This window comes from Kitasatospora herbaricolor, from assembly GCF_030813695.1.
GTDB classification, from domain to species: Bacteria; Actinomycetota; Actinomycetes; order Streptomycetales; family Streptomycetaceae; genus Kitasatospora; species Kitasatospora herbaricolor.
Genome location: NZ_JAUSVA010000002.1, coordinates 7,175,119 through 7,231,413, shown reverse-complemented (window position 1 = coordinate 7,231,413; position 56,295 = coordinate 7,175,119). Strand labels below are relative to the sequence as shown.

Genomic DNA, 56,295 nt, shown 5'->3' with positions numbered 1-56,295 from the left:
GCGATTCCGGCGGCCGACGGGCCCGCGCCGCGCTCCGCGCCGAGCCGCCGCAGGGCCAGCTCGGCCAGCAGCGCCGCGCCGTCCGGGATCACCGCGTCGTCGAAGACGGCCTGCGGCGAGTGGTTGGGCGCGGCGAGCGCCGGGTCGAGGCCCGGCGGGAGGGCGCCGAGGCTCGTCATGACGCCGGGCACCTCGGCCAGCACCCGGCCGATGTCGTCGGAGACCATCGCGGGCCGCTCCCCGGCGGTGAAGCGCTCCGGGCCGTGGAGCTCGGCGACCACGGCGCCGACGAACGCGGCCTCGCCCGCGTCGTTGAGGGTGGCCGGGTAGCCCTCGGCGTACTCGATGTCCACCTCCAGTCCGTGCGCGGCCGCCACCCCCCGGCAGGTCCGGACGGCGAGGTCGCGCAGCCGGGCCAGCGCCCGGTCGGTCATGGCCCGCAGGGTCGCCTCGAAGCCGGCGGTACCGGGGATGATGTTGGCCTGGGTGCCGGCCCGCAGCACGCCGACGCCCAGCACCACCGGTTCGAACGGGTCGAAGCTCCGGGTGACCGCGCTCTGCAGCGCGATCACCGTCTCGCAGAGCGCGGGGATCGGGTCGCGGGCCGCCTGGGGCCACGCGCTGTGGCCCCCGGTGCCGCGTAGCGTCACGGTCAGGCCGGCCGAGCCGGCCAGCGCCGGACCGGCCCGGTTGGCGAAGGTGCCGAGCGGGCCACCGGTGGTGGCGTGCAGCGCGTAGGCGGCGACCGGACGCCGCCCGGAGGCGTCGAGCAGGCCCTCCTCCAGCATCAGCCGCGCGCCGTCGTGCCCCTCCTCCCCCGGCTGGAACATCAGCACCACGTCGCCCGCCAGGCGGTGGCGGCGCTCGGCGAGCAGCCGGGCGGCGCCGACCAGCATGGCGGCGTGCAGGTCGTGGCCGCAGGCGTGCATCGCGTCGGGCACCCGGGAGACGTGGGCGAGGCCGGTGCGCTCCCGCAGCGGCAGCGCGTCGAGATCGGCCCGGAGCAGGACGGCGGGCGCCGCCGCGACCGGGCCGCCGGGGTGGCCGGGCCCGGCGGCACCGGCCGGGGCGCCGCCCGCCGAGCCCCGCAGCACGGCGACCACCGAGGTCAGCGCCCGGCCCGTGCGGACCTCCAGGCCGAGCCCGTCCAGCTCCCTGAGCACGGCCTCCTGCGTGCGGGGCAGCTGCAGGCCCGTCTCCGGTCGGCGGTGCAGTTCCCGGCGCAGGCGCACCAGGTCGGGGGCGAGCGAGCGGGCGTCGGCGAGGAGGGTCACCGGCGGTTGATCCCGAGGGCGGGCAGGACGGTCTCGGCGACCCGGTGGGCCTCCTCCAGCAGCGGGTTGCCGGAGAGGATGAAGGTGTCGACGCCGAGCGACTCGAACTCCTGGAGCCGCTCGACCACCTGGGCGGTGCTGCCGACCACGGCCGTGCCGGGGCCCGGACGGAACAGGCTCATGCCCGGCCAGAGGTTCGGGTGGGTCTCCAGCTCCCTCGCGCGCGCCGGGACCTTGCCGCCGTGCTGGCGGAACTGCCGCTGCCAGCCGACGCCGTCCTCGCCGTCCCGGTTGCCGAGCTGGCGGGCGTAGGTGGCCTCACTGGTGACGTCGAGCAGCCGGTCGGCGGCCGCCCAGGCCTGGTCCTCGGTGTCCCGGACGATCAGGTGCAGGCGCAGACCGATCCGCAGCGTGCGGCCGTGCGCGGCGGCGCGCTCGCGGACCTTCTCCAGCTTCTCCTTGAGCAGGTGCGGCGGTTCGCCCCAGGTGAGGTAGACGTCCACGTGCTCGGCGGCCATCTCGATGCCGGCCGGCGAACTGCCGCCGAACCAGAGCGGGATGCCGCCGGGCTGGACCGGGGTGAGTTCGCGCAGGCTCGCTCCGGCGTTCTTCAGGTCGTAGAACTCGCCCTTGTGGTCGAACACTTCACCGGCGGTGAGGCGCTTGACGATCGACCAGTACTCGGCGCTCAGCCGGTAGCGGTCGTCGTGCTCGACGTGCAGGCCGTACTCGCGCAGCTGCTCGGTGGAGCCGTTCACCACGTTGAAGCGCAGCCGGCCGCCGTGCAGGTGGTCGAAGCTCAGCGCCATCTTGGCCAGCAGGGTGGGCGCGACCAGGCCGGGGTGGACGGCGAGCAGCGGCTTGAAGCCGGTGCTGGTCGCGGCGGCCAGCGCGCTGCCGAGCGTCCAGACGTCGTACAGGTCGGTGGCGAGCAGGGCGCCGGTGTAGCCCAGGCGGTCGACGGTGCCGGCGAGCTGCTGGAGGTAGCCGAGGTCGACCGGGCGGCGGCCGGCCGGCTCCCAGGGGTAGTGGCCCTCGCGCGGGATGATGTACCAGAGGACTTCGGAGGCCATCGGTCAGACCGCCTTCGCCAGCGCGGCGGCCACGGGAGCCTCCAGGGCCGGGAGATGGGCGTCCGCGACGGTGATCGTCCGGTCGATGAATCCGACGCCGTGGAAGATGTCGGCCGCCTCCTGCTGCTCGGCGACGAACGCGGCGGTGGCCGGCTCCAGACGCCACGGCAGGGCGGTGAGGGCGGCCTGCCAGTCCTCCGCGCTGCCCCCGAGGTCGGCGGCGGCGATCGCGGCCGCCTCCGCCGGGTTGGCCGCCACCCAGGCGTCGGCGCGGGCCAGGGCGGCCGTGATCGCGGCGACCACCTCGGGGCGGCCCTCGGCGAAGTCGCGGCGGGCGAAGAACACCGAGCGGTCGGTGATCACGTCGCCGGTGCGGACCAGGACGCGGAACTCGCCGGTCCGCAGCGCGGCGGCCAGCTCGGCGCCCTGGGCGATCCAGCCGGCGATCTCGCCGGCCCGCAGCTGCGCGGCCGGGTCGGAGCCGGCGGCCGGGCGGACCGGCCGGACGTCCTCGGCGTAGGAGAGGCCCTCGGCGTGCAGCGCCTTGGCGAGCAGGTGGGTCTGCCAGGAGCCGATGCCGAGGACGACGGTGCCGCCCTTGAGCCCGCTGACGCCGGTGACCGGGCCGTCGGCGAGGACGAGCAGGGCGCCGTGGTCGGGGCGGGGCGCCGAGACCGCCGTGTAGACCAGGTCGTGGCCGGCTGCCTGGGCGGTGACCGGCGGGGTGGAGCCGGTGCCGCCGAGGTCGATGGTGCCCTCCGCGAGCAGGGCGCCGGTGCGGGTGCCGTCCGTGTAGTGGTGGAAGACGCCGCTCTCGCCGAGCGGGGCCAGCTCCTCGGCGAGGAGGTCCAGGCGGGAGAGGTAGTAGAGGGACGGGTTGCTGCTGTGGACACCGATGGTGACGGTCATGGGGATCGCTCCGGCTTCTGTACGGGGGGCGGGGGTTCGACGGGGGCGGGGTACGGGCCGGGACGGCGGCCGGCCCGGACGGCGGCGGGCTCAGACGCTCGCGGGCTCGGGCAGCGGGACGCCGAGGTCCGCGAGCAGCCGGCGGCGCAGTGCGGCGAACGCCGGGTCGGCGGAGTCCCGTGGGCGGGCCACCTCGACCCTCTCGTCGGTGACGAGCGCGCCGTCGCGGAGCACCGCGACCCGGTCGGCCAGCCGGATCGCCTCCTCCACGTCGTGGGTGACCAGCAGCACCGCCGGGCGGTGCTTGCGGACCAGTTCGCCGACCAGGTCCTGCATCTTCAGCCGGGTCAGCGCGTCCAGGGCCGCGAACGGCTCGTCCAGCAGGAGCAGTTGCGGTTCGCGGACGAGTGCCCGGGCCAGCGCGACCCGCTGCGCCTCGCCGCCGGAGAGGGTGGCCGGCCAGGCGTCGGCGTGCCGCTCCAGCCCGACCTCGGCCAGCGCCCGCACCCCGGTCTCCCGGGAGGCGGCGCCGCGCGGCAGGCCGATCGTGACGTTGGCGAGCACCCGCTGGGAGGGCACCAGGCGCGGCTCCTGGAAGACCACCGTGCGGACCGGCGGGACGAGCACGGTGCCGGCGTCGGCCCGGTCCAGCGCGCCGAGGATCCGCAGCAGGGTGGTCTTGCCCGTGCCGCTCGCGCCGAGCAGGGCGACGAACTCGCCGCGGGCGATGTCCAGGTCGACACCGTCCAGGACGTGCCGGGTGCCGAAGGTGCGGCGCAGGCCGCGCAGGTGGACGGCCGGGGTGGCGCCGGGGTCGGGGGCGGTCGGACGGCTCATCGGGTCGCTCCTTGCGCCCGCCAGGGCATCAGCACCCGCTCCAGCACCCGGACGACACCGTCGGCCAGCAGGCCGAGCACGCCGTAGATCAGGATGCAGACCGCGAGGATGTCGGTACGGGAGAAGTTCTGGGCCTGCGCCATCAGATAGCCGATGCCCTCGGTGGAGTTGATCTCCTCGGCGGCGATCAGCGCGATCACGCTGAGCGTCATGGACAGCCGCAGACCGGACAGCAGGGCGGGCAGCGCGCCCGGGAGGACCACCGTCCGCACGATCGCCCAGCGGCCGAGACCGAAGCTGCGGACCGCCTCGATCAGCTTGCGGTCGGTGTTGCGCACGCCGCCGGAGGTGGAGACGTACATCGGGAAGCTGGTGGCGACCGCGATCAGGGCGATCTTCGCGGTCTCGGTGATGCCGAACCAGACCATGAACAGCGGGACCAGCGCCAGGAAGGGCACCGTCCGCAGCACCTGGACGGCCGAGTCGAGCAGTTCCTCGCCCAGCCGGAAGAAGCCGGTGACGACCCCCAGCACCAGGCCGGCGCCGGCGCCGAACAGCAGGCCGAGACCGGCCCGGGTGAGGGAGACCCCGAGCGCGTCGGTGAGCTGGCCGTTGCGCCAGATCTCGTCCAGCGCCTCGACCACCTGGCCGGGCGAGGCCAGTACGTCCTGGGTGAGGGCGCCGGTGGCGGAGGCCAGGGCCCAGGTGCCGAGCAGGGCGAGCGGGCCCAGGGTGCGCAGGACCAGGGCGAGGTGCCGGGGGCGGGGCGCGGGCAGTCTGGTGCGGGGGGCGACCAGGCCGGCGGCCAGCGCGGCCGCGGTGTCGGGGGCGGTGTCGGGGGCGGTCACGGTGGTCCGCGCGGGGGCGGCGGCGGGGGCGGTCACTTGCCGCCGCCGGGGAGCTTGCCGACGTCGAGCACGTACGGCTTCACGTCGATCAGCGACTTGGTGACCTTCTGGTCCGCGAAGAACTGCGCGACGGTGCCGAACCGGACCAGGTCGGCGTCGGTGATCACGTCGGCGGTGGCCCCCGCCTTGGTGACGTTGACGGCGACCTCCCGCTCGGCCGGGGTCACGGCGGTCGGGCCGGAGTCGGTGACCACGTTGAGGTAGGCGGCCGGGTCGGCCTTCTCCTTCAGGCCGTTCTCGTGCAGGTAGCCGTAGAAGGCGCCGACCACGGCCGGGTACTTGTCGGCGAAGCCGTTGCGGACCGCCCAGACCGCGTAGTTGTCCGAGCCGACCTCCTGGCCGTTGACCAGGAAGTGCGCGCCGGCGTTGGCGATCTCGGGGGTGGAGAAGGTGTTCCAGGTCGCCCAGGCGTCCACCTGGCCGGAGTTGAACACCCCGGCCGTCTGATCGGCGCGCAGGTAGACCCGCTCCACCTTGTCCGCCGGGATGCCGTTCTTCTCCAGGGCCTTCAGCAGCAGGTACTCGCTGGTGCCGCCCTGCGAGACGGCGACCTTCTTGCCGGCCAGGTCCTGCACGCTCTTGATCGGCGAACCGTTCTTCACCAGGATCCCCTCGCCGACCGCGTCGGGAGCGGTCTGGGCGAACAGCTTGAACCCGGGCTTCTGGCCGAGCGCGGCCACCGCGGAGGTGATCGAGCCCTGGGCGATGTCGAGCTGGTCGGCGGAGAGCGCCTGGGCGGCGGGCGCGAACGGGCCCGCACTGCCGGTCCAGGCGACCTTGGCATGGACGGCGGCCAGGGCTCTGTCCAGCGAGCCGTCCTTCTTGCCGAGGGCGAGGAAGCCGGAGTTGCCCGGGTCGGGCAGCCGCAGCACCACGTCGGCGGGGGCGTTGCCGTCGGCCGAGGCCTTGGTGCTCCCGGCGGAGGAGCCGCAGGCGGCGAGCGGGGCGACGGCCAAGAGGACGGTGGCGGCGAGGACGGGACGGGGGGTCTTCATGGTGCGGTTCTCCTGATCGGACGTCAGACTGCGGCGGAGCGGCGGCGGTCGCGCAGGGCGCGGGCCGCGCGGAGGGGTTCGGGGTCGGTCCAGGCGCGGATGTCGACGGGGGCGTCGAGGAAGCCCTGGCCGTGCAGGAAGCGCTCCTGCTGGGCGAGCAGGCCGAGCCGCTCCTCGGAGAGGTCGAGGTGCAGGGTGCGGTGGCTGCCCTCGGCGTAGGCGCCGGCCACCCCCTCGGCCCCGGCGCCGGTCTCGGCCCGGAGGATCCGGGCCACCTCGGCGGGGCTCTCGGCGGCCCAGTCGGCGGCTTCGAGCAGCACCGCGAGGAAGCGCACGACCAGGTCGGGGTGTTCGTCGAGCAGCCGCTGGTGGACGGTGACGGGCCGCGGGGTGCCGTTGTTGACCCGGGCCCGCCGGTCGGGCGCGGCGTCCAGCTCGACCGCCACCTCGGCGCCGATCCGGCGGGCCGCCTCGACCGCGAGGGCGCCCTTCACGTACACGGCGTCCACCGTTCCGGCCCGCAGCGCGGCGAGTTCGGCCGACCACTGCCCACCGGCCTCGCCGGCGGGGACCTCCACCAGGGTGGCGTCGTCAAGGGTGAGCCCGGCGAGCGAGAGGGCGCCGGCGAAGCCGGCCAGTGCCATCGCCCGCCAGAAGTCGATGCCTATCCCATGGTGTGGGACGGCGAGCCGCAGTCCGCGCAGCCCGGCGGGGCCGCCGACGCCGCTGCCGGCCCGGACCAGCACGACCTGGCGCTCCTCGATCCAGGTCAGGCCGATCAGCCTGGTCCGCTCGCCCCGTGAACGGGCCCACAGCGCGGGGACGTTGCCGCCCTCGCGGAACAGGCCGGTGAGGGCGTGGGTGAAGTGGTGGTCCGCGGCGACCTCCGGCGGGGCGTCCTGCAGCGAGCGGACCGCGATGCCGTCGGCGGCGAACTCCGCGGCCAGCCGGCCCTGGTCGGCGGCGATTCCGGTGGCGGTGGGGACGGGGCAGCGGGTGAACCAGAGGGTGTCCGGGGCGGGGCTGGGCACGGTGGTGCCTTCCTGGGCTGGAGGGGGTGCGCGGCCGCCGCGGCACGACCCGGCGCGGCGGGACGGGCGGGCGTGACGGGGCGCGTGGCAGCGGCGGACTGCGCCGCGGTGAAAGGTGGTTGTCAGAGACAACAGGTACGGCGGACGCGGGTCGCGGGGAGGGCGCTGCACCGGTGGGTCGTCACGGCGCTGCTCCTTCCTGCTCGGGCGTCGGGGGCCGCAGCGGCAGGTCCCGCTGCGGTGCCGCTGCGGTGCGTCCGCCGCGGTGTGCCCTGAGCGTTCCACGCCGGACGAGCGGGAAGCAAGCTTTTCCACATGGTGGGATCACTTGTTCATGAAAGCCACGTCATTGCAATGCCGGCGACACAATTCCGCAGGACCGCCTGTCATAGTCTGGGACCGTCAGCCCATCCGGCATCAACTCCGGTACCCCGAAGGGGTCCCGGCACAGAACGCGAGGTGTCATGGCCGAGGCGGTCAGCGTCCAGAGTCCTCCCACGGGCGCGCAGGCCGTGCAGCGCGCACTCGGACTGCTGCACTGTTTCCACGACAACGGCCCCGACCTCAGCGCCTCCGACCTGGCCCGCCGCACGGGCTTGTCGGTCTCCACCGCGCACCGCCTGGCCCGCACCCTGGTCGCCGCCGGGTTCCTCGACCAGGACGAGCAGACCGCCCGCTACCGGCTCGGCCCCGCCGTCGCCGAACTGGGCCAACTCAGCTTCCACCAGCGGGGCCTGCACCTGGCCGGCCCCGAGCTGGACCTGCTGGCCCGGCGCACCGGCGCCACCGCCGACCTGGCGATCCGCAGCGGCCCGCACGCGGTGATCCTGGTCGGTGCCTCCGTCCGGCCGGACACCGGCCTCGGCCTGCGCCGCCCGCTGCACTCCACGGCGCTCGGCAAGGTCCTGCTGGCCTGGCCGCGCCCGGGCGAGGCGGACGCCGGCGTGCTGGGCCCGCTGGAGCCGTTCACCGACCGGACCATCACCGAACCGGAGCTGCTGCTGCGGGAGTTGGAGCACGTGCGGGAGAGCGGCCACGCGCTCAACGACGGCGAGTCCGCCGCCGGGGTGCGGACGGTCGCCGTACCGGTGCTGGACCGCTCCGGCCACGCGCGGTTCGCGCTGGCCGTGCGTTCGACCCCCGAGCGGCTCACCGACGACCGGCTGCCCTGGTTCCTCGGCCACGCCAGGACCTGCGCGAGCGCGCTCTCCGTCCTCCTGCTGCCCCCGGACCAGCGAGCGGGTTGACCCCACCCCCGGAGGGGCGGGGCCAACCCGCTCGCGGTCGCGGAACTACGCCGCCGGCGTGTACTTGTAGCCCACCCGGCGGACCGTCACGATGCTGTCGCGGTAGGCGGGGCCCAGCTTGCGGCGCAGCCGGGCGACGTGCACGTCCACCGTCCGGCCGTCACCGACGTGGCCGTAGCCCCAGACGGCGGAGACCAGGTGGTCGCGGGTGTGCACCCGCTGGGGGTGGTCGGTGAGGTGCGCCAGCAGCTCGAACTCCAGGTAGGTGAGGTCGAGCAGCTTGCCGTCCACGTAGGCGTTGCGGCGCTCGACGTCGACGGTGATGCCCTGCCCGGCCGGCCTGGCCGGGCGCGGCGCCTCGGCCGGCGCGGGGACGAGGGCGGCCGCCGGCGCCGGTGCGCCGGCCGGCGGCAGACCGGGGGCCTGCGCGGCCTCGGCCGGGACGAGCACCAGGTAGCCGACCATCGGGTGGCTGCCGGCCGCACCGAACTGCACGCCGTACTGGGCCAGCAGGCCCTGCGGCAGCGCGGACTGCGGGACGGTGGCGACGACCGTGGCGCCCTCGGGCAGGGCGGTCAGCAGGCCCTGCGGCGGCGGCTGCGGAACGACGTGCTGCGGGCCGTGCTGCTGGGCCGCGGCGGGGTGCCACCGCTCGGCGGCCGGGGGCTGGACGGCGCGGACCGCGCGCAGGTGCGGGGTCGCGGAGGGGACGGAGAGGGTGGCCGTGGAGGAAGAAGACATGGTGCCGCTACTTTCGCGCGTGACTGACGGTGGGATGTCGTCTGCGCGTCGACCGGGGCGTGCTGCCTGGCTGGACCTGAGGTCAGCGGGCGGAGAGCCGGGACGCGCTGGGCGAGCCCGGACACGTCTGGTCGAACAGGTGCGGCTGCCGGGACGGCCAGAACGGCTCAAGGTCGAAGCGACCTCGGCTGCTGTCCACGACGGAGTTCATGCCCCTATTCAACCAGATGAACGGACGATTGCGCCGCACCGGTACCGACGGACCCTCCGTCCCGGTCTCCGGGCCGTCCGTCGGGCCCATCGTCGAGACGGTCACCGGGCGCTCCCCGCAAGGCTGTTCACGTCCAGCAGATGGGAGCGGACGTCGACCACCGAGGGGGTGACGTGCTGCGCCGCGAAGAGCTGCGCGACCCTCTCCAGCCGGACGGCGTCCGCCTCCTGGATGGGCCCGAGCGGGGCGACGGCGCGGCCGACGTCGACCCGGACCTCCTTGGCCCGCCCGGACACCGCCTCGGGCCCGCTGCTGGTGAAGACGTTCAGGTAGGCGGCCGGATCCCGCTGGGCCTTGCCGTCCGCCTCGTGCAGGTAGTCGTAGAGCGCCCGGACCACCTCCGGGTGCTGCCGGGCCAGCTCGCTGCGGACCGCCCACACCCGGTAGTTGTCCGAACCGGCACCGAAGCCGCTGGCCACCAGGTAGGCGCTGGCGTGGGCGAGTTCGGTGACCACCGACTCGCCGGTGGCGGCCCAGGCGTCCACCTCGCCGATCGAGAACTGGCTGCGGGCCTGGTCCGGGCTCAGCCGCACCCGCTGCACCTGCTCGGCCGGCACCTTGTACTTGGCCAGCGCCTGGAGCAGCAGGTACTCCCCGGTGCCGCCTGCGTCGACCGCGACCTTGCGGCCGGCCAGGTCCTTCACGGACTTGATGCCCGAGTTGTTCTTCACCAGGATGCCCTCGCCGATCGGGTCGGGCTGCGCGGCGCCGAAGAGCTCGAACCCGGGCTTCCCGGCGAGCGGGAGCAGCCCGGTGCTGATGCTGCCCTGCGCGGCGTCCAGCCGGCCGGAGTTGAGCGCGTCGGCGGCCTCGGCGAAGCCGGCCGGCGCGGCGCTCCAGGCGACCTTGGCGTGCACGGCGGCCAGTGCCCGGTCGAGCGAGCCGTCCTTCTTGGCGACGGCCAGTACCCCGGAGTTGCCGGGCTCAGGGAGGCGCAGTTCGACGGCGGAGCCGGCGGCGGTCGCCGGGCCCGCCTCGGCGTTGCCGCCGCAGGCGGTGGCGGCCAGCAGGGCGGTGGCGGCCAGGACGGGACGGGCGAACTTCACAGGGGTCTCCGCGGGAACCGGGGCGACGGCGGGCACGGCCGGGCGGCGGCCCGCGCAGGGGGGGAGCCGCTCCTCGGACCGGGCGCACCGGCACGGGCGTGGAAGGATGTCGACTGATCGTCAGGAGGCGGCACGCGCCGGGATCCGGGCGTGACCGGGCGCCGGAGCCCCGGCGGCGAAGGCCGCTCGGGTCCGCTCCGGGCGGGACGAGAGGTGGTTACAGACAGCAGGCGCTGCAGATCAGCGCGAGGTCGATGTACCGGCGGACGGTCAGCGCGGGGGTGACCGGGGCGGACACGGTCGGACGGGAGCGCTGTACGGTCATCGTGCTGCCCTCCCCCGAGTCGCCGGCCGGGCGCCGTCGCGGCGCCGGGCGGGCCCCGCCGCACGCACCGCGGGCGGAACCTTCCGTACAGAGCCTTCCACGCGGGGGCCCGGCAGGGCAACCCGCCGGGCCCCGGGGTCCGTCATCCGGACGGGACGAGCGCCTCGCCGTCCGTCATCCGGACGGGACGACCGCCCCGGCGCGCCGGTCGGCGGCGTGCTCGACCAGGGCGATCAGCAGCTTCTTGCCGTCCTCGCGGCTGCGCGCGTCGCAGAGCAGCACCGGTACGCCCGGGTCGAGGTCGAGCGCCGCCCGGACGTCCTCGGGGGCGAAGACCTCGGTGCCCTCGAAGCAGTTGACGGCGACCAGGAAGGGGATGCCACGCTGCTCGAAGAAGTCCACCGAGGGGAAGCAGTCGGCCAGCCGGCGGGTGTCGGCGAGCACCACCGCGCCGAGCGCGCCCCGGGCGAGCTCGTCCCAGACGAACCAGAACCGGTCCTGGCCCGGGGTGCCGAACAGGTAGAGCGCCAGGCCCTCGCGCAGGTCGATCCGGCCGAAGTCCATCGCCACCGTGGTGGTCCGCTTCGCCTCGACCCCCGAGGTGTCGTCGATGGGCCGGCTGAGTTCGCTGATCTGCTCCTCGGTGCGCAGCGGGCGGATCTGGCTGACCGCCCCGACCAGGGTGGTCTTGCCCGCGCCGAAGCCCCCCGCGACCAGGATCTTGAGGGCGACGGCCGGGCCGCCGGGCCACTGCCCTCGGGAGGTGGCGGGGTCAGAGCGCACGGAGTCCATTGATCACATCTCGGAGCAGGCGCTCGTCCGGCAGTTGGGCGAGCGGGACGGGACGGGTGACGGTGATCAGCTCGGCGTCGTACAGGTCGCCGAGCAGCACCCGCACCACGCTGACCGGCAGGTCGGTGTACGAGCCCAGTTCGGCGACGGTGAGCGGCTCGCGCCGGCACCAGGTGAGAATGGAGCGGTGCTCCAGGTCGAGGGCGGCCTCGTCCTCGCCGTCGGCGTCCTCGGCCCGGTCGGTGGCGGCGATCATCGAGATCAGGTCGAAGAGACCCTCCTCGGTGGGCCGGGCCCGTCCCTTGGTCATCGAGAAGAGCCGGACCATCGGCCCGGCGTCGTCGTCGTACCACTGCACGTCCGCGGCCGGGCGCGGCGCGGTCGCGTCCTCCTCGGGCTCCTGGCCCGTCCCCTCGGTCATCGCTTCGGTCATCTCCCGGGCGGCGCGGTACGGGGCTCGGCGGCCAGGTGCTCGCCGACCCGCTTGACCAGCAGGGCCATCTCGTAGGCGATCAGGCCGATGTCGGCCTCGGCCTCGCTGAGCACGGCGAGGCAGCTGCCGTCGCCGGCGGCGGTGATGAAGAGGAAGGCCTCGTCGAGCTCGACCATGGTCTGGCGGACCCCGCCGACCTGGAAGTGCCGGCCGGCGCCCTTCGCCAGGCTGTGGAAGCCCGCGGCGACCGCGGCCAGGTGCTCGGCGTCCTCGCGGCCGAGACCGCTGGAGGCGCCGGTGGCCAGGCCGTCGCTGGAGAGGATCACGCCGTGCCGCAGGGCCGCGACCCGTCCCACGAGGTCGTCCAGGAGCCAGTTGAGGTCCCCGGACGGCTGCGTCGTACTGGTCATGAATCAGTTCCTTCCGCTGGAGCGGGTGGTGCGGATGATGCGGATGGTGATGGTGAGGGCGAGGGTGAAGCGGGTGGTGCAGAAGCCACGGGCGGGACGGGCGAAGCGGGGACTCCCGGGCGTCGCCCGGTGAGGGCCGCCGGGCCGGCCGGAGCGGCGGGCAGCGCCGCCGGACGGTGGCCCGGGGTGAGGGCCCGGCGGTTCGACCCGGCCCAGGGGTCGAAGAGCGCGGGACTCGCCGGCGAGGGCGCCACCGGGGCCGGCGGCGCGGCGGGGGACGGCACCGCGGTCAGCGACCCGGGCCTGGCCCGGTCGCCCCGGCCACGGGTGAACCCGCGCTGGAAGGAGGCGAAGGTGGCCCGGGCCTCCTCGGGCGAACGCTCGCGGGCGGGCTCGGCCGGCGCGGCACCGGGCGCGGCCGCGGCCCGGGCCTGGGCGGCCTCCTTCAGCTGCGGGGCCAGGTTCGCCTGACGGACCCGCCGGGGCAGCAGCCCGCCGCCCGGCAGCGGGCTCCCGGGCAGTACGGCGCCCTGCTGTCCGGCGCCCGGCGTTCCGGCCGCGGGCGCCGATGGTGCCGGCCCGCTCTCCGGGTCCGAGCCCTGCGGGCCCTCGTCGCGCCGGTGCCGGCCGCGGCCCGTGCCGTCGGCGGCGGGCGCGGGCACCAGGACGGGACCCCCGGCGCGGCGGCGCGGCAGGCCGCCCGGCTCACGGGCGGGCTCGGCCACCGACGGGCGGGGGCCGCCCCGGCGCCCGGCGAGCTCGTCGGGCTCCTCGGCGGGGGAGTCCGGGCCGGCGTGGCGCCCGTGCGGGCCGGTCTCGGCCAGGGCGGGCACCGCGACCAGTTCGCGCTGGCCGCGCCGGGCACCGGCGGCGGGCGCGGTCCTGGCCTGGACGGGCGCGGGGGCCGCCGGCTGCTCCGACATCACGTCCGGCGCCTCGGCCAGCAGTTCGCGCGGGATCAGCACCACGGCCGTGGTGCCGCCGTACGGCGAGGGCCGCAGGTGCACCCGGATGCCGTGCCGGCGAGCCAGCCGGCTGACCACGAAGAGGCCCAGCCGGTCGGTGTCCGCGAGGTCGAACTCCTGCTCCACGGAGAGCCGCTGGTTGATGTCGGCGAGGGCCTGGCTGCTGAGGCCGAGGCCGCGGTCGTCGATCTCCAGCGCGAAGCCGTGGGCGACCACCTCGCCCTGCACCGTGACCTGGGTCTGCGGCGGCGAGAACACCGCCGCGTTCTCGACCAGTTCGGCGATCAGGTGGGTGACGTCGGCGACAGCGCTGCCGAGCAGCCCGGTGCCCGGGAACGGCCGGACGATCACCCGGGCGTAGTCCTCGACCTCGCCGACGGCGGCGCGGACCACGTCGACCATCCGGACCGGCTTGCGCCAGGCACGGCCCGGCGAGCCGCCGGAGAGGATGATCAGGCCCTCGGCGTGCCGGCGCATGCGGGTGGTGAGGTGGTCGAGGCGGAAGAGGTCCTCCAGCTCGGCCGGGTCCTCGGTGCGGCGCTCCATGGTGTCCAGGAGGGTGAGCTGGCGGTGCAGCAGCACCTGGCTGCGGCGGGCCAGGTTCACGAAGACCGCGGAGACGCCGCGGCGCAGTTCGGCCTGCTCGACGGCCGCTTCGACGGCGGCCCGCTGCACGGCGTTGATCGCCCGGCCGACCTGGCCGGCCTCGGCCGGGCCGAACTGCAGCTCGGGGGTCTCGGCGGCGATGTCGACGGGCTCGCCGCGGCGCAGCCGCAGCATCACCGAGGGCAGCCGGTTGGCGGCCAGCTCCTGGGCGGCGTTGCGCAGGCCGATCATCTCCCGGGCCATGCCGCGGCCGATCCGGTAGGAGATCACGATGGAGAGCACGATCGCGGCCAGGCCGATCGCGCCTGCGATGCCGCCCCGCCAGAGCAGGCCCATGGCGTAGGAGTCGGCGCGGGCGTCGATGCCGCCCGCCAGCCGGGCGTTGATCGCGTCGAGGTCGCCCAGGGCGCGGTCGGCGACGGCGTGCCAGTCGTCCCCGTTGATGGCATCGGCGACCCGGTCGTAGCCGGCGGCGTTGGTGAAGTCCCGTTCGGCGCGCTCCAGCGCGGACCAGTTCTCGCCGGTGCGCAGGGCCAGGTAGTCGGTGCGGTCGGCGGTCTCCAGCTCGGCGATGTAGACGGTGAACAGGGCCCGCTGGTTGTGCAGGGCGTCCAGCGCCGCCTGGTACTGCTGCGGGCTGATCTTCGCGGTGGAGGCGCTCAGGCCGCCCATCGCCGCGTCCTCCTGCGCGAGGTACTCGCGGGCCCGGACCAGCTCGATCAGGATGGTGCCCTGGCGGGGCAGCTGACCGCTCTGCCGGCTGACGAAGGCCGACCGGAAGGCGAAAGTGGGTTTGATCAGGTCGCTGTACTGGTCGAGGATGTACGTCCAGCTGACCATCGAGCGCTCGATGTGGTCGCGGACCGCGACCACCTGGTCGTAGCTCGCCAGGACTTCGCGGAAGCGGGCCTGCTGGGTCGCGTCCAGCTTGCGGGCCTCGGCGGTGCCGACCTTGGCGCGCAGCGCCTGGGCCTCCCGGTCGGTGGTGGCGCGGGCCTTGTCGAAGGCCTCGGCGGCCGGTTGCGAGCGCGGGTCGGCGAGCTTCTGGACGGCGGTGCGGCGCTCGTTCTGGAGGTCGTGCGCGTACTGGTCCACCGTGACGCCGAAGCTGCGGTAGCTGCTGCTGACCTCGAACTGGGTCCACACGTCGCCGGTGGTGACCAGGGTCGCGTAGACCCACAGGGCCGTGAGCGCGACGATGGGCACCATGAGCAGCGCGATGACCTTCGCGCGGATCGAGCTGCTGCGCAGACGCATGGGGTCCTCGGTCGGGAAATGCCAGGCGCGGACAAGGATCGGTTTCGGGCAGGCAGGGCCGCCGGAGGACCCGGCCGCGGGATTTGCGAGAGCCTACTACGCCCTGACCATTCGTTCGAGGGTCGAACCGGTCGTTGACAGGCGGTTGTCCGTATGATCCGCTAAGTCCGTTTGGCGCGCCCGGTCGCCGCCCGTACAGGCACTTTCCTCACCGGTAGGTGCCGATCTCGTCCCATGACCGCTACAGCCCTGGGCAGTGACACGGCAATCCGATACCTTCGCTCCCACCTGCCCGTCCCACAGCGCCGCCGCACCGGACGCCCGCTCGGGCCCCGGCAGGCGCAGCCGTCACGGAAATCGGGGGGAACGTGCGCGAGTCCACCAGCACCGCCGCGCCCGCCACCGCCTCCGGCGGACTCGCCGACTCGCTCTACGACACCGCCGAACGCACCCCCGCACTGATCCAGCTGGCCCGCCGCCCGGCCGGCTCCGAGCAGTGGCACGAGGTGACCGCCGCCGACTTCCGGGACCAGGTGCTCGCCCTCGCCAAGGGCCTGCTCACCCGCGGCGTGCGGTACGGCGACCGGGTCGCCCTGATGTCCCGCACCCGCTACGAGTGGACCCTGTTCGACTACGCGCTCTGGTCCGTCGGCGCGATCTCCGTCCCGGTCTACCCCACCTCGGCCGCCGAGCAGGTCCGCTGGATCCTCGCCGAGACGCAGGCGGTGGCCTGCGTGGTCGAGGACGAGGACCACGCGATGACCGTCGGCGCGGTCTGCGACGCGCTGCCCGACCTGAACGGGATCTGGCAGCTCGACCAGGACTGCGTCCGGGCCATCACCGAGGACGGCCGGGGCGTGCCCGACTCGCTGGTGCACCGCCAGCGCCTCGGCGTCACCCCCGACACCATCGCCACCGTCATCTACACCTCGGGCACCACCGGCCGCCCCAAGGGCTGCCTGCTCACCCACGGCAACCTGGCCGTCGAGGCGGACACCCTGCTCGACGGCTGGCACGAGGTCTTCCAGGACTCCGGCTCCGAGCCGCCGTCCACCCTGCTCTTCCTGCCGATGGCCCATGTGTACGGGCGGGTCGCGCAGATCGCTGCCGTCCGCGGCGGCATCCGGCTCGGGCACCTGGCGGAGATCAGCACCGACGCCCTGCTCCCCGCGCTGGCGGGCTACCGGCCCAGCGTGCTGATCGCCGTGCCCTACATGCTGGAGAAGATCTACCAGCAGGCCCGGCGGGCGGCCGAGGAGGCCGGGCGGGCCGAACTCTTCGAGCAGGCCGCCCGGGTGGCCGTCGAGTGGGCCGCTGCCCGGGAGCAGAAGGCGCTCGGGCACGGGCCCGGCCCGGGCCCCCGGCTGCGGCTGCGGCACGCCGCCTACGACCGGACGGTCTACCAGCGGCTGCGGGCGGTGCTCGGCGGCCGGGTCCGCAACCTGATGTCCGGCGGGTCCACCCTCAGCCGGGACCTCGGGCTGTTCTTCGCCGGCGCCGGGATGACCCTCTACGAGGGCTACGGCCTGACCGAGACCTCGGCGGCGGTCACCGCCAACCCGCCCGGCCGGGCCAAGTTCGGCACGGTCGGGCTCCCGCTGCCGGGCGCCGCGGTGTCGATCGCCGACGACGGCGAGGTGTGGGTGCGCGGCCCGATGGTCTTCGGCGGCTACCTCAACCACCCGCGATGTACCGCCGAGGCGCTCTACGACGGCTGGCTGGCCACCGGGGACCTCGGCCACCTCGACGAGGACGGCTACCTCAGCATCGTCGGCCGCAAGAAGGACCTGATCGTCACCAGCAGCGGCAAGAACCTCGCCCCGAGCAGCCTGGAGGAGCGCGTCCAGGCCCACCCGCTGGTCTCCCAGTGCCTGGTGGTCGGCGACGACCGCCCGTACGTCGCGGCGCTGATCACCCTGGACGGCCCGGCCCTGGCGCACTGGCTGAAGACCCACGGCCGCGAGCAGCTGGACGAGTGGGGCGTGCTCGCCGACGAGGAGCTGCACGCCGAGATCCAGCGGGCCGTGGCCGCCGCCAACACCGCCGTCTCGCGCGCCGAGTCGATCCGCGCCTTCCGGCTGCTCCCCCATGAGTTCAGCCTGGAGCTGGGCCTGATGACCCCTTCGCTGAAGCTGCGCCGGGCGGCGATCACCGAGCGGTACGCGGAGGACATCGAGGAGCTGTACTCGCCCTGACCGGCCGGCCCGGCGAGCGGCTCCCGGGGGCGGCCCCCGGAACGGGGGCGTCCCGTCCGCCGACCGCGCACGGTCGGCGGCCCGGCGGGGAGGCGGTCAGTCAGGCCGGCGGGCGGCGCCCGGGCCGGTGCGGCGGCCGCGCGGGGCACGGCGGCGGTGCTCCCCGCGCAGGACCAGGGCGGGCCCCTCCTCCCCGTACGCGCCGCAGGCCGTGGCGGACCACGGCGACCACTGCTGCGGGACGGTGTAGTACGGCACCAGCACCCCCGGCGAGCGGCGCCCGGTGGCGCCGGCCGGGAGCAGCGCGGGCAGGACGTCGGGGAGTTGCCCGGCCAGGATGGCCCGGCGGCAGGCGGCGCAGGCGGGCCTGCGGTCGGCCGCCGCCTCCAGGGCCCCCAGCCGGGGGCGCCGGCGCGCCCGGTTCGACTGCTTGGGCGGGGCGGGCGGCACGGCGCCGTGCAGGGGGTTGTAGAAGCAGCGCAGCACCGGCGGGCCGGGCCGGCGGCCGGCGTGCGCGGCATGGGCGGCGGCGAGCCGCTCCACCGCGCGCTCGGCCAGTACCACCGCCGCCGTCAGGTCGGGCAGGTCCCCCGCCTCGTCCAGCAGCTTCCCGGCGGCCTGGTAGGCGTCCAGCGCCCAGAGGTACTCCCGCCGGGCCGCGCCCTCCTCCGGCGGCAGGTCCAGCTCGGCGGCCCGGAAGACCTCGCCCGCCGTCGCGACCCGCTCGGCGGCGAACCCCGCCAGCCGCTCGCGCAGCACCTCCCACTCGCGGAGCACCAGCTCCTGCCGCTCCTTGGGGACACGCCCGCCGCGCGCCGGGCGCGGGTCCGCCCGGCCGCTCAGCAGGCCGATGAACCACCAGCGGCGGAACACCTTGACCTCCTACGGGACGACGTCCCCTCATTCTCCGCCCCCGGAGCGGCCGGTGGAAGCACCGGGCACCCGTTGATCCGTCCGGGCAGGCGACGGGGCGGCACCGACCGGCCTTCCCGCGGCCCTGCCCTCGGGCTACCCGCGGGTCGCTGTCACGCCCTGCGTCCGGCTCTTGACGGACCGTCTGGTCCAGTCCATTGTTTGCCACGGCCTGAGTGCGGCACGCCACGGCTCCCACCCCTCGGGGAGCGTCCCCCTGTTACGCGCGCCGCTGAACGGCGCATCCCCCACACAGGAGAACTCCGGTGTCCAGACCCCTGCGTCGTCTCGCGGCGTGCGCCGCGAGCGCGGCCCTCGCCGCCCTCGGACTCGCCGTGCCCACCGCCCAGGCCTCGGCCGAGCCCGCCCCCACCGTCAACCTGGCCACCAACCCGGGATTCGAGATCCCGGCCCTCCCGCTCGCCGACTGGGGCGCGATCCCCGGCTGGAGCTGCGGCGCCGGCGAGGCCGCCGTCACCACCGGCCAGGCGCACACCGGTGACTCCGCGCTGTCCGTCACCCCGGCCACCGGCGACTCCACCGGCGAGTGCGCCCAGACCGTCGCGGTGCTCCCCGGCACCACGTACACGGTCTCCGCCTGGGTCCGCGGCGCGTACGTGTTCCTCGGGGCGACCGGTACCGGCCACGACGTGGCGCCGTCCTGGGTCGAGAACACCGGCGGCCAGTGGCAGCGGCTGACCACCGGCTTCACCACCGGCGCGGGTGTCACCTCCGTCCGGCTCTACCTGCACGGCTGGTACGGCCAGGGGCCGTTCGGGGCGGACGACGTGCGCGTCGACGGTCCTGCCCCCGCGCCGGCCTGGGCCACCTGGAACGTCCCGACCACCGACGACGTGGTCTTCTTCACCATCGACGACGGCTGGCAGCGCACCCCGGAGGCGGAACAGTTCATCGCCGCCAACAAGCTGCCGATCACGGCCTTCCCGCTGCCGATGCCGTCCGGCTTCGAGCCTGACTTCTTCAAGCGGGTGACCTCCGTGCCCGGCTCCTCGGTGCAGAACCACAGCGTCTCGCACCGGGACCTCAGCACCCTCCCGCTCGCCGAGCAGCAGGCCGAGATCTGCGACGCCCGGGACGCGGCCGCCCGCGTCTACGGGACGCCCACCACGGTGTTCCGCCCGCCGTACCTCGCCTGGAACGCCGACACCCTGCAGGCCGCCGCCAACTGCGGCATCCGCACCGTCGTGACGGCGACCGCGGACTTCAGCTGGGGCGCCTCCAACGTGTGGCACGGCGGTCCGCTGCAGGCCGGCGACGTGGTGCTGATGCATTTCACCGACACCCTCGCGGGCGACCTCCAGCGGGCCCTGACGGCGGCCCGGGACGCGGGCCTGCGGCCGGCCGGACTCACCGAGTACCTGCACTGACGGCGCGGCGGCCGCCCGCACCGGGTGGCCGCCCCGCCCGGCGCTCCGGCCCCCGCCTGCGCGTCCCCCTGGGAGGGACCGCCGACGGGGGCCGGGGCGTGTCCCGGGTGGTTCGGCCGCCGGCCGGATCACCGGCGCGGCAGTACTTCTGACGGGCCGCTCCGGTCAGGCAGCCGCGGAGAACACCGGGAGGTAGCCCCCGGACTGTCCGGCCGCCTTCGGGTGGTAGCTCTCGTCGACCGGGAGCACCGTGCTGTTCAGCCACACCGTGCCGCTCGCGCAGATCTCGTGGCCGGTGAACGCGCTCCGCACGTCGGCGTAGCTGAAGCCGGCGTTCGCCGCCCGCTTGGCGGTCACGTCGGCCAGGGTGTCCGCCGCGCCGTTGATCGCGGCCCGCTTGGTGTCCCCGATCCCGAAGATGCAGCTGCCGCCGATCTTGTAGAGGTGCGGGTAGCCGAGCACGACCACGTGCGCGTTGGGCGCCTTGGCGTGGATCTGGGCGTAGACGTTGTCGAGCTGGGCCGGCAGCGTGTTGGTCGCGTAGCTCTTGGCGGCGGCCACCGCGTTCAGGCAGGCCGTCTCGGAGTCGAGCACGCAGGTCTGCATGGTGCTCGCGAAGCCCGCATCGTTGCCGCCGATGCTGATGCTGACCAGCGTGGTGTTCGCGTCCAGGACGGACAGCTGGTTGTTCAGGACATCACCGGTTCTCGCACCCGAACAGGCGACGAAGGCGAAGGCCGAGGGCGCGTGGGCGTTCTTCCAGAGGTAGGGGTACGAGTTGGTGCTGCGCTTGCAGCTGCCGCTCTCGCTCGTGTAGCTGCCGGCCCCCACACCGGCGGAGTAGGAGTCACCGAGGGCGGCGTAGCGCACCCCCGCGGCACTGGCGGGCGAGGCGACGAAAAGGCTGGCCAGGGTGAGGAGAACCGCCATTGTGGCGACGGACATTGCACGAGCGGGGCGCATGGCACCTCCACGTGAGTGACAAGGGTCACAGTTGTGATACCAGGCGGTAGCGTGTAGAGGAAGCGCTCATGCCAAAGATATTGACGGACCGTCTTACGACGAACCGGTGAACCGGGCCCCTCCACAAGGGAACTGACCTGCTCAGGGCCGCCGTCAGCGGCGCGCCCGCCCTCGGCGCGTCGGCACGGGCCCGCACCGCGCACCGCCGGGGACGCGAACTGCCGTCCGTGGCCCGGACGGACGAACGGCGACGAGCGGGGGCGACCGGCGACGAGCGGGGGCGACCGGGGACGGGGAAGGGGCCGAGGGCTCCGGGCCGGCTCGGACTCGGGCTCGGGCCACCCGCTCGGACCGATCGAGCGCCGGTCGAGCACCGATCGGACGTCAACCGGCCCGGCGGCGGTCCACCGGCGCGACTCAGCCCCCGTGGGGGAAGACCGGTCCGCCGAGGACCGGCAGCTCCTCGATGGCCTCGTTGGCGGCCTCGGGGACACCGAGGCGCGCGACGGCCGTGGCCACCGCGGCACGCGCCTGGCGCAGACCGGCCGGGCCCCAGCCGAGCAGTTCGACCGCGAGGCCCGGCGCGACCAGCAGCCGGCGGTAGTGCCGGCCCGAGGCCGGGTCGGGGACGGTCGGCCCGACGGCGCGCAGCGCCGCCGCCATCCGGACCCGTGCGCATTCGTGCCCGCCGTTCGCGGATCCGACCCGGTCGTAGAGGTAGCCGAGGTAGTGCGGCGGCCCGATCACGGCCTGCGCCTCCTCGCCCGCCTCGCGGGCCAGCGCGGCCCCCGGGTCACCGTCGTCCTCGGGCTCCAGCGAGCCACCGGGCAGGCTGACGATGCCGTCCCGGGGGTTCACCAGCGTCAGCACCCGGCCGTCCGGCGCGAACAGCCAGCCCCAGGACTGCTTGACGGTCAGCCCCGGCGGCACCGGCTCGCCCGGCCGCCAGGGCCAGCCGGCGGGGGGCCGGCGCCGTACCCGGCCGAGCAGGTCGGCGATCTCCACGCTGTACTCGATGCGGCCCATTCGTCCCCCCTCCGGTGCCGGGGCCCGCCGGGTCCGCGGCCGTCCGCGGTCCCGGTGTGCTGCACGGGCCTGCGGAGCGGGCGGGACGGGGCCGCCGCGCGCTCCGACTGTTGATCTTCCACGAATCTTCCCCGAACAGGCGGTCGATGAACAGCCCCCGGCTCCCGCGTGGCGTACACGCCACTCCACTGCCCGGCCACCCGGGCGCCGCGTCCGGGACACCTGGGCGACCGTACGCACCGGGCGACGGCCGCCCGGAGCCTCCGGGCCCGCGCCCGGCGCAGGCGCGGGGGCAGGCCGGGGCCCCGGGACGGCCGACGACGGACGCCCCGGGTCCGGCCGGGCGGCGGCCTGCCCCGGCCGCCGGCTGCCGGCTCCGCTCGTGTCCCGTGCTCAGACCCCGGCCCCACCCGCCTCTCCGCGCCCACCCGCACCCGGGCGGGACGGCTCGCAGGCCACCGGCCGGCCGGGCAGGGCGAAGCCGGGCCGGGCGGCCACGCCCTGCGGCAGCCCGACCCCTCGGGCGGCGTCCTCCGCCAGCGCGGCGAACACCTCGGGCACCGTCATCGGCCGGAGCCGCCCCGCCGCCAGCCGCCACCCGCGGACCAGGGGCGGCCGGCCCGCCGCCGGGACGCTGTGCAGCAGCAGCTCCCCCGCGCCGTCGGCGGCGATGCCGGCCGCCAGCGTCACGCAGAACGCCTCGGCCTCCCGCCCGCCGGCGAAGAGCCGCCCGTCCTCGGCACAGACCTCGGCCGCCGCCGTCAGCTCCTCGCCGTCCTCCGGCCCGTGCGTGCGCAGGGTCAGCAGGTGGCAGCCCTCGCCGGCGCCGGCAGCCAGCGCCAGGTACAGCTCGGAGACGTGGCCCAGCACCGCCGTCAGCCTCGGCTCCGGCCGCTCGTCCTCCTCCAGCGCGGCCAGCAGCGCCGAGCAGGCGATCGAGATCCGGATCCGGGCCCGGTGGTCCTCGACCAGGGCCGGGAGCAGCTCGCCGAGGCGCTCGCCCGCGTACACGAAGGGCTCCCCCGCCAGCTCCGGGTCGGCGGCGTAGGCGACCCGGGCCGCCGGCTCCTCCGGGCCGAGGCCGAACTCCTCGCAGAAGTCCTCGAAGTCCGCCGGCTCCAGGACCCTCAGATGCACCTCCAGGCCCTGGCCGCGGAGCGCCCGCAGCTGGCTCTCGGTCCGCCGCAGGTACGCCTCGAAGGTGCCAGGGCCGAACATGCCGTACCGGCTGAGGCAGGCGAAGTCGGCGGCGTCGGCGGCCACCGCCAGGGCGACCGGCTGCGGCGGCGGACCCCCGCGCGGGCCGCCCCGGCCACGCGGGCGGGTGCCGGGGCCGCCCCCGTGACCGGATCCGGGACCGGCCGGCCGGCGACCCGTCCCCCCGCGGGCGGCCCCGGGGTACCCGGCGGGCCAGGCGCCCGTCGGAACCCCGGGCCGGTCCGGCTGCCCGCCGCGGTCCGCGGGGCGACCGGGGCCCCGGTCGGCGAGGCCCGGACCGTGTCGTCGGTCACGGCGCTCCCGCCCGTCCCGCCGGGCCCGCCCGCCCCGGGGCGCCGCGGGCGGGCGGCCGCCCCCCGGGGCGTTCCCGCCCCCGGGGTAGTGACGGGTCTCGGGGTCGTGACGGGTCTCGGAGTCGTGGGGGTCCGCGAGGCGGCGGCGGTTCCCGGGGGCGGGGAGCCGTTCCTCGGGCCCCTGGCAGGCGGACTGCCGGCGGTGGTCGGGTTGCGGGCGGTACCGGACGGGCTTGGACATGGCCCTCCCTCTGTCCTCGGGTCCACCCGGGCGGCACGCCCGGGCATGCCGCCGGAACGGGCGCGGCACGGTCGCCGGACGGCCCGGAAGGCCCGGGTGCCCGGCAGCCCAGAACATACACAGCGTCACTGACAATCCACCGAGAGCGACCACGGGCAGGGTCCGGCGGGGCCGGCGGGCGGGAGGCCGCGCCCGTTCCGCCCCGAGTTGTCGGTGCCTGCCGTTAAGGTCGTGGACCATGCGACTGCTGCATACCTCCGACTGGCACCTCGGGCGCTCCTTCCACCGGGAGAGCCTGCACGACGCCCAGCGCGCCTTCCTCGACCACCTGGTGGACGTGGTCCGGGAGGAGCGTGTCCAGGCCGTGCTGGTGGCCGGCGACGTGTACGACCGGGCGCTGCCCGGGCTGGAGGCGGTCGCCCTCTTCGACCAGGCCCTGCACCGCCTCGCCGGGCTCGGCGTGCCCACCGTCTTCATCAGCGGCAACCACGACTCGGCCCGGCGGCTCGGCGTCGGCGCCGGCCTGATCGACCGGGCCGGCATCCACCTGCGGACCGACCCGGCCGGCTGCGGCACGCCGGTCCTGCTGGCCGACGAGCACGGCCCGGTGGCCGTGTACGGGCTGCCGTACCTGGAGCCGGCACTGGTCCGCGAGAGCTTCGGGCTGGAGCGCGGGGGCCACGCGGCCGTCCTCGGCGCCGCGATGGAGCAGGTCCGGGCGGACCTGGCCGGCCGGCCGGCGGGCACCCGCGCGGTGGTGCTGGCGCACGCCTTCGTGACCGGCGGGGCGCCCAGCGACAGCGAGCGCGACATCGCCGTCGGCGGGGTGGCGAACGTCCCGCTGACGGTGTTCGACGGCGTGCACTACGCCGCCCTGGGCCACCTGCACGGCTGCCAGACCCTGGCCCCGCACGTGCGCTACAGCGGCTCCCCGCTCGCCTACTCGTTCTCCGAGGTGGACCACCGCAAGTCGATGTGGCTGGTGGACCTGGCGGCGGACGGCTCGGTGACCGCCGAGCGCGCGTACACGCCCGTCCCCCGGGAGCTGGCCTGCCTGCGCGGGCGGCTGGAGGACCTGCTGGCCGACCCGCGCCACACCAGGCACGAGCAGTCCTGGGTGCAGGTCACGCTGACCGATCCGGGCCGCCCGGCCGAGCCGATGGAGCGGCTGCGCCGACGCTTCCCGCACACCCTCCAGCTGCTCTTCGACCCGGACGAGACCGGGACGGGCCCGGCTCGGTCCTACGCCTCCCGGGTCCGGGGGCGCACCGACCTGGAGATCGCCGAGGGCTTCGTGCGGCACGTCCGGCCCGGCACCGAACCGGACGACACCGAGCTGCGCTGGCTGCGCGAGGGCTTCGAGAGCACCCGCGAGAGCGCCGACCGGCGGGCGGACCAGCCGTGACCGCACCCGCCGGCCTTCCCCCGGCGCACCGGTCGCCCGCACCCCACCGCCGGCAGGAGCCGCCCCGATGAGACTGCACCAGCTGACGGTCACCGCCTTCGGCCCGTTCGCCGGCACCGAGCGGGTCGACTTCGACGCGCTCTCCTCCGGCGGCCTGTTCCTGCTGCGCGGCGCCACCGGCGCGGGCAAGAGCAGCGTGCTGGACGCGGTCTGCTTCGCGCTCTACGGCGAGGTGCCGGGGGCCCGCACCGCCAATCGGCTGCGCAGCGACCACGCCGACCCGAACCGGCTCACCGAGGTACGGCTGGAGCTGACCCTCGGCGGCCGCCGGCTGGAGATCGTCCGGCTGCCGGAGCAGCTGCGCCCGAAGAAGACCAAGGCCGGCGGACTGACCAAGGAGCGGGCCCAGACCCTGCTGCGGGAGTGGGTGGCCGACACGGGTGACGGCACTCCCGGCTGGCGGGCCGGCAGCAAGTCGCACCAGGAGACCGGGGAGGAGATCCACCGCCTGGTCGGGATGAGCCGCGAGCAGTTCTGCCAGGTGGTCCTGCTGCCGCAGGGCGACTTCGCCCGCTTCCTGCGGGCGGACGCCGCCCAGCGCGCCGAGCTGCTCGGCCGGCTGTTCGACACCCGTCGGTTCGGGCAGGTCGAGAGCTGGCTGGCGGACCGGCGGCGGGCCCAGGAGGCCGCCGTGCAGGCCGGCCGGCGCGGGCTGCGCGACCTCGTCAGCAAGGCCGAGCAGGCGGCCGGCCCGGCGGCCGAGCCCGCCGCCGACTGGGTGCCCGCCGAGGACGAAGCACCGGGCACCTCGGCGGATCTCACCGCCGGCGTGCTCGCCTGGGCGGCGATCCTGCGCAGCGGGGCCGCCGAGCAGCTCGCCGTGGCCGAGAGCGCGCTGGCCGGCGCCCGGGAGCGGCACCAGGAGGCGCAGCACCGGCAGGCCGCGGCGGGCGAGCTGGCGGAGCACCAGCGGCGCCACCGCGAGGCCGTGCTGCAGGCCGCCCGGCTGACCGAGCAGGAGGCCGCGCTGGCGGGCGAACGCGACCGGCTGGCGGCGGCGCAGGCCGCCGTCGGTGTGGAGGCCGTGCTGCGGCTGCGGGACGCGGCCGTGCGGGCGTACGAGGACGCCCGGCGCGAGGAGCACCGCCATCGCGAGAACCTGGGCCGCTTCCCGGCCGGGCAGGGCCGCGGCGACCGGGACGACCCGGCCGGGGTGCCGGACTCCGGCCCGTTGCTGGCCCGGGCCGAGACCGAGGAGCTGGCCCACGCCGAACTGCGGCTGCGCGCCGAGGTGGTGCGGCTGGAGGCCGCCGGGGTCCAGGAGCGGCGCTGCGCCGAGCTGGTCCGGGAGGAGACGGCGCTGGAGGACGAGCGGCGCCGCGCCGAGGAGCTGGCCGAGGACGCGGCCGAGTGGCTGGCCGGGTTCGAGGGCAGGTTCGCCGCCCTCCAGGAGGAGCAGTCCGCGGCCCGGGCCGCCGCGGCCGAGGTCGAGCAGGTGGACGCCCGCCGGGCGGAGGTCACCGGCCGGCTCGCCGCCGCCCGCCGCCGGGACGGGCTGCGCGAGGAGATCGGCCGGGCCGAGGAACAGCGGCTGGACCTGCACGGCCGCTTCCTGGACGCCCGCGAGCACGGCCAGGACGTCCGGGAGCGCCGGCTGGCCGGCATGGCGGCCGAGCTGGCCGCCCAGCTGCGGGCCGGCGAGGCCTGCCGGGTCTGCGGTTCGCCCGGGCACCCGGCGCCGGCCCGGCCGGCCGGCGGCCAGGTCCGGCCGGAGGACGAGGAGCGGGCCAGGGCCGCGCAGGCCGAGGCCGAGCGGCGACTGGCCGTCGCCGACCAGTCCCTCACCGCCCTGCGGGTGCAGGAGGCGGCTGCGGCCGGCGCCGCGGGCGAGGAGAGCGCGGCGGAACTGGACGGCGCGCTGGCCGCGCTGGCCGAGGAGCACCGCGTCGCCCTGCGCGCGGCCGACGCGCTCGGGGCGGTGACCGGACGGATCGAGGGGCTCACCCGACAGCAGGCGGAGCAGGCGTCCCGGCTGCGCGAGGCCGGCGAGCGGAGCGCCGTCCGGACGGCCCGGCTGGAGGCCGTGCGCACCGAGCGGCAGGAGCTGGCGCGGCAGGTGGCGGCCGCCCGTGGCGAGGCCGCTTCGGTGGCCGAGCGGGCCGCCGCGCTGGCCGGCCTGGCCCGGTCGGTGTCCGCGCTGCTGGCCGCCGCGCGCACCGGCGCCCAGGCCGCCGCCCGGTTGAAGGAGGCGGAGGAGGAGCTGGCCGGGGCGGCCGCCGCGGCCGGTTTCCCGAGCGCCCGGGAGGCCGCCGCGGTGCTGCTGCCGGCCGCCGAGCGCGCCGCGCTGCAGCAGCGGCTGGAGCGGCACCACAGCGAACTGTCGGCGGCTCAGCGGCTGCTCGCAGCGCCGGAGCTGGTGGCGGCGGCCGCCCTCCCGCCGGCCGATCCGGCGGGTGCCCGGGCGGCGGCGCAGGCGGCCACCGACCGGCTGGCGCGGGCCACCGCGGCGCAGCACGCAGCCCGCGAGCGCTGCGCGGACCTGGCCCGGATCGGGCGGCGGCTGGCCGAACTGGCCGCCTCGCTGGCCCCGGTGCTGGACGGCTACGCCCGGATCAGCCGGCTGGCCGCGCTGGCCGCCGGCACCTCCGGCGAGAACCGGCTGCGGATGCGGCTGGAGTCGTACGTCCTGGCGGCCCGGCTGGAGCAGGTGGCGGCGGCTGCTAGCGACCGGCTGGTCCGGATGTCGGGCGGGCGGTACACGCTGGTGCACAGCGACGACCGGACGTCCGGCGGCAAGCGCTCCGGCCTGTCGCTGCGGGTGGTGGACGCCTGGACGGGCACCGAGCGCGACACCGCGACGCTCTCCGGCGGCGAGAGCTTCTTCGCCTCGCTCGCGCTGGCCCTCGGTCTGGCCGACGTGGTGACGGACGAGGCCGGCGGGATGCCGCTGGACACCCTCTTCATCGACGAGGGCTTCGGCACGCTGGACGAGCAGGCGCTGGAGGAGGTGATGGACGTGCTGGACGGTCTGCGCGAACGCGACCGCGCGGTCGGCATCGTCAGCCATGTCGCCGATCTGCGCGCCCGGATCCCGGCCCAGCTGCTGGTCCGGAAGAACCGGCACGGCTCGACGCTGTCCCTGGTGGGCCGGGAGGACGCCTGAGGCCCGGGACGCCGGGCCGGTCCCTGAACACCGGGACGCCCGGCCGGTCCTGAACGCCGGCCGCCCGGCCGGGGTTCAGCCGAGGATCCCCCGGTCGTACCCGACGGCGACCGCCGCCGCCCGGTCACCGACGCCCAACTTGCCGTAGATGTGGGTCAGATGGGTCTTGACGGTGGCCTCGCTGATGAACAGCACCCCGGCGATCGCACGGTTCGAGGTGCCCTTGGCGACCAGCCGCAGCACCTCGCGCTCGCGGCTGCTCAGCGCGTCGTTGCCGGGCGACCTGACCCGCGAGACCAGCCGCGAGGCGATGGCCGGCGACAGCACCGTCCGCCCCTCGGCCGCCGCCCGGACGGCGCCGAACAGCTCGTCCCGTGGCGCGTCCTTGAGCAGGTAGCCGGTGGCACCGGCCTCGATCGCCGGGAGGGTGTCGGTGTCGGTGTCGTAGGTGGTCAGCACCAGCACCTTGGCACGCGCCCCACGGCGGGTCAGTTCGGCGATGGCCCGGACGCCGGAGCCGCCGGGCATCCGAAGGTCCATCAGGATCACGTCGGGGTCCAGCTGTCCGGCGAGCAGCACCGCCTCGACACCGTCGGCGGCCTCGCCCAGCACCTGGAAGCCGGCGGCCGCGGCGAACATGCCGCGCAGTCCGTCCCGGACCACGGGGTGGTCGTCGACGATCAGCAGGGTGATGGTGTGTTCAGCCATGGCGCACCAAGGGTACGCGGGCACAGACCGCCGTCCCGCCGCCGGGCTCCGACTCGATGTCGACGGTACCGGCGATCCGTTCGGCCCGGGCCCGCATGCCACGCAGGCCGAAGCCGCCGGCCCGGGGCACGCCGGCCGGCCCGGGGTCGGGCGGTGCGAACGGGTCGAACCCGCAGCCGTCGTCCCGTACGTCGAGGGTCACCTCGTCGTCCATGTAGGAGAGGGTGACGCCGACCCGCCCGGCCCGGGCGTGCCGGGCCGCGTTGGCCAGCGCCTCCTGCGCGATCCGCAGCAGGGTGGCCTCGACCTCCCGGTGCAGCGGCTCGGGCCGGCCGGTGACGGTGAAGGTGGCGGGCACCTCGGTGCTGCCCGCCCAGGCGTCGGTGATCCCGGCCAGCGCCTGCGGCAGGGTGCCCAGTTCCAGCGGCCCCGGCGCGAGGTCGTGCACCGAGCGCCGGGCCTCGCCGAGACTCTCCCGGGCGAGCGCGGCGGCCCGCTCGGCATGGGCGCGGGCGGCCGTCGGGTCGGCGCTGTCGGCGGCGGCCTGGAGCTGGGTGACGATGCCCGCCAGGCCCTGCGCGATGGTGTCGTGGATCTCGGCGGCCAGCCGCCGGCGCTCGTCGGCGACACCTGCCTCCCGGGCCTGGACGAGGAGTTGGGCGTGCAGGCCGGCGTTCTCGGCGAGCGCCTGCTCCAGCCGGGCATTGGCCCGCTCCAGCGCCGTGATGGCGGCCGCCTGGGCCTCGGCGCTGTCCTTCTCCCGGGCGGCCAGCCGGCCGAAGACCAGCACCAGCGAGGAGTTGAGCGCGAACAGCGCGCCGAAGGCGATCCAGTTCTCCGCCGTGGCGGGCGGCAGGCCGCCGGACTGCGAGCCGGCCATGGTCACGGCGGTGGCGAGTTCACCGAGCCGGGCGGCCCGGCGCGGCAGCAGCCGGGCCGCGTCGAAGTAGCCGAGCACGGCGTAGACGGCGAAGAAGGGGTTCAGCCAGGTGAGGGCGAAGGCGAGCAGCAACCGGACGGCGTAGTGGAGGCGCCCGGCCGGGGCGAGGGCCGGCCGCCCCGCGGCGGTGCGGCCCCACCACACCTCCAGGGTGAGGGCGGCGGCGACCAGCACCCCGGCGGCGAGGCCTTCCTCACGGGTCATCAGCACCGGGCCGGTGGCGACGGCGAGCACGACCGCGGTGCCCAGCAGGGCGTACGGCCCCCGCCGGAAGAACCGGTTCCACCCCTGCTCCACCGCCGCCGTTCCGGCGCCCCCGAGCCCGACCCCGACCCCGACAGCCATCCGCCCGCCTCTCCCCCGTGCTAGGCCCACCGGAACCAGCGGGCCGCGGTGCCGGTCAGCACCACCGCCCAGAGTGCCATGACGCCCAGGTGCGACCAGCTCGGCCAGTCACCGGCGGCCGCCTGCCCCAGCGCCCGGGCCCCTGCCCCGAAGGGCGTCCAGGAGACGATGCCCCGCAGCAGGGGCGGCATCGCCTGGACCGGGATCCAGACCCCGGCGCCGAACATCATCGGGAAGGTCACCGCCCCGGCCGCCGCGCTCGCGGCCTTGGTGTTCCGGACGAGGGCGGCCACGCCCGCGCCGGCCCCGAGCGCGGCGAGGGCGGCGAGGAGCAGCGCCAGCAGGTACCCGGGGGCCTGCCGCGGGAGGGCGACGCCGAAGGCGAGCCGGCCCACGGTGAGCGAGAGCGCCGCCGAGCCCAGCGCGGCGGCGCCGTGCAGCAGGATCTGCGCGGCCAGCAGCGCCCCCGGCCGCACCGGCGTGGTCGACATCCGGCGCAGGATGCCGCGCTCCCGGTAGCCGGCCAGCACGGGCGGCATCGCCTGCAGCCCGGACAGGATCAGCGCGAGCAGCACGGCCACCGGCACGTACAGGTCGATCACCCGGCGGCCGCCGAGTTCGGCCTGCGGCTGCCGGAAGGCCGGGATCAGGCCGAGGATCGTCACCAGCAGGGCGGGGAACAGCACGATCCAGAAGAGGGCGAGCGGCTCGCGGCCGAACAGGCGGGCCTCGGCCCGCAGCACCGCCCGCCAGGCCGAGGCGGTGACCCGGCCGGCGGCGGGCCCGGGCCCGGCGGCACCGGCGGAAGTGACAGGTGCGGCAGGTGCGGCAGGGTGGGCGGACAAGGCGGGCGTGACAGGGGTGGCGGACGAGGCAGGGTGGGCGGCGGTCATCTCAGGCCTCCTGGGCGGTGAGGTCGAGGAAGGCGTCGTCGAGGGACGCGTCGGTGATCCGCAGGTGCCGGGCGGTGATCCCGTGCCGGGCCAGCAGCGAGACGGTCGCGTCCGCGGTCTCGTCACTGCCGGTGACGACCAGCCGGCCGTCCTGGTGCCCGACGGCGGTGAGCCCCGGCAGGTGGGCCAGCTCCTGCTCGTCCAGCGGGCGGGACGGGACGAAGGAGATCACGGTGGCCCCCGAGCTGCGCGCGATCAGGCCGGCCGGGGTGTCCAGCGCGACGACCCGGCCGGCGCCCAGCAGGGCGACCCGGTCGCAGAGGCGCTGGGCCTCGGCCATGAAGTGGGTGACGAGCAGGACGGTCATCCCGGAGGCCCTGACGTCCTCGATCAGTTCCCAGGTGTCGCGCCGGGCCCGCGGGTCCAGCCCGGTGGTGAGTTCGTCGAGCACCACGACCCTGGGGTTGCCGATCAGCGCGAGCGCGATGAACAGCCGCTGCCGCCGGCCGCCGGAGAGCTTGCCGAAGCGGGTGTCCAGGTGCGCGGTGAGGCCGAGCCGCTCGGCCAGCGGCCGCCAGTCGGCCGGGCGCGGGTAGCAGCCGCGGTAGAGCTCCAGTGCCTCCCGGACGGTCAGCGCGGACTGCAGCTCGCTCTCCTGCAGCTGGGCGCCGAGCAGTTCGGTGACCTGCCGGTGGTCGGCGACCGGGTCCAGCCCGGCCACCCGGACGGTGCCGGCGTCGGGCACGCGCAGCCCCTCGACGCACTCCACCGTCGTGGTCTTGCCCGCGCCGTTCGGTCCGAGGATGCCGAAGATCTCCCCCTCCTCGACCGTGAAGGAGATCCCGTCCACCACCGGCCGGCCGCCGTAGGCCTTGCGCAGCCCGTTCACCTCGATGATTGCCATGCACCGAGAATCCCGCCGCCGGGCGGGCCCCGGCATCGCCCGTCCCGCTCGATGCGGCATCAGCCGATCGGTTGACGGCTGGCTACGACCCGCCGCGGCCGCCGATCCGCTCGACAACTCGGCCGCTCGACGACTCGACGGCTCGACGACTCGACGGCTCGGTGACTCGGTGACTCGACGGCTCGGTGACGCACCGGCCCGGCCGGACGACCGCTCAGCCGGAGCAGGCGATCCGCTGGGCCTCCTGCCAGGCGCAGACCGGGCACAGGGTGGTGCCGGGCTGGTCGGCGGGCAGCTCGGTGGGCTCGCCGCACAGGACGCAGTCGGCCCGCGGGCCGGTCAGCGCCGGGTCGTGGGTCAACGCCCGGACGGTGTCGACCGGCGGTACCGCGCAGATCTGCTGGGTCTCGTCACTCATGCCGCCTTCCTACTCCGGCCGGTCGGCGCGGGGCAAGGCGGCACCGGCCGGCGTACCGCGATGCGGACGGGCGGCCGCGGGGGGCGGCCGGTGCCGAGGGCGCCGGTCAGCGGCCACCCGCCCGGGTCTAGCGTTGCCCCATGCCCGTCGACCTCCGCCGCCGCCTGCGGGCGGCCCGCGCCACCGCCCCCAGCTACCCGGAGGTCGGCGCGACCCGGCAGGCCGCGCTGCCGCCCGGCTACGCCCACCTGCGCCGCCGGGTGCACCTGGGCCACGGCCCCGAGGTGCTGGAGCGGGCCGGCCGGCACGTGCTCGGCTGGGGCAGCCAGCTCGGTACGGGCTTCGCGGTGTACCCGCCGGCCCCGGCCGAGCCCGGCGCCACCGTGCTGATCCGGCTCGGCCTGCCGGGCCTGCGGCTGCCCCGGCTGGTGATCCCCTGCCGGGTGGTCTGGACGGTCCGCGAGCCGGACCGGATCGGATTCGCGTACGGGACGCTGCCGGGCCACCCCGAGCGGGGCGAGGAGTCCTTCGTGGTCTCGCTGGACGAGCACGGCGAGGTGTGGTTCGAGGTGACCGCCTTCTCCCGGCTGAGCGCCTGGTACGCCCGGCTGGGCCGGCCGGTGGCGCTGCTGCTGCAGCACCTGGCGATCGAGCGCTACCTGGTGGCGGTGGCGGCCGCGGCGCGGGCCCGCTGACGCCCGCGCCGCCGGCCCGGGTCCCGCGCCCCGGCCGGGCCCGGGCGGGCGATCAGCCGAGGTAGGAGAGCCGGACGGTCCGCCGGGGGTTGTCGCGGTTGGTGTCGATCAGCACCACCGACTGCCAGATGCCGAGGGCGAGTTGGCCGCCGATCACGGGCAGGGTCGCGTGCGGGGCGACCAGTCCGGGCACCACGTGGTCGCGGCCGTGGCCGGCGCTGCCGTGCCGGTGGCGCCAGCGGTCGTCGGCCGGCAGCAGCTCGCGCAGGGTGGCCAGCAGGTCGTCGTCACTGCCGGCGCCGGTCTCCAGGACGGCGATGCCGGCCGTGGCGTGCGGCACGAACACGTTGAGCAGGCCGTCCCGCCCGGCCGCGTGCTCGTTCAGGAACACCGCGCAGTGCTCGGTGATGTCGAGGGCGACCTCGCGGTTGCCGGTGGTGACCTCGAAGGTCAGCGTGTGGAAGGTGTCCGCCATGGCGCCATCCTCACCCACCGCGGGCGCGCGACCCGCCGGACGGGCCGGTGCTCCGGAAACATTCACCGGCTGCCCGCCCGGGCGCCGGGCAGGGGACCGGCCGCGTACCCTCGCGGGGGCCGGCCTCCTCCGGGCACGCCAAAGACCCGACGGACCGATCGGTCCATCGGGTCGGTTCCGGTCGGCGCGGGCTAGCCGCGTCCGCCGAAGAGGCTCCGTCGCAGCCGACGCAGTGGCGCCAGCAGCGACACCCGCGCGGTGCGCCGCGGCGCGGTCGGGGTGCTGACACCGCGCGGTGTCAGCTCCCTTATCAGCCCGAGCGCCTCGGCGGCGTCTGCCACCGGGAGTGCGGGCGCGCCGAGCACGGTCAGGTGGTGGTCGATCCGACGGCCGGTCGCGCCGACACCGCACTGGATCGCCGGCACCCGGGGCCGAGTCCGCACTTGCATGTGTTCCATCAGTTTCCCACCCCTACGAGGCGCCAGGGCCGTGAGGCGAAGACTATCCGTGACAGACGGCCTTCGCGCAACCGTCCTGGTGTTCTGCCACCGTATCGTGCGACGACAACTGACGCCTCACCAGGGGCTGTCGCCCTGGTCACGACTGCGCATCGGTGGTGGTGCACGACCTGAACGCGGTCCCACCCGGCGCGAGGGCCCCGGCGCCCGGCCGGCGGCCCGTACGCCGGGCGCGCGACCCGCAGGTCCGGACCACCCGGCGGGGATCGTCCCAGGCCGGACGGGGCGCCGGGCGCGGGTCCGGGCGGGCGGGTGGGGGCCCGGCGGCGGCCGGGTCGGGGTGACCGCGGGTGACCGGCCGCTGGCAGCCGGTCTGTGTTTCGGACTATAGCTTCGGAAAGTGAACACATCAGGGGGATTGACGTGGCCGAAACCTACAAGCAATATCTCTATCGGCAGGGACGGTGAGAGATGCACCACCCTGACCGGTCGATTGGATTCGACAGGTGAAGGAACTTCCGACACCCGCAGTGAGTCACTGTCCGGCCGCCTCGACGCTGCGGCGGCCCGGCTCGGCGCGGTGTACGGATTGGTGGTCGGCCGCTGAGGGTCGGCCGGACCACCACCAGGCCGCTGGTGCCGCCCTCGCACGGGCGCGGCACCGGCGGCCGCTTTCGCACCGCCCCCCGGCCCCTCCCCCGGAACTCCTGGTCATCGCCCCGTACTGGGTAGAGTGTGCTCGCCGGGTGGCCGGCGACGGACCCGCCCGCACCTCCCCCCGGCCGTGTCCGACACGGCCCAGCAATCCCGGGCCCGGCCGGATCGCGCCGGGGCCCTCTCGCGGAGCGCGGAGCCAACGAGCGTGTCAGTCCTCCTCAGCATCGTGCTGCCAGTCCACGGCGTGGAGCGGTTCCTCCCGCGCTGCCTGGACTCGATCCTCGGCGGGCCCGACGACGGCAGCTTCGAGCTGATCGCCGTCGACGACCTGTCCCCCGACCGCTGCGGCGAGATCCTCGACGAGTACGCGGCCCTCGACCCCCGGCTGCGGGTGCTGCACCTGGCCGAGAACCAGGGGCTCGGCGGCGCGCGCGAGGCCGGCCTGGCCGAGGCGAGCGGCCGCTACGTCTGGTTCGTGGACAGCGACGACTGGCTCCCGGAGGGCTCGCTCGACGCCATCACCACCGAGCTGGAGCGGGAACTGGACCGGGAGGGCGAGGGCGCCGCGCCGGCCGACATCCTGCTCACCGGCTTCACCCACGTCTACCCGGACGACTCCACCGAGCCCAACCCCTGGCGCCACCTGCTCACCGACTCCCCCCTGGTCGCCGGCGGCACCCTGCGCGAGCACCCGGCGCTGCTGCGCGCGGTGATGTCGGTCTGGAACAAGGTCTTCCGCCGGGACTTCCTGCACGGCCTGGGCGTCGCCTTCGGCCGCGGCTTCTACGAGGACATCTCGGTCACCTACCCGGCGCTGGTCGCCGCCGGCCGGATGCGCTACCTCGACCGCTCCTGCTACTACTACCGGCGCGGCCGGCCCGGTGCGATCACCAGCACCGCCTCGCCCAGGCACGCGGACGCCTTCGCCCAGTACGACGCGATCTTCGCCTTCCTGGACCGCCACGGCCTCGACGCCGCCGACCCGCTGCGCACCCTGGTCTTCGAGCGGACCCTCAAGCAGGCGCTCACCGTCTACGACTCCCCCGGGCTGGTCCCGGTCGCGCTGCGCAAGGAGTTCTTCCGCCGGACGTCCGAGCACTTCGCCCGGCACCGCCCGGCCGGCTACCGCTTCCCCGGCGGGGCGAGCGGACTGCAGTACCGGCTCGCCGCCCGCGGCTCCCGGCTGGCGTACGACGAGCTGCGCCGCGGCGGCCGGCTGCCGCGCGAGCTGAAGCGCGGCGCCCGGGCGGTCGCCCCGGCGGTCAGGCGCGGGGTGCGCAGCGGTGCCCGCTTCACCGCGTACAACGCCTTCCGCCGGCTGCCGCTGGACGAGCACCTGGCGGTGTACGCGGCCTACTGGCACCGCGGGTACGGCTGCAACCCGGCCGCCATCTACGAGAAGGCCAAGGAGCTGGCGCCGCGGATCCGCGGCGTCTGGGTGGTGGAGAACCGGGCGCAGGCCGCCGGCCTGCCGGCCGGGGTGCCGTACGTGATCCTCAACACGCCCGCGTACCTGAAGGCGATGGCGACCGCCAAGTACTTCGTCAACAACGTCAACTTCCCGCACACGATGGTGAAGCGGCCGGGCACCGTGCACGTGCAGACCCAGCACGGCACGCCGCTCAAGATGATGGGCATGGACCTGCGGGACCACCCGGTGGCCGCCGGCGGGATGGACTTCGACCGGCTCCGTGAGGCGGTCTCGCGCTGGGACTACCTGGTCTCGCCCAACCCGCACACCAGCCGGCACTTCGCGCGGGCCTTCCCCGGCAGCTACGAGATGCTCGACACCGGGTACCCGCGCAACGACCGGCTGGCCAACACCACGCCCGCCGAGGTGGCGGCGATGCGCGAGCGCTTCGGCCTGCCCGAGGGGCGCACGGCCGTCCTGTACGCGCCCACGCACCGGGAGGGCCAGGGCTCGTTCCTGCCGCTGGACGTCGCCGAGCTGGCCCGGCGGCTGGGCCCCGAGTTCACGCTGCTGGTGCGGGCCCACTACTTCCTGGCCGGCGGGCCGGGCGACCTGGTGGCCGGCGAGGACGCGGCCGAGATCCGGGACGTCTCCAAGCACCCGGCCGTGGAGGACCTCTACCTGGCGGCGGACGTGCTGGTCACCGACTACTCGTCGATGATGTTCGACTTCGCGGTGCTGGACCGGCCGCTGGTCGTCTACGCGCCGGACTGGGAGGAGTACCAGGCCGTCCGCGGGGTGTACTTCGACCTCTTCGCCGAGCGGCCGGGCGCGGTGACCACGGACCTGGAGGGCCTCACCCGGGCGCTGCTCTCGGGCGACTCGGAGCCGGACTCCCGGGCGAGGTTCCGCGAGCGGTTCTGCCCGTGGGACGACGGCGGCGCGGCCGAGCGGGTGGTGCGCCGGGTGTTCCCGACCGACCCGTCCTGAGCCGTTCCCACGCGTCCTGACCCGTCCTGACCCGTCCTGACCCATCCTGGTCCGACCGCTCCGCCGCGGGCGGTACGGGGCACGGGCGGGAGGGACAGGACGCGGGCGGACGCCGTACGAACGCGAGGGCCGGCCCCGGTGGTCCCGGGGCCGGCCCTCGCGCGTGGGCTCAGCGCTGGCGCGAGGCCCAGAACTCCTCGAAGGAGAGCAGGCCGTCGCTGTTGCTGTCGGCCGCCTTGATCACGGACTCGGCGACCGCGATCGAGACGTGCGGGTCGCCGAGCTCCGCCATGACGCGGGAGTACTCGGCGGCCGAGATCAGGCCGTCGCCGTTGATGTCGAAACGCTCGAAGGCCTGGCGGGCCGCCTCGATGTCTGCCATGGGATGGATCCCCTCCTGTGGGTGGTGCTGACTGGCGTACAGTACCGGCCCGCCCCGCCGGGTCCGCCCCGCCCCCTCGGTCCGCCCGCCGGGCCCCCGTCCGGGTGAGGGGCCGGGCACGCGGCGGGGCGGGCCGCCGTCCCGGACGGTCCGGCCCGGGGCCCGCGGGGCCGGTGACCGGCGGCGCGACGCGACAGGCCGGGCGCCGGAGGGAGTGGACGGGTCACGGGGTGCATGTCGTACCCTGCGATCTGATCTCGGCCCGCCGACGAGCCGATACTCCGCACGCTCACCCCCGGGTGCACGGCCCGGTCATTCGTCCAGGGAGGGACCATGATCAACCTACTCACCAAGCTGGTGCTGAAACCCCTCGCGCGGGCGGTCTACCGGCCGGTGATCGAGGGCCTGGAGAACGTGCCGCGCAAGGGCGGGGTGATCCTGGCCAGCAACCACCTGTCCTTCATCGACAGCGTGGTCATCCCGCTGACCGCGCCGCGCCAGGTGCACTTCCTGGCCAAGGCCGAGTACTTCACCGGCACCGGCCTCAAGGGCGCGCTGTCCCGGGGCTTCTTCGAGGCGATCGGCGCCGTGGCGGTCGAGCGCGGCACCTACCGCTCGGCACAGGCCTCGCTGCAGTCGGCGCTGGAGATCCTGGAGGCCGACAAGGCCTTCGGCATCTACCCCGAGGGAACCCGCTCGCTGGACGGCCGGCTGTACCGCGGCAAGACCGGCGTCGCCTGGCTGGCGCTGACCGCCGGGGTGCCCGTGGTACCGGTGGCGCTGGAGGGCCCGGAGGAGATCCTGCCGGTCGGCCGGCGGATCCCGCGCGTGCGCAAGGTGACCGTCCGCTTCGGCGAGCCGCTGAGCTTCACCGAGCTGCACGGCCAGGCCCGCTCGGCGCAGGCCCGGCGGCAGGTCACCGACGAGGTGATGCGGGCCATCCAGGAGCTGTCCGGCCAGGAGGTCGCGACCAGCTACAACGAGCTCCCCAAGGCCGCCTGAGCCCACCGTCCCTCCCCCGACCGACCGCGCCGGGGCCCGGCCTCACCCGAGGCCGGCCCCGCTCGGCTCCGGCGCCGGGGAGCCCTCCCGCCGCAGCAGCGCGGCGTACCGCCCGCCGGCCTCCACCAGCTGATCGTGTGTTCCCAGCTCGACGACCTCCCCCCGGTCGAGCACCACGATCTGGTCCGCCGAGCGGATGGTGGAGAGCCGGTGCGCGACGGTGATGGTCGTCCGGCCGACGGCCAGCGCGTCGATCGCCTGCTGGACGGCCAGCTCGGTCCGGTTGTCCAGGGCGCTGGTCGCCTCGTCCAGGATCAGCACCGGCGGGTTGCGCAGGATCGTCCGGGCCAGTGCCAGGCGCTGCTTCTCGCCGCCGGAGAAGCGGTAGCCGCGCTCGCCCACCATGGTGTCGTAGCCGTCCGGCAGGCCCGCGATCATGTCGTGGATCTGCGCCGCCCCGGCGGCCGCGACCAACTCCTCGTCGGTGGCCTCCGGCTTGGCGAAGCGCAGGTTGTCGGCGACCGAGGCGTGGAAGAGGTAGGTCTCCTGGGAGACCACGCCGACCGCCCGGGAGAGCGTCTCGAAGGACAGCTCGCGCACGTCCGTGCCGTCGATGGTGACCCGCCCGCCGGTGACGTCGTAGAGCCGGGGCACCAGGTAGCTGAGGGTGGTCTTGCCCGAACCGGTCTCGCCGACGACGGCCAGCGAACCGCCGGCCGGCACCTTCAGCTCGACGCCGGCCAGCGTGGGCCGCTCCTGGGCCGGGTCGTAGCGGAAGTCGACGCCCTCGAAGCGGACCTCCCCGGTGATCCGCTCCAGGTGGACGGGCCTGGCCGGCTCGGCGATCTCGACCGGCAGGTCCAGGTACTCGAAGATCCGCTGGAACAGCGCCAGCGAGGTCTGCACCTGGACGCCGGTGGAGAGCAGGCTGATGGTGGGGCGGAACAGGCCCTGCTGCAGCGAGACGAAGGCGACCAGGGTGCCGACGGAGACGATCGGCGCGCCGCCCGCCTGGGCCAGCCCGGCGGCCCAGTAGATCAGCGCCGGCATCGCGGCCATCACGATCTGGATGGCGTTCATCCGCCAGCGGCCGGCCATGCTGGAGCGGACCTCCAGGTCGGCCAGCCGGTCGGACTGCTCGGTGAACTCGCGGGACAGCGAGTCGGAGCGCCCCATCGTGCGGCCGAGCAGGATCCCGCTGACCGAGAGCGACTCCTGGACCGCCGAGGACATCAGGGCCAGCTGCTTCTGCCGCTCGGTGGTGATCTTCTTGCGCTCGCCGCCGACCCGCCGGCTGATCCACACGAACAGCGGCAGGAGCAGCAGCGACACCACGGTGAGCCGCCAGTCCAGTGCCAGCATGGCGACCACGGAGGCGACCACGCTGGTGAAGTTGGAGACCAGCGAGGTGGCGGTGGAGGTCACGGTGGACTGCATGCCGCCGATGTCGTTGGCGATCCTGGACTGCACCTCGCCGGTCCTGGTCCGGGTGAAGAAGGCCAGGGACATCCGCTGCAGGTGGGCGTAGACCGCGGTCCGCAGGTCGTGCATGACGCGCTGGCCGACGGTGGTGGACAGCAGGGTCTGCACGACGCCGAAGATGCTGTTCACCACGGCCGCGGTGATCATGCCCAGCACCAGCAGGCTCAGCAGGCCGGTACGGCCCTGCGGGATCGCGGTGTCGAGCACGGCGCGGAGCAGGAAGGGCGAGATCACCGAGACCACGGCGGAGGCGGCCACCAGCAGGCCGACCACGCCGAGCCGGCCCCGGTACGGGCGGAACAGCGCCAGGATGCGGCGCAGCTGCCTGGGCGGTGGCGTCTCGCTCTCGGGGCGGGCGGGCGGGGTCCAGCCGGTGCCGTCGGGCCTCAAGCCTCGACCTCCAGATGATTGGGGCAGGGTGGTGGGGCGGGCGGGAAGCCAGCGTACAGAGAATAGCTCATAGTTAGCGAAGCTAATAATGAGGCTTGATCTATTCCTTCCGCTCCCGCTCCCGGCCCGCAACCCCTCCGGCCCGCGCCCGCGCCGTACCGCAGCCCTCCGGGCCACGGCCGGGCCCGCCGTCACTCCTTGCCGTACGTACGCGCCGCCTTCGAGGACACCCCGCCGAGCGCGCCGGACGGCAGCAGCCTGGCCACCGCCACCGCCAGCTTGTACCGCTTGCCGGGAACGGACAGCGAGCGGCCGCGGGCGAAGTCGCGCATCGCCTCGTTCACCACCCGCTCGGCCGACAGCCAGCCCCAGGACGGGATGTCCGAGGTGCCCATGCCGGCCCGCTGGTGGAACTCGGTCCGGGTGAAGCCCGGGCAGAGGGCCATCATCCGCACCCCGGAGTCTCCGAGGTCGCGGGCGACGCCCTGGGTGAAGCTGACCACCCAGGCCTTGCTCGCCCCGTACGTGCCGCGCGGCAGGAAGGCCGCCACCGAGGCCACGTTGATCACCCCGCCGAGCCGGCGCTCGCGCATCCCCGGCAGGGCGGCGGCGGTCAGCCGCAGGACGGCCTCGATGTGCACCTTCTGCATGTCCAGATCGCCCTGCAGCGGCACGGTGAGGAAGGCGCCCTTGTTGCCGAAGCCGGCGTTGTTGATCAGCAGGTCCACCGGCCGGGCCGGGTCCGCGAGGCGCTCCTCGACGGCGGCGATGCCGGTGTCGGTGGCCAGGTCCGCGGTCAGCGCCTCGGTCTCGACGCCGTACTCGGCGGACAGCTTCTCGGCGTACTCGGCCAGCCGGTCGGTGTCCCGGGCGACCAGGACGACGTTGTGGCCGGCGCGGGCCAGCTTGACGGCGAACGCGGCGCCGATGCCGGCGGTGGCGCCAGTGATGAGGGCAGTGGTCATGGTCCCGACGGTACCGATTCCGCCGCCCGAAGACACCGACATCCGGGCCGCTTCCCAGCTCGTGGGCCCGGGGCGGCGCCGGTGGGCCCCGGTGGGCGCCGCGGCGAACGGCCGTACGGGGCCGGGCCGGACGGTTCGTCACCCGGACGCCCCGCACGCCCTGGCCGCCGAAGCTCCCGCCCGCACGCTCCGCCGGACGGGCCACGGCCGGACGGACCACGGCCCCGGACGGGCGCTCTCCACCGCCCGCCCGGGACCGCTGCCTTCCCCCTACTCCGTGCCGCCCGCCGACCCGGCCGAACGGGCGGCCGAGTCGGCCTCCCCGCCGGCCCCGACCGGGCGCATCCGGGTGCTGGCCGTCGCCCTCAACTGCGGGGCGAGCTTGGCGATGTCACGGGCCCCGACGGTCGCGATCAGCCCCGGCAGCAACGAGCGGACCGGCTGCATGGCGCGCAGCCAGGCCTGGGCGTAGACGTGCGCCGCGCGGCGGGCGATGCCGGCCACCAGGCGGTCGACCGCCGGGTCGAGCGGGTAGGTCTTGTTGGCCGGCCAGGGCAGCCGGGAGCGCATCTGCCGCAGCACGACATCCTGGTCGGCTCCGCGCACCATGTCGGTGTCGGTCCAACTCAGGTACCCGACACCGACCTTGACGCCCTGATGGGCGACCTCGGCGCGGAGCGCGTGGGCGAAGGCCTCCACCCCCGACTTGCTGGCGCAGTAGGCGCTCATCAGCGGCGCCGGGGTCATCGCCGCCAGCGAGGCGATCTGCAGCAGGTAGCCGCCGCTCTCGGCGAGCGCGGGCAGGAAGGCCCGGGCGGTGGCGACGCTGCCCAGCAGGTTCACCTCGATCACCCGGCTGAACGCCCGGTGGTCGCTGTCCAGCAGCGGGCCGCCGATCGCGATGCCGGCGTTGGCCACCACCGCGTCGATCCGGCCGTAGCGCTCCTGGATCGCCCGGGCGGTCGTGGTCAGCGCCTCGACGTCGGTGACGTCGGCCTCCCAGGAGGAGGCGTCCGGCCCGCAGAGCGCGGCGGCCTCCTTCAGCTCGGCGGGCTCCAGGCCGACCAGGGCGACCTTGGCCCCCCGTGCGGCGAGCTTGCGGGCCAGGGTCGCGCCGACCCCGCGGGCGGCTCCGGTGACGACGACGACCTGGGCGGACAGCGGTGGGACGGTGCTCATGCGGCGGTGCTCCTCTCGGCGGGGGCGCCCAGGTGGGCGACGGCAAGGCGGCGGATCTCGGCGGCGACCTCGGCCGGGCGCTCGACGGGCGCCATGTGGCCGACGCCGGGCAGCAGCAGCAGGCCCTGCGGGTCTTCGAGCCCGGCGACGATCCGGTGCGCGAGCACCGGCGGGGTCAGCCGGTCGTCGGTGCCGACGATCACGGCGGTCGGCGCGGCCAGGGCGGCGAGCCCGTCGCGGACGTCCAACTCGCCCAGTACCGCGGCCCAGTGGGCGCGGACGGGGGTCGGGCAGGCGTGCACGATCCGGGCGGTCGCCTCGACCCGGCCGGCCGGCGAGGACGGGCCCATGGTGGCGTACCTGAGCACCGCCCGGCTGACGCCGGTGACCGGCCCGAGCGGCAGCCGGGACTTCAGGATCCGCTGGTGCAGGAATCGCCGCAGGCCCGGGCTGCGCAGGGCGTCCGGTGCCACCCGCAGCTCGGCGACCAGGTCGCTCGCGCCGGTGCTGACCAGCAGGGCGGCGGCCGTCCGGCTCGCCACCTCGGCCCGGTCGCCGGCGGCCATGACGGTCATACCGCCCATGCTGTGGCCGGCGAGCACCGCCCGCCCGCCCGCCGGGACCACCCGGGTGAGCACCGCCTCCAGGTCGTCGGCCAACGCCCGGGTGCTGTACCCGGCCCGGCCCGGCGGGACGTCGCTGCGGCCGTGGCCGCGCTGGTCGTACGCAACCAGGCGGAACTCACCCGCGAGTTGGCGGATCACGGGGGCCCAGAAGGCGATCGAGCAGGTCCAGCCGTGGGCCAGCAGGACGGTCGGCGCGGCCGGGTCGCCGTGCACCTCGGCGTGCAGTGCGGTGCCGTCCGCCGAGCGGATCCGCAACTCCTCGACGGGGGTGGGCAGGACGCAGTCGGCGGGGATCGCGGGGCTCATGCGAGGACCTCCTGGGCGTGCGGGGCCGGCTCGGGGGCGGTGCGCTTGATCAGCTCGTACTCGGCCAGGTCGACCCGGCGGGTGGCCCGCCGGAAGCCGGTGGTGGAGCCGGGCCACAGCACGGTGTTCTTGCCGCCCGCGTCCTGGTACCAGCTGGTGCAGCCGCCGGTGGACCAGACCGTGCGCGACATCCGGTGCTGGAGGGTGAGGTTCCACTGCCGCTGGGCCCGGGCGGTGGGCTGCATCGCGGTGGCGCCGACGTTCTCCAGCGTGGTGAGCGCGTCGACGACGTAGTTCAGCTGGGACTCGATCATCAGGATCATCGAGCTGTTGCCGAGACCGGTGTTCGGGCCGATCACGAAGAACAGGTTGGGGAAGCCCCGGACGGTGGAGCCGCGCAGCGCCTCCATGCCCTCCTTCCACTCCTCCGCGAGGCTGCGGCCGTCCGCGCCGAACACCCGGGCGCCGATGGGCATGTCGGTGACGTGGAAGCCGGTGCCGAAGACGATCGCGTCCACCTCGTGCTCGCTGCCGTCGGCGGCTACCAGGGTGGAGCCGCGCACCTCGGACAGGCCGGTGGCGACCACCTCGGTGTTGGCGGCGGCCAGCGCCGGGTAGTAGGTGTTGCTCAGCAGGATCCGCTTGCAGCCGATCCGGTAGTCGGGGGTCAGCCGGGCCCGCAGCGCCGGGTCGGGGACGCCGGCCGCGATGTGCCGTTCGGCGATCTTCTGCACCAGGCGCAGGGCGCCGGGGCGCCGGACGAAGGCGTCCACCTGCAGCTCGCGCAGGGCGAACAGGGCGCCGCGGCGGAGCTGGGCGGTGACCGGGAGCCGGTCGTGCAGCCACTTCTCGGCGCCGCTGATCTCGCGGTCGCGGCGCGGCAGCACCCAGGCGGGGGTGCGCTGGAAGACCGTCAGCCGGCCGACCCTGGGCTGGATGTTGGGGATGATCTGGGCGGCCGAGGCGCCGGTGCCGACCATCGCGACACGCTTGCCGTCCAGGTCGTAGTCGTGGTCCCAGCGGGAGGAGTGGAACACCTTGCCGGGGAAGCCGTCCAGGCCCGGGAGGTCGGGGATCTGCGGGTCGGCGAGCGGTCCGGCGGCGGAGACGATCGCGTCGGCGGTCCACCGGCCGGCGCTGGTGGTGATCCGCCAGTGGGTCCGCCCGGCGTCCCAGCGGGCCTCGGTCACCTCGGCGTTGAAGCGCAGGTGCGGGCGGAGGCCGAAGACGTCGGTGACCTTCTCCAGGTAGGCGCGGATGTCCGGCTGGCCGGAGAAGCTGCGCGGCCAGGCGGGGTTGGGCGCGAAGGAGAAGGAGTAGAGGTGCGAGGGCACGTCGCAGGCGCAGCCCGGGTAGCTGTTGTCCCGCCAGGTGCCGCCGACCGAGTCGGCGCGCTCCAGGATGACGAAGTCGGTGATCCCGGCGCGGCGGAGCCGGACGCCGGCGCCGAGGCCGCCGAAGCCGGAGCCGATCACGGCGACCCGCACGTGGGGCGTGGCGGGCGCCGTGGGCTCGGGGCGCTTGGGGGTGGGTGCCATGCGGCGTCCCTCCTGAGGATGGGGGTGAAGGTGCGCACGTCCGGAAAATTCGCGCCAGTAATCACTGGCATGATTGGCAGGGTAGCTCTTGCTGACAGTTGATGGAAGAAGCCCGGCAGCATCGGTTGCCCGCCCGCCGCGCCTATGCTGAGCGCCGTGGAGAAGCTCAGGTCGGCACCGGCGGCGACAGCCCAGCGCGAGTACCGGGTGGAGGAGCTGGCCGAGGCGGCCGGCATCACCACCCGTACCCTGCGCTTCTACCGCGAGCGCAAGCTGCTCCAGCCGCCCCGCAAGGAGGGCCGGATCGCCTGGTACGGCGAGGCCCACCTGGCCAGGCTGCGGGTGATCGCCGAACTGCTGGAGCGCGGCCACACCCTCGGGGGCATCGCGGAACTGATCGGCGCCGGCGAGAGCGGGCGCGACGTCGCCGAACTGATCGGCCTGGAGGCCGCGATCGTCGCCCCGTGGTCCGACGAGACCCCGGTCGACCTGGACTGGGACGAGCTCAGGACGGCCTTCGGCGACCAGCTGACCGAGGCCAACACCGCCGAGTCCGTCGCCCAGGGCTGGATCACCGTCCGGGAGGACGGCATCACCCACATCAGCCGCCGGCTGATGGACGCCACCACCGCGCTGGTCGCCGAGGGCGTCCCGCTCTCCGTCGTCCTGGAGGCCAGCCGGCGCACCCAGGAGCACGTGGACGCGATCGCCGAGCTGTTCGTCGCCCTGGTCCGGGAGCACCTGCTGGGCGCCCTCGCCGACGACCGGCCGCTGCCCCCGGGCGAGGCCGCCCACCTGACCGAGCAGATCCTGCGGGTCCGGCCGCTGGCCCGGACGGTCGCGGACGCCCAGTTCGCGCTGGCGCTGGACCGCCGGGTGCACGCGGAGTACGACGAGGTGCTGCGCCGGCGGCGCAAGGACGGCGAGGGCCCGGGCGGAGGCGGCTGACGGGCCGGCCGGTGACCGGCGGCCGGGACGCGGGCACCGCCCGCCGCGCGTGGCGATCGGTGCGGGTGGGCAGGCATCCTCCGCAGCCGAGCGCCCCCGAGCCCTGGAGCCGCGCGATGTCCCGTACGCCCCACCGCTCCGCCGTCGCCGCCGTCGCCCTGGCGGGCTGCCTCGCCCTCGGCGGCTGCGGCTCCGGCACCCCGGCCGGCCCCGCCGGCGGCGAGGCGGCCGGCACCGGGGGCTCCCACGTCGTGCGGCACGCCCGCGGCGAGAGCACCGTCCCGGCCCGGCCGGCCCGGGTGGTGGTGCTCGACACCGACTCGCTGGACTCCGCGATCACCCTCGGCATCACCCCGGTGGGCGCCACCACGACCGCGGCCGGCGCGCCCCTCCCCGGCTACCTGCCGGCGGAGCGCCTCAAGGACGTCAAGCCGGTCGGCACCATCGGGTCACCCAACCTGGAGGCGATCGCCGCCCTGCGGCCCGACCTGATCCTCAGCAGCCAGGCTCGGGACGACAAGCACTACGAGGACCTGACGAAGATCGCGCCGACCGTCCTGACCCGGACCACCGGACCGGCCTGGCAGGAGAACTTCCGGCTGCACGCCGAGGCGCTGGGCCGGCAGAACGAGGCCAGGAGCGCCGAGGACGGCTACCGGGCGAAGGCCGGGGCACTGGTCGCCGCCCTCGGCGGCCCGGAGAAGGCCAAGGCGCTCAAGGTCGAGGTGGCGCGCTTCCTGGCCGGCTCCCCCACCCGCCTGTACCTCAACGACACCTTCATCGGCTCGATCCTGCGCGACCTCGGCCTCGGCCGGCCCGCCAACCAGGACCGGACCGGCTTCTCGCTGGAGATCAGCCCCGAGCAGGTCGACCGGGCCGCCGCCGACGTGATCTTCTGGTCGACCTACGGCGACGCCGCCAAGTCCGACCAGGCCGCGATCACCGGCGGGGCGCTCTGGAAGAACCTCGACGCGGTACGGAACAACCGGACCTTCCAGGTCGACGACGACCTCTGGATGCTCGGCATCGGGTACACCGGCGCGGGCCTGATCCTCGACCGGATCCGGCGGGACCTCACGGCGTCGCCCGCCCCCTGAGGCCCGCCCGGAGCGGCCGGGCCCGACGAACCCGGCGCCGGCCGTTCACCCCGGATTGTCCGCGGGTTGCCGGCTCGGACCGCTGCGCGCCCGCGCGCACCGCCGGCTTGGCCGGTCCTCCAAGCGCACCGTCCGTGAGCCACCGAGCGCGCTGGGTGATCCCACGGTTACCGGGGCGTACCACCGGCCCGTACGGTCGAGGCCCACCCGCAGGTCCGTTCCTGGTTGGGCCGGCGAACGGGGAGGCGGGCGCCCCGGACCGGCCCGGGTGAGGGTGATCGATGGCCGTGGTGGAGAAGTTCAGGTCGGCCGTGGGGCTGACGGGGCGCCGGGTCCTGCTCTGGTCGCTGCTGGGGCGGCTGCCGAACGCGATGTGCCCGATCGGCACCCTGCTGCTGGTCACCGGCAACACCGGCAGCGTCTGGCGCGGCTCGGCGGCGACCGGGGCGCTGGCGATCGGCCAGGGCATCGGCGGCCCGCTGGTCGGCCGGCTCGCCGACCGCCGCGGACAGCGGCCGGTGGGGCTGACCGCCGCCGTGGTGAACACCGTGGCGATCGTGGCCCTGGTGCTGGCCTCCGAGCGGGACGCGCCGCTCGGCTGGCAGATCGCCCCGGCCGCGTTGGTCGGCATGTCGATGCCGCTGGTGGGCCCGCTCTCGCGCAGCCGGTGGGTGCGACTGGCCGGCGGGAGGCAGGAGTTGACCTCCTCGATGATGTCGCTGGACGGGATCGTCGACGAGATCAGCTTCACCACCGGACCGGCCCTGGTCGGCCTGCTGGCCACGCTCGCCGATCCGGAGGCCGGCCTGCTGCTCGCCGCCGCGCTGGTCGGCGTCTGCGCCACCCTGTTCGCCCTGCACCCGAGCGCCTCCCCCGGCGAGGGCGCCCGCCGGGTGCGGTCCGGGGAGAAGCTGCTGACCACCCCGTACGTCCTGCTGCTGGCGGGGATGGCCCTGCTCGGGGCCTGCTTCGGCTCGTTGCAGGTCGGCGTCACGGCGAGCACCGCGGCCCTCGGACAGCCGGGGGCCGCCGGGCTGCTCTACGCCTTCCTCGGGTTCACCAGCGCGTTCTCCGGGGTGGCCACCGCCGCCCTGCCCTCCCGGCTTGGCCTGCCGCTGCGGCTGCGGGCGGGCACCGCGCTGCTGTTCGCCGGCTCCTTGCTGCTGCTGGTCGCGGGCGGGACGACGGCCGCCCTGACGGCGGCGATCGGGTGCGTCGGGGTGGCCGTGGCGCCGCAGATGATCACGATGTTCGGGCTGGTCGAGCGGACCGTCCCGGCCGGCCGCCTGGGCGAGGCGATGGCCGCGCTGGTCAGCAGCATCACCCTGGCGCAGTCCGCGGGGACGCTGGCCGGCGGGTGGGCCGCCGAGCGGTGGGGGCCGGGCGCCCCGTTCGAGGTCACCGTGCTGGCCGCCGGGGCGGCGCTGCTGCTGGCCGTCCTGACCGCCACCGAGAGCCGCTACCGGCGCCGCCCCGAACCGGCCGCGCCGGCCGGGCCCACGGCCGAGCGGGAGCCGGCGGCCGCCTGAGCAGCGGGGCACCGGCCGGGCCGACGACCCCTCAGGGGACGGGCAGTTCCAGCCGTCGGACCCGCTCGGCGTCCCCGGTCCGCGGGCAGGTGAGGCAGGACTCCGCGGGCCGGACGGCGTAGTAGAGGCAGCAGCCGAGCCGGGTGCGGGTCAGGTGCGGCCGCCCGTCGGTGCCCGGCAGGGTCCGGAAGGCGGCGGCGCCGGGGAAGGGCGCGGTGTCACCGGGCAGCAGGGCGGTGGCGGCCGCGACGGCGGCCTCCTCCTCCCCCAGCATCCGGCCCAGGTACCAGATCCCCGAGACCAGGTCGTCGGTGACCATGCCCCAGAGCGCGCGCGGGCCCCGCTTCGCCGGGCCCTGGAAGGCGGCCAGCACGGGGCCGACGTGGTCGGCGACGACGGCCCGCAGTTCGGCCCGCAGTTCGTCCTCGCCGGCCAGCACCCGGGCTCCCGGCAGGCCGGCCGCCGGGTCGTCCGGCAGGCAGGCGAAGCCGCCGGGGCGCAGCGCCAGGCCGCCGCCGACGGAGTCGATCCAGACGTCCTCCGGGCGGATCCGGGGCACCCGGCGCTCCAGGTACCAGGGGCCGCTGACGAGCAGGCAGACCGACCACAGGTAGTGGTGCAGCAGCCGGGAGGCCGCGACGTGTTCGCGCGGGGTGCAGTCGTGGCCCGCCAGGATCCGGGTGGCCTCGTCGGCGATCAGCCGGTCGCGGTGCAGCGCCGGTTCGGCCATCGGGACCCAGTCCCGCCCGGGGGTGTGGGCCGGCCCCTGGGCCGTCGTCAGTTCGGCCTGCAGGGAGGGGCACCGGACGGCGAGACGGCGGTACGTCCCGCCCAGCGGATCGACGGCGGCGGGCCGGATCGATCGCGTGTCGGGCATGGGGGCTCCAGAAGCATCGAGCACGTTCGACTAAGGTGAGGCTCACCTTATAGGCAGAAAGTGACCACTCGTCACCAGCCACCCCGGCGCGGCCCGGATTTGACGCACTTAGGCACACCTAACCTAGGATCCGTCCCGTGCTGAAAGACGATCAGCCGGGGTCGGTCCGCACGCCGTGCCGCGGAACCGGCCGGCCCACGCGCCCGGAACCGCCCCCGGAACCGGCAGGTCGGCCGACGGGAGGAACGGCGGCGGACCCGCACCGGTGACCTGCCCCGAACCGCCGGCGCCAGCGCCCCCACCCCCGGAGAGGACCGCCCCCGCATGCGGCTGTACCTGCTCGCCCTCAACCCCACCGACTCCGTCACCGAGGGCTTCCTGCCGGCCGCCGCGGCCCTGGGGCTCGACGTCACCGTCCTCACCGACTCGGCCGAGGCCCACCTCCTCGCCTACGCCGCACTGCCCCGGCCGGTCGAGGTGCTGGAGTGCCCGGTCCAGGACTTCCGTGAGGTGATCGGCCGGATCTCCCGCCACCACGCACCGGACGCGGTCTTCACCAACAGCGACCACCTGCAGACCCAGGCCGCCCTCGCGGCCGGCTACTTCGGCCTCCCGGCCAAGGACTGGAAGGCCACCCTGCGGGCCAAGAACAAGGCCGAGCTGCGCCGCCACCTCACCGCCTCCGGCCTGGACGCCGTCCGGTCCGTGGAGGTCGGCCCCGGGCAGGACCTCGCCGGACTCGCCGCCCTGGACCTCCCGTTCCCCTGCATCGTCAAGCCCCGGGAGGGCGTGGCCAGCGAGGACGTGGTCCTGGCCGAGGACCTCGACGCGCTGGTCCGGCTCGGCACCGGGATCCAGCGGCGCCGCACCGGCGCCGCCCTGGTGGTCGAGGAGTTCCTGGTCGGCGACCTCCGCACGCTGGAGACGCTCGGCGACGGGCGGACCAGGCACGTGCTCGGCGGGTTCCGCACCCGGGTCTCCGAACCGCCGGGCTTCATCGAGGAGGCGCTGGAGTTCGTCCACGCACACCCCGGGGCCGTGGTGGACCAGATCCTCGTCCAGCTGGACGCACTCGGCGTCGGACTCGGCGCCTGCCACACCGAGTTCATCGTCCAGGCGGACGGCCGGGCCCGGATCGTCGAGGTCAACTACCGCGCCATCGGCGACCGGGCCGACCTGATGATGGCCGAGGCGCTCGGCATCCCCTACTTCGAACTCGTCCTGCGCGCCCACCTCGGCGAGCGACTGCCCGCCGACCTCGGCGCCCGGAGCGACACGCACGCCCACAACCTGGCCGTCTGCGCCGACCGGGCCGGCACCCTCACCGCCGCCCCCGGGCCGGCCGAACTCGTCGAGAACGGCGTCCGCCTCTCCTACCGCCCGCTGCGGGCCGTCGGCGAGCACCACCCCCACTACCGCACCAACCGCGACTACCTAGGCCTGATCTGGGCCCTCGGCCCCGACCCGGCCGCCCTCCGCGAGGCCGCCGCCGGGTTCGCCGCCACCCGGCGGTGGGAGATCACGCCGTGACCGCCGAGGAGCAGTTGACCCTCCGGGTGCTCTCCGCCCTGCTGCGCGAGGACGTGCTCGGGCTGCGCACCCGCGGGGTGCCGACCGACCGGCCCGACGGCCGCTGGCTGCGCCTCGACCTCGACGCCGGCACCCTGCTGCTGCCGGTGACCGAGGACGGGTTCCAGTGCGAGTACGCCGCCCGGCTGCCGCTGCTGGAGGCCGACGGCGTCCGCCTCACCTCGCTGACGGCCGTACTGACCCGGGTGCGGGAGCTCGCCGCCCCCGAGGACCGCGACGGCCACCTGGACTTCGCCGAGGAGTGCCGGCAGACCCTCGCCACCATGGAGCTGCACGACCGGGCCCGGCCCGGGGTGCTGGCCGCCCTCGCCGCCCGGTACGGCCCCGACCCGGCCGACTGGACGGGCCCGGCCGCCGCCCTCGCGCAGGACACCCTGGCCGCCTACCTGGACCACCCGGTGTACCCCACCGCGCGCGGCCGCGCCGGCCTGACCGATGCCGAACTCGTCGCACACGCACCCGAGTTCCACCCCACCTTCGAGCTGCACTGGATCGCCTTGCCGGCCGGCGCGGTCGAGCCGCCCGGCCCGGGGCCGCTGCCCGACTGGTGGCCCGCCCCCGCCGACATCGGCCTGCCCGACCTGCCCCGCGACCACCTCACCCTGCCCGTCCACCCGCTCACCGCCGGCCCGCCGCTGGCCGGGGCGCTGCGCGCCGCCGGACTGGACGGCCTCGCCGTACCGGGCCGCAACCCGTACCTGACGGTGACCCCCACCCTCTCGATGCGGACCGTCGCCGTGGCCCGGGATCCGCGCTGCCACCTCAAGCTGCCGCTGGCCACCGCCACCCTGGGCCGGCGCAACCGGCGCACCATCAAGGCCGGTGTGCTGCCCGACGGCGCTGCCGGGCAGCGGCTGCTGGAGACGGTCATCGGCCGGGAGCCGAGGTTCGCCGGGACGGTCCTGCACGCCGACGAGCAGTCCTGGACCGAGGGCGGCCACGAACTGCTGGCCGTCCTGCTGCGCCGCCAGCCCGCCGGCCTGGACGAGGCGGTCACCGTCCCGCTGGCCGCGCTGGCGGCCACCGCGCCGGGCGGACGGCTCGTCCTCGACCACCTCGCCGACCGGTTCTACGACGGCGACCCGCTCGCCCTCTACGACGCCCTGCTCACCCTGCTGCTGGACTGGCAGACCACCCTCTTCCGCTACGGCGTGGCGCTGGAGTCGCACCAGCAGAACACCTCGCTCGTCCTCGACCGGACCGGCGGCGCCACCCGGCTCCGCCTGCTCGGCAAGGACAACGACGGACTACGGGTCAACGGGCCCCGGCTGGCCGCCGCCCTCGGTGAACCCGGCCGCCCGCCGGGCGGGTTCACCGACCCGCGGACGACCGGGAGCAGCGACCGGCCGCTCACCGACCTCTTCACCACCATCACCGTCCACCTCTGCGCGGCCTCGCTCGCCTTCGCGCTGGCCGCGCACGGCCGGGCCCCGCTGGAGACCTCGTTGGGCCTGCTGCGCCGGCGCCTCACCGAGGCCGTCGACCGGCTCGGCCCGGACGGCGCCGCGCTCCGCGCCGACCTGCTGGAGGCCGACCGGCTCCCGGTCAAGGCCATGGTCACCGCGGGAACGCTGCTCAGCAAGGAGCGCTCCGGCGCCGCCGACATCAACAAGCACTACACCAGCGGGCCCAACTACCTTCGCCGGTACGGGACTCCGCGATGACGACCGCCGAGGCCGCGCGCCCGCGCGCATTCCCGGCCGTGCCCGGCCGGCTCCTGTCCTAGTCTCCAAGGGTGCCGCGGTGGCCGTCGGTACGGCCGCGCCCACCCTCGTCCCCCGCACCCGTTGGAGTCGTTGATGCCGTTGCCCGCACCGTCGCCCACCCCGGCCGCCCCCGAACTCCCGTCCGCCGACGACGCGGTGGCGCACACGCTGCTCAACTGCCTGCTGCGCGAGGTCTCCGGGCCGGAGCAGCAGAGCGCCGTCGCCGACGGCAGGCTGCTGATCAGGCTGCCCCGGCGGGGAGTGCTGCTGCGGGTCGCGCTCCGGCGCACCTCGCTGATCGGCGCCCACCGCTTCACCGGGCCGGTCAGCGAGGAACGGGACGGCTGCTGGGCCGAGCTGCACTGGCGGGAGCTGGCCGGCCACATCGAGCAGGAGCTGACGCTGCGCAGCGGGGTCGGCAACGAGGAGTTCGCCGAACAGCTGGCCTCCAGCCACCGGGGCGTCACCAACGCGCTGTCCGGCCGGGGCGAACCCGGCGGGGACCGGTACCTGGAGTCCGAGCAGGCCCTGCTGTTCGGACACCGCTTCCACCCCGCGCCCAAGTCGCGCTCGGAGGGCCCGGCCGCCTGGGCCGCGTACGCGCCGGAGGCCCGGGCCGCCTTCCCGCTGCGCCACCTCGCCGTGCGGGCCGACCTGCTCGCCGAGCGGAGCCTGGACCCGGCGGTCACCGAACTGCTCGACGGACTGCGCGAAGTCCCCTCCGGCTACCGACTGCTGCCGGCGCACCCCTGGCAGTACGAGCTGCTGCGCGGGACCCCCGCCCTGCGGGCCGCCCTCGCCCGCGGCGAGGTGCTGGACCTCGGCACCGGCGGCGCGCCGTTCACCCCGACGGCCTCGGTGCGCACCCTGCACGGCGAGGGCGCCTTCCTGAAGTTCAGCCTGAACGTCCGGATCACCAACTGCCTGCGGAAGAACGCCGCGTACGAGCTGACCGGCGCGGTCGCGCTGACCACGCTGCTGGCCCCGGCGCTCGACGAGCTGGCCGGGCGGTTCCCGGACGCCGCGGTGCTCCGCGAGCCGGCCTTCCGCACGCTGGCGCTGCCCGGACCGGACGGCACCCCGGACCTCACCCTGTTCGAGGGCCTCGGGCTGATCGTCCGGGAGGGCCTGGACGGTGTGCTGCGCCCGGGCGTCACCCCGCTGCTGGCCGCGGCCGTGGCCGACGAGTACCCGACCAGCTCCGCGCACGTCTCCCGGTTGTCGGCCGGCGCCGGCCCGGCCGCGGCGCTGGACTGGTGGCAGGCCTACCTGCGGCTGCTGCTGCCACCGGTGCTGGCCGCCTACTTCGACCACGGGGTGGTGCTGGAACCGCACCTGCAGAACGTGCTGATCGGCGTGGACGGCGCGGGACGCCCGGTCCAGGTGCTCTTCCGCGACCTGGAGGGCACCAAGCTCGTCGCCCCCGGGCAGAACGCGGCCCTGCTCGCCCGGTTGCCGCCGGAGGTGGCCGGGCCGACGGCCTACGACCCGCAACGCGGCTGGGACCGGGTGGTCTACTGCCTGCTGGTCAACCACGTCTCGGAGCTGCTCGCCGCGATCGCCGACCTGTACCCGGAGCTGGAGGGCGCGCTCTGGGCGAGCGTCGAGGCCGTGCTGCGGGCCCACGCCGACGCGTACGGCTGCCCGCCCCGGCTGAGCGCCCTGCTGGCGGGGGTGCCGCTGCCGGCCAAGGCGAACCTGCTGACCCGCTGGGAACGCAAGGCGGACCGCGAGGCGGGCTACGTCCGGCTGCCGTCCCCGCTCGGCGGGCCGGCGCCCACCGGGGCGGTGCCCGCTGACGCCGGACCCGCCGACGCCGTGGCGGTCCCCGCCGCCGGGCGCGGATCCGGGCCCGGCGGGCCCGCCCGGTCCAGGGCCGAGGCCCGGCAGCCCGCGGCCCGCCGGACCGACCTCCTGCGGGCGGCGCCCGCGGCCGGCCGCCCGCCCGCCCACGTGCCCGCCCTCGGCCATGCCCGGAGGCCCCGATGAACGCCACCCCCCTGGTCCGGCGGCGGGCCGCCGCCCTGGCCGCCGACGAACTCCCGGCCTACCTCTACGACCTGCCGCTGCTGCGCGGGCACGCGGCGGCGGTCCGGGCCGCCCTGCCCGGCCGGGTGGAGCTGTACTACGCGGCCAAGGCCAATCCCGAGCCCGCCGTCCTGGCCGCGCTGCGCGGCGCGGTGGACGGCTTCGAGGTCTCCAGCGGCGGCGAGTCGGCGCACGTCCGGGCGGCCGTGCCCGGTGCGGCGCTGGCCTTCGGCGGGCCGGGCAAGACGCCGGCCGAGATCTCCGAGGCCGTCCGACTCGGGGTGCACCGCTGGCACGTGGAGAGCGAGCAGGAGCTGTACCGGCTGGCCGACGCGCTGGCCGGCACCCCCGAAGCGGTCGTCGACGTCCTGCTGCGGGTGAACGTGCCGATCGGCGCCGGCCCGCTGGACTCGGTCGCGCTGGCCATGGGCGGCCGGCCGACCCCGTTCGGGCTGGACCCCGAGCGCGCCGACGCCTGCGCGGCCCTGCTGGCCGGGCCGCTCGGGCGGCAGCTGCGGCTGCGCGGCACGCACGCCCACCTGGCGAGCGGTCTGCGGGCGCCGGCCCAGCTCCAGGTGGCCGAGCAGGTGGTGGACTGGTCGGTGCGGTTCGCCCGGCGGCACCGGATCGCCCTGGAGGAGGTCGACGTCGGCGGCGGGATGGCCGTGGACTACGCCGACCCCGCCGACCGCTTCGACTGGACGGCCTTCGGCACCGGCCTGGAGAAGCTGCTCGACCGCCACCCGGGCCTGACCCTGCGGATCGAACCGGGGCGGGCCATGACCGCGTACTGCGGCTGGTACGCCACCGAGGTGCTGGACGTGAAGCGGAGCCACGGCGAGGACTTCGCCGTCGTCCGCGGCGGCACCCACCACCTGCGCACCCCCGCCACCCGGGGTCACGACCAGCCCTTCGAGGTGCTGCCGGTGGCCGGCTGGCTGCACCCCTGGCCACGGCCCGCCGTCACCACCGGTCGGGCCACCCTGGCCGGCCAGCTCTGCACCCCGAAGGACGTGCTGGCGGCGCGGGCCCCGGTGGACGGGCTGCGCGCCGGGGACCGGGTGCTGTTCGCGATGGCCGGCGCGTACGCCTGGAACATCTCGCACCACGAGTTCCTGATGCACCCTCGCCCGGGCTTCCACTTCCTGGACGACGCGGGCGACGGCACCGGGGACGCCGGCACCGACGGCACCGGCTGAGCGGCGGACGGGCCGGCCCCCGGACGGCACCTCGGGCGGGAGTACCGGTGCGTGACCGCCCCCCCGGGGCCGGCGGGGGTGCCCGTCGTCGGCACCGACCCCGGGGCGACTGGGGTCGGCGGGGCCCGAGCTGCCGGAGCGGGTACCGGGACGCCCGGTGCCGAGGGGGCTGCCGCAGGTCCGCCTGGCACAGGCGTGCGAGAGTGGTGTCAGCGAAGGGAGCGGCACGTGCTGATGGAGAAGGTGGCGGAGATCCTCGCCGAGGCGTCCGCCGAGGTGGTCCTGCCGCGCTTCCGGGCGCTGGCGGCCGGTGAGGTGATGGAGAAGGCCCCCGGCGAGGTGGTCACCGTCGCCGACCGGGAGGCCGAAGTGATCATCGCCCGGCGGCTGCGGGAGCTGCTGCCCGTCCCCGTGGTGGGCGAGGAGGCCGTCTCCGCCGATCCCGAGCTGGCCCACGCCCTGGAGTCCGAGCCCGCCGTCTGGCTGGTCGACCCGGTGGACGGCACCTCCAACTTCATCGCCGGCCGCCCCGACTTCGCGGTGATGGCCTCGCTGGTGCGCTCCGGGCGGACGGTCGCGGCCTGGATCTGGCAGCCGATGACCGCGACCGGTTACGCCGCCGAGCTGGGCTCC

General features: G+C 75.6%; 48 protein-coding genes (2 of these 48 cut by a window edge). 16 read left to right on the top strand and 32 right to left on the bottom strand.

Translation table 11 applies throughout. The features are described from left to right. From J2S46_RS31410 to J2S46_RS31380, 7 genes are all read right to left on the bottom strand, one after another. A protein-coding gene (locus tag J2S46_RS31410; protein ID WP_191287918.1) for a M20 metallopeptidase family protein crosses the window boundary here: on the bottom strand, window positions 1–1,274 show its 5' portion. It extends 13 nt beyond the left edge of the window; the window shows 1,274 of its 1,287 coding nt (coding positions 1–1,274); it begins with the start codon at window positions 1,272–1,274; its stop codon lies off the left edge, out of view. After that, complete coding sequence (locus J2S46_RS31405; RefSeq protein ID WP_191287917.1) at window positions 1,271–2,347, bottom strand: LLM class flavin-dependent oxidoreductase; 1,077 nt, start codon at window positions 2,345–2,347, stop codon at window positions 1,271–1,273. The genes J2S46_RS31410 and J2S46_RS31405 overlap by 4 nt, the downstream gene beginning before the upstream one ends. A 3-nt stretch (window positions 2,348–2,350) precedes the next feature. Next, on the bottom strand, window positions 2,351–3,256 hold the full coding sequence (locus J2S46_RS31400) for an ABC transporter substrate-binding protein (protein ID WP_191287916.1): 906 nt from the start codon (window positions 3,254–3,256) through the stop codon (window positions 2,351–2,353). 90 nt (window positions 3,257–3,346) lie between these two features. Then, the gene (locus J2S46_RS31395) at window positions 3,347–4,093 is read right to left on the bottom strand and encodes an ABC transporter ATP-binding protein (RefSeq protein WP_191287915.1); all 747 of its coding nucleotides are present in this window, start codon (window positions 4,091–4,093) and stop codon (window positions 3,347–3,349) included. Further along, window positions 4,090–4,941 (bottom strand): ABC transporter permease, encoded by an 852-nt coding sequence (locus J2S46_RS31390; protein ID WP_191288295.1) that lies wholly within the window; start codon window positions 4,939–4,941, stop codon window positions 4,090–4,092. The genes J2S46_RS31395 and J2S46_RS31390 overlap by 4 nt, the downstream gene beginning before the upstream one ends. A gap of 32 nt (window positions 4,942–4,973) precedes the next feature. After that, window positions 4,974–5,996, bottom strand: coding sequence for an NrtA/SsuA/CpmA family ABC transporter substrate-binding protein (locus J2S46_RS31385; RefSeq protein WP_191287914.1), 1,023 nt, complete (start codon window positions 5,994–5,996; stop codon window positions 4,974–4,976). A 23-nt stretch (window positions 5,997–6,019) separates the two neighbouring features. Next, window positions 6,020–7,027: an ABC transporter substrate-binding protein gene (locus tag J2S46_RS31380; RefSeq protein WP_191287913.1), complete on the bottom strand. Its 1,008-nt coding sequence runs from the start codon at window positions 7,025–7,027 to the stop codon at window positions 6,020–6,022. 464 nt (window positions 7,028–7,491) lie between these two features. Here J2S46_RS31380 and J2S46_RS31375 point away from each other — a divergent pair, with 464 nt between their 5' ends. Continuing rightward, on the top strand, window positions 7,492–8,274 hold the full coding sequence (locus tag J2S46_RS31375; protein WP_191287912.1) for an IclR family transcriptional regulator: 783 nt from the start codon (window positions 7,492–7,494) through the stop codon (window positions 8,272–8,274). Window positions 8,275–8,319: 45 nt separating this feature from the next. Here the strand turns inward: J2S46_RS31375 and J2S46_RS31370 are convergent, their stop codons facing one another. From J2S46_RS31370 to J2S46_RS31340, 7 genes are all read right to left on the bottom strand, one after another. Then, window positions 8,320–9,015 (bottom strand): winged helix-turn-helix domain-containing protein, encoded by a 696-nt coding sequence (locus J2S46_RS31370; protein WP_191287911.1) that lies wholly within the window; start codon window positions 9,013–9,015, stop codon window positions 8,320–8,322. Window positions 9,016–9,097: 82 nt separating this feature from the next. Beyond that, window positions 9,098–9,226 (bottom strand): hypothetical protein, encoded by a 129-nt coding sequence (locus J2S46_RS31365; protein WP_266319439.1) that lies wholly within the window; start codon window positions 9,224–9,226, stop codon window positions 9,098–9,100. 101 nt (window positions 9,227–9,327) lie between these two features. Continuing rightward, on the bottom strand, window positions 9,328–10,332 hold the full coding sequence (locus tag J2S46_RS31360; protein ID WP_229911988.1) for an ABC transporter substrate-binding protein: 1,005 nt from the start codon (window positions 10,330–10,332) through the stop codon (window positions 9,328–9,330). 499 nt (window positions 10,333–10,831) lie between these two features. Continuing rightward, window positions 10,832–11,449 carry a GTP-binding protein gene (locus J2S46_RS31355; protein ID WP_191287910.1) on the bottom strand — a complete coding sequence of 206 codons (618 nt, stop codon included), beginning with the start codon at window positions 11,447–11,449 and terminating at the stop codon, window positions 10,832–10,834. Beyond that, the gene (locus J2S46_RS31350; RefSeq protein WP_229911987.1) at window positions 11,430–11,882 is read right to left on the bottom strand and encodes a DUF742 domain-containing protein; all 453 of its coding nucleotides are present in this window, start codon (window positions 11,880–11,882) and stop codon (window positions 11,430–11,432) included. Before J2S46_RS31350 ends, J2S46_RS31355 begins: the two co-directional genes overlap by 20 nt. Beyond that, entirely contained in the window at window positions 11,879–12,292 is a 414-nt protein-coding gene (locus tag J2S46_RS31345; RefSeq protein WP_073922637.1) for a roadblock/LC7 domain-containing protein, read from the bottom strand. The genes J2S46_RS31350 and J2S46_RS31345 overlap by 4 nt, the downstream gene beginning before the upstream one ends. Continuing rightward, the gene (locus J2S46_RS31340; RefSeq protein WP_191287909.1) at window positions 12,289–15,120 is read right to left on the bottom strand and encodes a sensor histidine kinase; all 2,832 of its coding nucleotides are present in this window, start codon (window positions 15,118–15,120) and stop codon (window positions 12,289–12,291) included. Before J2S46_RS31340 ends, J2S46_RS31345 begins: the two co-directional genes overlap by 4 nt. Window positions 15,121–15,488: 368 nt before the next feature. Here J2S46_RS31340 and J2S46_RS31335 point away from each other — a divergent pair, with 368 nt between their 5' ends. Next, on the top strand, window positions 15,489–17,315 hold the full coding sequence (locus J2S46_RS31335) for an AMP-dependent synthetase/ligase (RefSeq protein ID WP_191287908.1): 1,827 nt from the start codon (window positions 15,489–15,491) through the stop codon (window positions 17,313–17,315). Window positions 17,316–17,411: 96 nt separating this feature from the next. Here J2S46_RS31335 and J2S46_RS31330 read toward each other — a convergent pair whose 3' ends face one another. Continuing rightward, a complete protein-coding gene (locus tag J2S46_RS31330; RefSeq protein WP_191287907.1) occupies window positions 17,412–18,188 on the bottom strand; it encodes a hypothetical protein in 777 nt (258 codons plus the stop codon). 305 nt (window positions 18,189–18,493) lie between these two features. On the opposite strand from J2S46_RS31330, the gene J2S46_RS31325 reads away from it, so the two are divergent. After that, window positions 18,494–19,615: a polysaccharide deacetylase family protein gene (locus J2S46_RS31325; RefSeq protein WP_191287906.1), complete on the top strand. Its 1,122-nt coding sequence runs from the start codon at window positions 18,494–18,496 to the stop codon at window positions 19,613–19,615. Between the two features lie 165 nt (window positions 19,616–19,780). On the opposite strand, the gene J2S46_RS31320 is transcribed toward J2S46_RS31325, so the two are convergent. The 3 genes from J2S46_RS31320 to J2S46_RS41105 form a co-directional block, all read right to left on the bottom strand. Then, window positions 19,781–20,578: an SGNH/GDSL hydrolase family protein gene (locus J2S46_RS31320; protein WP_191287905.1), complete on the bottom strand. Its 798-nt coding sequence runs from the start codon at window positions 20,576–20,578 to the stop codon at window positions 19,781–19,783. Window positions 20,579–20,995: 417 nt separating this feature from the next. Next, window positions 20,996–21,604, bottom strand: a complete 609-nt coding sequence (locus J2S46_RS31315) for an NUDIX hydrolase (RefSeq protein WP_073922643.1) — start codon at window positions 21,602–21,604, stop codon at window positions 20,996–20,998. Window positions 21,605–21,997: 393 nt separating this feature from the next. Continuing rightward, on the bottom strand, window positions 21,998–23,356 hold the full coding sequence (locus J2S46_RS41105; RefSeq protein WP_503129177.1) for a DUF8829 domain-containing protein: 1,359 nt from the start codon (window positions 23,354–23,356) through the stop codon (window positions 21,998–22,000). Between the two features lie 238 nt (window positions 23,357–23,594). Between J2S46_RS41105 and J2S46_RS31305 the strand changes: the two genes are divergently transcribed. Beyond that, complete coding sequence (locus J2S46_RS31305; protein ID WP_191287903.1) at window positions 23,595–24,761, top strand: exonuclease SbcCD subunit D; 1,167 nt, start codon at window positions 23,595–23,597, stop codon at window positions 24,759–24,761. Between the two features lie 67 nt (window positions 24,762–24,828). Beyond that, window positions 24,829–27,924, top strand: a complete 3,096-nt coding sequence (locus J2S46_RS31300) for an AAA family ATPase (protein ID WP_191287902.1) — start codon at window positions 24,829–24,831, stop codon at window positions 27,922–27,924. Between the two features lie 75 nt (window positions 27,925–27,999). Here J2S46_RS31300 and J2S46_RS31295 read toward each other — a convergent pair whose 3' ends face one another. The 5 genes from J2S46_RS31295 to J2S46_RS31275 all read right to left on the bottom strand — a co-directional run bounded on the left by J2S46_RS31295 (window position 28,000) and on the right by J2S46_RS31275 (window position 32,132). Beyond that, window positions 28,000–28,632 (bottom strand): response regulator, encoded by a 633-nt coding sequence (locus tag J2S46_RS31295; protein ID WP_191287901.1) that lies wholly within the window; start codon window positions 28,630–28,632, stop codon window positions 28,000–28,002. Then, window positions 28,625–29,917, bottom strand: a complete 1,293-nt coding sequence (locus J2S46_RS31290; protein ID WP_191287900.1) for a sensor histidine kinase — start codon at window positions 29,915–29,917, stop codon at window positions 28,625–28,627. Before J2S46_RS31290 ends, J2S46_RS31295 begins: the two co-directional genes overlap by 8 nt. Window positions 29,918–29,937: 20 nt before the next feature. Continuing rightward, window positions 29,938–30,810 (bottom strand): ABC transporter permease, encoded by an 873-nt coding sequence (locus J2S46_RS31285; protein WP_191287899.1) that lies wholly within the window; start codon window positions 30,808–30,810, stop codon window positions 29,938–29,940. 1 nt (window position 30,811) lies between these two features. After that, the gene (locus tag J2S46_RS31280; RefSeq protein ID WP_191287898.1) at window positions 30,812–31,714 is read right to left on the bottom strand and encodes an ABC transporter ATP-binding protein; all 903 of its coding nucleotides are present in this window, start codon (window positions 31,712–31,714) and stop codon (window positions 30,812–30,814) included. A 214-nt stretch (window positions 31,715–31,928) separates the two neighbouring features. Next, window positions 31,929–32,132, bottom strand: a complete 204-nt coding sequence (locus tag J2S46_RS31275; protein ID WP_073922650.1) for a hypothetical protein — start codon at window positions 32,130–32,132, stop codon at window positions 31,929–31,931. 140 nt (window positions 32,133–32,272) lie between these two features. On the opposite strand from J2S46_RS31275, the gene J2S46_RS31270 reads away from it, so the two are divergent. Further along, the gene (locus J2S46_RS31270) at window positions 32,273–32,827 is read left to right on the top strand and encodes a DUF1990 domain-containing protein (RefSeq protein WP_191287897.1); all 555 of its coding nucleotides are present in this window, start codon (window positions 32,273–32,275) and stop codon (window positions 32,825–32,827) included. A 52-nt stretch (window positions 32,828–32,879) separates the two neighbouring features. Here the strand turns inward: J2S46_RS31270 and J2S46_RS31265 are convergent, their stop codons facing one another. Both J2S46_RS31265 and J2S46_RS31260 read right to left on the bottom strand, forming a co-directional pair. Continuing rightward, entirely contained in the window at window positions 32,880–33,302 is a 423-nt protein-coding gene (locus J2S46_RS31265; protein ID WP_073922652.1) for a YjbQ family protein, read from the bottom strand. A 191-nt stretch (window positions 33,303–33,493) separates the two neighbouring features. Then, window positions 33,494–33,760: a hypothetical protein gene (locus J2S46_RS31260; protein WP_073922653.1), complete on the bottom strand. Its 267-nt coding sequence runs from the start codon at window positions 33,758–33,760 to the stop codon at window positions 33,494–33,496. 862 nt (window positions 33,761–34,622) lie between these two features. On the opposite strand from J2S46_RS31260, the gene J2S46_RS31255 reads away from it, so the two are divergent. Then, complete coding sequence (locus J2S46_RS31255) at window positions 34,623–36,818, top strand: bifunctional glycosyltransferase/CDP-glycerol:glycerophosphate glycerophosphotransferase (RefSeq protein ID WP_191287896.1); 2,196 nt, start codon at window positions 34,623–34,625, stop codon at window positions 36,816–36,818. A gap of 169 nt (window positions 36,819–36,987) precedes the next feature. Here the strand turns inward: J2S46_RS31255 and J2S46_RS31250 are convergent, their stop codons facing one another. Continuing rightward, complete coding sequence (locus J2S46_RS31250; RefSeq protein WP_073922655.1) at window positions 36,988–37,200, bottom strand: EF-hand domain-containing protein; 213 nt, start codon at window positions 37,198–37,200, stop codon at window positions 36,988–36,990. Window positions 37,201–37,533: 333 nt separating this feature from the next. Between J2S46_RS31250 and J2S46_RS31245 the strand changes: the two genes are divergently transcribed. Then, on the top strand, window positions 37,534–38,202 hold the full coding sequence (locus J2S46_RS31245) for a lysophospholipid acyltransferase family protein (protein WP_073922656.1): 669 nt from the start codon (window positions 37,534–37,536) through the stop codon (window positions 38,200–38,202). Between the two features lie 42 nt (window positions 38,203–38,244). Here the strand turns inward: J2S46_RS31245 and J2S46_RS31240 are convergent, their stop codons facing one another. The 5 genes from J2S46_RS31240 to J2S46_RS31220 all read right to left on the bottom strand — a co-directional run bounded on the left by J2S46_RS31240 (window position 38,245) and on the right by J2S46_RS31220 (window position 44,688). Further along, window positions 38,245–40,074, bottom strand: coding sequence for an ABC transporter ATP-binding protein (locus J2S46_RS31240; protein ID WP_191287895.1), 1,830 nt, complete (start codon window positions 40,072–40,074; stop codon window positions 38,245–38,247). 191 nt (window positions 40,075–40,265) lie between these two features. Further along, window positions 40,266–41,039, bottom strand: a complete 774-nt coding sequence (locus J2S46_RS31235; protein ID WP_191287894.1) for an SDR family NAD(P)-dependent oxidoreductase — start codon at window positions 41,037–41,039, stop codon at window positions 40,266–40,268. Window positions 41,040–41,309: 270 nt separating this feature from the next. Then, window positions 41,310–42,218 (bottom strand): SDR family oxidoreductase, encoded by a 909-nt coding sequence (locus J2S46_RS31230; protein WP_191287893.1) that lies wholly within the window; start codon window positions 42,216–42,218, stop codon window positions 41,310–41,312. Next, the gene (locus tag J2S46_RS31225) at window positions 42,215–43,150 is read right to left on the bottom strand and encodes an alpha/beta fold hydrolase (RefSeq protein ID WP_191287892.1); all 936 of its coding nucleotides are present in this window, start codon (window positions 43,148–43,150) and stop codon (window positions 42,215–42,217) included. Before J2S46_RS31225 ends, J2S46_RS31230 begins: the two co-directional genes overlap by 4 nt. Next, window positions 43,147–44,688 (bottom strand): flavin-containing monooxygenase, encoded by a 1,542-nt coding sequence (locus J2S46_RS31220; RefSeq protein ID WP_191287891.1) that lies wholly within the window; start codon window positions 44,686–44,688, stop codon window positions 43,147–43,149. The genes J2S46_RS31225 and J2S46_RS31220 overlap by 4 nt, the downstream gene beginning before the upstream one ends. A gap of 156 nt (window positions 44,689–44,844) precedes the next feature. Here J2S46_RS31220 and J2S46_RS31215 point away from each other — a divergent pair, with 156 nt between their 5' ends. The 3 genes from J2S46_RS31215 to J2S46_RS31205 all read left to right on the top strand — a co-directional run bounded on the left by J2S46_RS31215 (window position 44,845) and on the right by J2S46_RS31205 (window position 48,262). Then, window positions 44,845–45,636, top strand: a complete 792-nt coding sequence (locus J2S46_RS31215) for a MerR family transcriptional regulator (RefSeq protein WP_229911985.1) — start codon at window positions 44,845–44,847, stop codon at window positions 45,634–45,636. 116 nt (window positions 45,637–45,752) lie between these two features. Next, a complete protein-coding gene (locus J2S46_RS31210; RefSeq protein WP_191287889.1) occupies window positions 45,753–46,733 on the top strand; it encodes an ABC transporter substrate-binding protein in 981 nt (326 codons plus the stop codon). Between the two features lie 281 nt (window positions 46,734–47,014). After that, the gene (locus J2S46_RS31205) at window positions 47,015–48,262 is read left to right on the top strand and encodes an MFS transporter (protein WP_191287888.1); all 1,248 of its coding nucleotides are present in this window, start codon (window positions 47,015–47,017) and stop codon (window positions 48,260–48,262) included. Between the two features lie 31 nt (window positions 48,263–48,293). Here J2S46_RS31205 and J2S46_RS31200 read toward each other — a convergent pair whose 3' ends face one another. After that, entirely contained in the window at window positions 48,294–49,139 is an 846-nt protein-coding gene (locus tag J2S46_RS31200; protein WP_191287887.1) for a (2Fe-2S)-binding protein, read from the bottom strand. Between the two features lie 324 nt (window positions 49,140–49,463). Here J2S46_RS31200 and J2S46_RS31195 point away from each other — a divergent pair, with 324 nt between their 5' ends. The 5 genes from J2S46_RS31195 to J2S46_RS31175 form a co-directional block, all read left to right on the top strand. Further along, window positions 49,464–50,669, top strand: coding sequence for an ATP-grasp domain-containing protein (locus J2S46_RS31195; RefSeq protein WP_191287886.1), 1,206 nt, complete (start codon window positions 49,464–49,466; stop codon window positions 50,667–50,669). Then, window positions 50,666–52,393 (top strand): IucA/IucC family protein, encoded by a 1,728-nt coding sequence (locus J2S46_RS31190; protein WP_191287885.1) that lies wholly within the window; start codon window positions 50,666–50,668, stop codon window positions 52,391–52,393. Before J2S46_RS31195 ends, J2S46_RS31190 begins: the two co-directional genes overlap by 4 nt. Before the next feature lie 135 nt (window positions 52,394–52,528). Beyond that, window positions 52,529–54,424, top strand: coding sequence for an IucA/IucC family protein (locus J2S46_RS31185; RefSeq protein WP_191287884.1), 1,896 nt, complete (start codon window positions 52,529–52,531; stop codon window positions 54,422–54,424). Beyond that, window positions 54,421–55,662 carry a type III PLP-dependent enzyme gene (locus J2S46_RS31180; RefSeq protein ID WP_191287883.1) on the top strand — a complete coding sequence of 414 codons (1,242 nt, stop codon included), beginning with the start codon at window positions 54,421–54,423 and terminating at the stop codon, window positions 55,660–55,662. The genes J2S46_RS31185 and J2S46_RS31180 overlap by 4 nt, the downstream gene beginning before the upstream one ends. Before the next feature lie 234 nt (window positions 55,663–55,896). Continuing rightward, on the top strand, window positions 55,897–56,295 hold the beginning of the coding sequence (locus J2S46_RS31175; protein WP_191288292.1) for an inositol monophosphatase family protein. It continues 405 nt past the right edge of the window; 399 of the gene's 804 nt are visible here — the first part of the coding sequence; the start codon lies at window positions 55,897–55,899; the stop codon falls past the right edge of the window.

Coding starts and splice junctions, on each gene's coding strand:
- J2S46_RS31405 (WP_191287917.1), bottom strand. CDS start 2,347: ATGGCCTCCGAAGTCCTCTGGTACATCATCCCGCGCGAGGGCCACTAC.
- J2S46_RS31400 (WP_191287916.1), bottom strand. CDS start 3,256: ATGACCGTCACCATCGGTGTCCACAGCAGCAACCCGTCCCTCTACTAC.
- J2S46_RS31395 (WP_191287915.1), bottom strand. CDS start 4,093: ATGAGCCGTCCGACCGCCCCCGACCCCGGCGCCACCCCGGCCGTCCAC.
- J2S46_RS31385 (WP_191287914.1), bottom strand. CDS start 5,996: ATGAAGACCCCCCGTCCCGTCCTCGCCGCCACCGTCCTCTTGGCCGTC.
- J2S46_RS31375 (WP_191287912.1), top strand. CDS start 7,492: ATGGCCGAGGCGGTCAGCGTCCAGAGTCCTCCCACGGGCGCGCAGGCC.
- J2S46_RS31370 (WP_191287911.1), bottom strand. CDS start 9,015: ATGTCTTCTTCCTCCACGGCCACCCTCTCCGTCCCCTCCGCGACCCCG.
- J2S46_RS31365 (WP_266319439.1), bottom strand. CDS start 9,226: ATGAACTCCGTCGTGGACAGCAGCCGAGGTCGCTTCGACCTTGAGCCG.
- J2S46_RS31355 (WP_191287910.1), bottom strand. CDS start 11,449: ATGGACTCCGTGCGCTCTGACCCCGCCACCTCCCGAGGGCAGTGGCCC.
- J2S46_RS31350 (WP_229911987.1), bottom strand. CDS start 11,882: ATGACCGAAGCGATGACCGAGGGGACGGGCCAGGAGCCCGAGGAGGAC.
- J2S46_RS31345 (WP_073922637.1), bottom strand. CDS start 12,292: ATGACCAGTACGACGCAGCCGTCCGGGGACCTCAACTGGCTCCTGGAC.
- J2S46_RS31340 (WP_191287909.1), bottom strand. CDS start 15,120: ATGCGTCTGCGCAGCAGCTCGATCCGCGCGAAGGTCATCGCGCTGCTC.
- J2S46_RS31320 (WP_191287905.1), bottom strand. CDS start 20,578: ATGCGCCCCGCTCGTGCAATGTCCGTCGCCACAATGGCGGTTCTCCTC.
- J2S46_RS31315 (WP_073922643.1), bottom strand. CDS start 21,604: ATGGGCCGCATCGAGTACAGCGTGGAGATCGCCGACCTGCTCGGCCGG.
- J2S46_RS41105 (WP_503129177.1), bottom strand. CDS start 23,356: ATGTCCAAGCCCGTCCGGTACCGCCCGCAACCCGACCACCGCCGGCAG.
- J2S46_RS31305 (WP_191287903.1), top strand. CDS start 23,595: ATGCGACTGCTGCATACCTCCGACTGGCACCTCGGGCGCTCCTTCCAC.
- J2S46_RS31300 (WP_191287902.1), top strand. CDS start 24,829: ATGAGACTGCACCAGCTGACGGTCACCGCCTTCGGCCCGTTCGCCGGC.
- J2S46_RS31295 (WP_191287901.1), bottom strand. CDS start 28,632: ATGGCTGAACACACCATCACCCTGCTGATCGTCGACGACCACCCCGTG.
- J2S46_RS31290 (WP_191287900.1), bottom strand. CDS start 29,917: ATGGCTGTCGGGGTCGGGGTCGGGCTCGGGGGCGCCGGAACGGCGGCG.
- J2S46_RS31285 (WP_191287899.1), bottom strand. CDS start 30,810: ATGACCGCCGCCCACCCTGCCTCGTCCGCCACCCCTGTCACGCCCGCC.
- J2S46_RS31280 (WP_191287898.1), bottom strand. CDS start 31,714: ATGGCAATCATCGAGGTGAACGGGCTGCGCAAGGCCTACGGCGGCCGG.
- J2S46_RS31275 (WP_073922650.1), bottom strand. CDS start 32,132: ATGAGTGACGAGACCCAGCAGATCTGCGCGGTACCGCCGGTCGACACC.
- J2S46_RS31270 (WP_191287897.1), top strand. CDS start 32,273: ATGCCCGTCGACCTCCGCCGCCGCCTGCGGGCGGCCCGCGCCACCGCC.
- J2S46_RS31265 (WP_073922652.1), bottom strand. CDS start 33,302: ATGGCGGACACCTTCCACACGCTGACCTTCGAGGTCACCACCGGCAAC.
- J2S46_RS31260 (WP_073922653.1), bottom strand. CDS start 33,760: ATGGAACACATGCAAGTGCGGACTCGGCCCCGGGTGCCGGCGATCCAG.
- J2S46_RS31250 (WP_073922655.1), bottom strand. CDS start 37,200: ATGGCAGACATCGAGGCGGCCCGCCAGGCCTTCGAGCGTTTCGACATC.
- J2S46_RS31245 (WP_073922656.1), top strand. CDS start 37,534: ATGATCAACCTACTCACCAAGCTGGTGCTGAAACCCCTCGCGCGGGCG.
- J2S46_RS31235 (WP_191287894.1), bottom strand. CDS start 41,039: ATGACCACTGCCCTCATCACTGGCGCCACCGCCGGCATCGGCGCCGCG.
- J2S46_RS31230 (WP_191287893.1), bottom strand. CDS start 42,218: ATGAGCACCGTCCCACCGCTGTCCGCCCAGGTCGTCGTCGTCACCGGA.
- J2S46_RS31225 (WP_191287892.1), bottom strand. CDS start 43,150: ATGAGCCCCGCGATCCCCGCCGACTGCGTCCTGCCCACCCCCGTCGAG.
- J2S46_RS31220 (WP_191287891.1), bottom strand. CDS start 44,688: ATGGCACCCACCCCCAAGCGCCCCGAGCCCACGGCGCCCGCCACGCCC.
- J2S46_RS31210 (WP_191287889.1), top strand. CDS start 45,753: ATGTCCCGTACGCCCCACCGCTCCGCCGTCGCCGCCGTCGCCCTGGCG.
- J2S46_RS31205 (WP_191287888.1), top strand. CDS start 47,015: ATGGCCGTGGTGGAGAAGTTCAGGTCGGCCGTGGGGCTGACGGGGCGC.
- J2S46_RS31200 (WP_191287887.1), bottom strand. CDS start 49,139: ATGCCCGACACGCGATCGATCCGGCCCGCCGCCGTCGATCCGCTGGGC.
- J2S46_RS31195 (WP_191287886.1), top strand. CDS start 49,464: ATGCGGCTGTACCTGCTCGCCCTCAACCCCACCGACTCCGTCACCGAG.
- J2S46_RS31185 (WP_191287884.1), top strand. CDS start 52,529: ATGCCGTTGCCCGCACCGTCGCCCACCCCGGCCGCCCCCGAACTCCCG.
- J2S46_RS31180 (WP_191287883.1), top strand. CDS start 54,421: ATGAACGCCACCCCCCTGGTCCGGCGGCGGGCCGCCGCCCTGGCCGCC.